The following is a 57,671-nucleotide window of genomic DNA, read 5'->3' on the forward strand; positions in this document are numbered from 1 at the left end:
CAGGAATGCTGGCATGTACTGTCGTTGGAGATACTCCTTTGGCAACCGAAAAGGAGATACTCTCGGCAATGGAAGGTAAAATGGAAGATATTAAGAGATAAAGGCAGGAGATTAGGAATGAATGTGAACAGAAAAAATGGACCGATGTATTTACAGATAAAAGAAATTTTAAAGGATCGTATTTTACATGGGGTTTATGCCATCGACACAAACATTCCCTCTGAGCCTCTTTTGGAAGAAGAATTTAACGTAAGTAAGGTAACTGTCCGAAATGCAATCAAAGAACTAGTTCAAGAAGGGTATGTTGAAAAGAAAAGCGGCAAAGGCACTAGAGTCATAGCTAATGGTTCGATTGTCAAACTTTCAAAAGGAAAGCGTTTCACAGAGCTGTTGGTGGAGGAAGGGCACTCCATTTTAAAAAAGGTGTTAAACATAAGTCATGTTGACCTTTCTTCAGACTCTAAGCTGCATTCTTTATTTGGTGACCATTGCTTAAGTATCGAACGGATATATTTATTGGACAATGAACCTTATATTTACTTTACACATTATGTTTCACTTGATTTAAACCAAGAAGAGATAGAAGAGGTCCAAATCAATTCTTTGTACCGCTTTTTGGAAGATCAAAACGTCAAACTTGAAATATTCAGAGATGAGTTTGCCGTTGCTATCGCTCCGGATCACATTTGCGAAACACTGAAAATCGAAAACAATAGTCCAGTACTAAAGAGGATTCGGATTTCCAGTGATGGGGACGGAAATGTTAAGGAATACAGTGAAGGATATTACAACACGGCTAAACAGAACTACATTGTGACATATAACGAGCCGGTACAATAATCCCATTTATTGTATTGGTTTGATTGTAAGCGATTTCTTGGGAATGGGGAGAACATATGGATCTATATTTATTAGGAATCACGCTGATAGCAATCGTAATAGTTATTTTGGGGGTATCATGGTGGAAATGGCATGCATTCATTAGCTTGACTGTAGCCAGTTTATTTTTAGCGGTTTTTTCTGGACTGCCAATGGACAAGATTGTCGGAGCTTATGAAACGGGTGTCGGAGCGGTCCTTGGTCACCTTATTGGAATATTGGCCTTAGGGACCATCTTAGGAAAGATGATGTCCGACTCTGGAGCCGGGATGCAGGTTGCTGACTTTTTCATTAATAAATTCGGCGTGAAAAAACTGCCATGGGCCATGCTTTTATCTGGTTTCATCATCGGCATTCCCGTATTTTTCGAGGTTGGTTTAGTAATATTGCTGCCTTTGGTCATTTCCATTCGGAAATCTACCAAAGTGAACATCTTGTTAATTGGTATTCCAGTACTTGCTGGTTTATCGATCGTACATGGGCTGGTACCTCCGCATCCTGGAGCCATGACAGCCATTGGAATTTATAATGCTAACATGGGACAAGTACTTCTGTACTCATTGATCATCGCATTCCCGACTGCTGTAATTGCGGGACCTCTATTCGCAAGATGGATTCATAAACGGGTCATTCCTGTTGGAGAACCGGAATTGATCCGGGTGGAAACAAAGTCAAGTGGATTACCAGGCACTGGTGTTTCGTTCTTCATCATCCTTTTGCCGGTATTGTTGATGGTTTTAACGGTAGTGGCGCCTTATGTGCCGATACCGGGTGCCATTGAAAAATTCTTATTGTTTATCGGAAGTCCAGTGATCGCCCTATTAATCTCCTGTTTTGCAGCTTACTATTTCTTGGGCTACAGACAGGGTATGGACAAATCACTAATTAAAAAGTTGACGGAAGAATGCTTATTGCCATTAGCTTCCATAATTCTTATTATCGGTGCTGGCGGAGGATTCAAGCAAATTTTAATTGATAGTGGCGTAGGGACTGCAATCGCTTCCATGTCTGAAGAAATTTCTTTATCACCGATCGTTCTTGCATTTCTTGTGGCCGGACTGATTCGTATTGCCACAGGTTCTGCAACCGTCGCTTTGACTACGGCAGCAGGGATCGTTTCGCCGGTCGTTGCCAATATGACGGGTGTTAATCTTGAATTGCTCGTTATTGCCACGGGAGCAGGCTCACTTATGTTCTCCCATGTTAATGACGCCGGTTTCTGGTTAGTAAAAGAATACATGGGATTAACCGTTAAAGAAACTTTCAAAACTTGGACAGTCATGGAAACCTTACTATCCTTCGTGGCATTCGGTTTGGTTTTAATTTTCGATATATTCATTTAATTAAAGAAAATTTCTGCAATCCCTGATTAAGTAGCATTTACCTCCGTGAACTGTCTTGGGGTGACAGATCACGGAGGCTTTTATTTAGTTATAAAATGACCGGCTTTACTCTTAAAGATAGGTCGTTGCGGAAAAAACAGAAACTAAATTCATTCACAATTGGAAGTAGTATGACTAGTGACAAGGGTGTAGTTTCATCCAGGAGACGTTTGTTTGGCTCCTCGAAGATATAAGTCCTGACAGAGACTTCTATATTGCAAGATTGACAGCTTCCCGTTTACATATTCATTCTGAATATAATCCAATAATTCATTGGCATGGTTAGGCTTTTGACGTTTTTCCTGAATATAATGGAGAATTAAAACTTCTATATTCACACACTCACCTTACTTGACAAGTATTTTTTTCCATTAACAATATAACATGGGCATTCAAAAAAATATCATTTTTTGAATATTTTAACTATCGACATATTTATACAAATAATGGAGTGATTCGGAGTAAGCGGTGGAAAATCTTATCGGGAAATGCAAAAATAACGGTATTGTACCGACTTGCTGTTAAGTCGGCACAAAAAAACCCTTGATAATTCAAGGGTTTTTTTGTTGATTTAGGTGATAAAACTGATTTTGCAACGACTTCATGCTTGTATCTTTTGTACAGTTAATGGTGATAAGCGCAGTTCTGCGGATTCTCTCTTAATGGAGAATAAATAAGCTGCCAAACCTAAGATGGCTGTAAAAATCAGCATGGCGATCGATGAACTGAAGTCCCCGCCAGACAAGTCACGAAGCCATCCCATGATATAGCTCGAAAAGCCGCCCATGATATTCGTGAATCCAATTAGACCAGCGGCTCGTCCTGCAGTTTCAGGTGTTGAGTATTTTACCATGAGCATATTACTTAGATGGAACACACCGCCTTGACATCCCATTGCCAGTCCCATACATAGTCCTGCCAAAATAGGATTGGGGATGAAGACAGCTACAGTCAAAAAGACAGCCGTCAATGAAAATAGAATCGTGGCCATCAAACTTGGACGTCTGGTTTTGTCAGCCAGAAAACCGCATGCCAAGACAAATCCTAAAGCGAATAGCCAGGAAAGTGAAGTAATGCTCGACATTCCTTCCTTTTCGAACCCTTTTGCCTCAATGAGGTAGGTAGGAAGCCAAATGCTGATTCCGAAAAATAAAAAGGAGCATACGAGCATGCCGAACCAAACAATCCAGAAACGATAATCTTGGGCGAAACTCTTCTTGTTCTCGGAGGAGGTGGTTTCTTTCATTTCATCATCCGTTTGGCGAATGAAAGCCAATTCTTCCTTACTTATCCGGGGGTGCTCTTCTGGTGTATTCCTCGTCATGAAGATGAACATCGGGATATTTATAAATAAGTTGAAAGCTGCAAGCATAAAGAAAGCTGCTTGCCAGTGGAGTAAAGATATCACGAGCACCAAGAAAATGGCTCCCATTGCCGGTCCTAAATAGTTTCCGGTAAGCCAAGATGCCTGGGCCCTTCCCAATTCGCGTTTATTAAACCAGTTAGAAATGAATTTTCCGGAAACCGGAATCATCATCCCCTCACCAAAACCAAGAATGATCCTGCTTATTAAAAACATTTCATATGAATTTGCCAGGCCTGACGTGATCATCGTGAGTGTCCAAATGAATAAACCGCCGATGGCTGTTTTACGGGCACCTAATTTATCAATGATGAAGCCCCAAAAAAGATTTGAAACTCCATAAGCAATGGTGAATACAAATGATAGAAGACCGATCTTTGCATTTTTGTCATCACCAGTCATACCGAGTGCATGCAAGAATTCCGGATCTGTTTGAATGATGGAAATGCCAACTTTATCAATTTGTCCGAAAAACCAAAAGAAAAAAATTGGAACGGCAATATACAACCATCTTTTTTGCCCATTTAACATAATACCATCTCCTTATCGCTTTTTAGCATTCCTTAAAACACTTACATGTGAGAATAAGTGTTTTACGGTTATCCCTTTAGAAAGGTACTAGTTTTGATTTTCCCGCCTTTCTTTATAATTTTGATAGATAAAAAGGAACAGAAGTGTTTTGTAAGGAAAACAAAGTTTTACTTTCTTAACGATAAATTAAAATAATTTGATTGTCAATTTAATATTTAGATAATTTTCTATTTTTAGAATAAACAATCTTATAAGCGCTTTCAGTTAAAAAATGAACTCTGTTTCATCCTATTGAGAGGTGGATCTCTATTAAGCCAGGACTTATAATGGATGTAAATCTAATTCTTTGTGTCAAAAAAACAAATTATTATCAAATTATTAATAATTCTGACTTGTTGATATTGAATTTGAAATCAGGAAAATCTATAATTCATTTATATTGTTTTGTATATGAAATACTTAATATTGGAAAATTCCGTGATTTGGCAGAGAATATCGACGTATTAAAATGCTTCATTTATTTTTACTTGTGTAATTGGTTATATTTGGTTATAAAACAACAAGCTTTTCTATTGATAAGTCAATTAAGCTAGGCCTTCCAAATAGTTTTATATATGTAAATATGCTTTAATTGACACATATACACTATTCTATTTATACATGAAGAGTAAAGGATTGTGAGGTAGAAATGGTTGCCAATTTGCAGTACTGCCCGATTCATTATCAGGAATAGGGATAAGGAATAGCGCTTGAAGACACCAGCTTGGTTATCGCTCTAGGCTTTTACTAGCCGTTTTCCGGAAGCTGTGAAAGCGTTGATTATATCTGATGTGACTCGTGGGCCAGCTGTTGTTAGCATGAAAGAAAGTAAACGGAAACTTCTGAATTGATTACAATCCATCGAAATTTGGTCGGATGAACTTGTAAAGCAGAGGGCAGTGCGCAGCTACTGGCGCAAAAAGTTCCTGTCTAGTTAAGGAAGCAAAAGAAAGCAGGCAACCATTGAAGTATGCATCAAAAACATTCACCAAATGAACAATCAGAAAAAAATGTACATATTCTGCAAGTTCTTCTTTCTAGGTATGAAGAAAGCTTTTCTGAATGGTTATAGTCAGGAGAAAATGAGATTTATTCACAACGGGGGGAATACTCGAATGGCAAGCGAAGAAAAAGAGAAAGAGAAATATAGTGCTAATTCATTGGTTAGAGGGTTGGAAATCATTAAGCTCTTTAATGAAGTACAGCCGAGCTTGTCTCTTTCAGAAATAGCAAAACAACTGGGAGTAAGCAGAACAGTACCATATCGTTTATTATTCACATTACAAAATATTGGTTACTTGTCTCAGGATGAACATACCAAACGTTATAGTTTAACGCCAAAGGTTCTTGAATTGGGATTCAGCTATTTGAATAGCTTGAAATTCCAGGAAATTGTCCAGCCTTATATGGAGACCTTACGTGATGAAATCGGAGCCTCCTGTCATCTGTCCATTTTAGATGGACAGGAAGTTGTTTATGTTGGAAGTGCCCCGATCAGAGGTGTATCAGCTGTCAATGTGAACATAGGTTTGCGGCTGCCGGCACATGCTTTGGCCAATGGAAAATTACTTTTGGCATATCAACCGAAAGAAATGCTAATGCAAATGTTCAAAATCTCAAACCTGACTCCTTATACAGACAGAACACTCACCGCGCCTGGTGAATTTCAAAAACAGCTGGAATCGATTCGGCAAAATGGTTATTCGATGACAAGCGGGGAATTTCACCCTGGCATCCGTTCCGTTGCAGCCCCGATTTTTGACAGGACTGGGAAAGTGTTGGCTGCCTTGAATGTCGTGGCAACAGAGTCTGCTTACCAGGAGGATTTCATCGATAAAATTGCCTTGCCGAAACTGTTGGAAGTTTCTCGGCAGTTATCCGTTTATATGGGATATAGCGGGGTTAAGCCTTATCAACACGAAGATGTCTGAACAATTTAAATCTATTGATAAATGAATAACCTCTTTCGAAAGTGTGGATCTCCCAATAGGGAATCCACACTTTTTGTGTTAAGAAAAGCAAATCGTTACAAGTTTATCCCATAATGGAGAGCGTTCGGATTATAAAAATAGTTTTAAATATTCTAAAAATTCGTTGACAATGAAGCGTTTTCATTTTAGACTTAATTCATAGACAAAACAATGTTTTGCTTATGAAACATAACTCGGTTAAGAAACAACAAATAAGGGAGGAATTTTAAAATGACAAAAGAAACTTTCTCAGTGAAGGATTTTGAAAAAAAATATGTTGCCCGATTGAAAGACCGTACTCTTGATTGGAATGTCTTGAAGTTCCAAGAAGAAATTGATCCTGCTTATAGACGCGCACAGATGAGATATATCGGACGTGGTGCGACTGCCAATAACGATACGAATGTAATTGCAGGTGTACATTTCACTTTAAGTACTATGGTGCTTCCTCCGGGATGTATCGGTCCTTTGCACCTTCACGACGATGTTGAAGAAGTGTTTTTCATTCTTGAGGGTGAAGTCACGGCATTAATTCAAGAGGATAGCTACAGTGAAGTGCATGAAATTAAATTAAGTGCGAGAGATTGCATCAGCAGCCCACCAGGGGTTTATCGGGGAATTAGGAATGACGGTGATGTGGAAGCGCGCATGCTCGTGATGCTAGGGGCAGTAAAACCTAACTTGCCGACTTATCCTGAAGGCAGTGACCTCGAAGAACTGCGTAAACAACGCGCTAAAGAAAGAGAAGCCATCATTAAAGAGTGATCATTTAGCCGAAAGGGCACCTGCATTATGAAAATTAATGAGGCGCCCTTTTCGATTAGATTGTTAAATATGGCCAATTCAATTTATTTAAAGTCATTAAATTATGGGAGGTATAAAAAATGCTTGGGATTACTCATTTACGACATATAAGCATGATAACTCCGAATTTCGACGATCAAGCAGAGTTTTATGAAAAGGTTTGGGGACTTGATAGAGTGGATGTTCCGGAAGAGGAGAATACGGTTTATTTCCGCGGGGCTGGACCGGAACATCATATTTTAAGCCTTCACAAGGGAGAAAAACGTGGTTTGCATCATATAGCTTTTGGCATGGTCGATAAAAATGCGGTGGACCGTGCAGCAGGGATATTACAATCGAAGGGCGTTCGAATTATTGAACCACCTGGATATTTGGATGAAGCAGGTGCCGGTTATGGCCTCCGGTTAATTGATCCGGAAAACCGCGTGATCGAGCTTTCGGCTTGGGTGGAAGTGCAAACGTCTATTTGGAGCAAGAAAAATGTTGACCCAGTGAAATTGAATCATGTTGTAATGAACACGAAGAACTTAGATATGATCGTTGAGTTTTATACGGATGTACTTGGTTTTAAAGTCACTGATTGGAGTGAGCACCAAATGTCATTCCTGCGATGCAACAGGAAACATCACTCCATTGCCTTCAATCAAGATGAGCATGCGTCAGTCAATCATATCGCATACGAGGTCGATTCCGTGGATGAACTGATGCGAGGAATAAGCAATGTGCGAAAAGCGGGCTTTTCAGAACTTTGGGGACCTGGACGTCATGGGCCTGGAGACAATATTTTCTGTTATTTTCAAGACCCAGGCGGTTTTGTTATGGAGTATACATGTTATCTGGAAACGATCGAAGATGAATCTGAGTGGAGAGCACGAGTATGGAAACGGGTCCCGCATTTAATGGACCAGTGGGGAATTGCAGGGCCGCCGAAACCTGAAGCCCGCAAAGCAATGGGAGGCGATCCCGATGCAGGCTGGGTTGATTCTCATATAGATGGTTCTGTCATGGCGGAAAAATGAGGAGGATTTTGATGTCCTCCCATTATTCTTGCGCGTAGTTACAGCGTTTGAGGAAAATGGCTTTGAAAAGGAGTGAAGAGAGTGGATTTAGGATTGCAAGGAAAAGTGGCTGTCATTATGGGCGGCACGTCGGGCGTGGGATTAAAAACAGCAGAAATGTTTTTAGCTGAAGGAGCGAAAGTGGCTATATGCGGCAGAAGTGCAGAGCGTATGGAAAGTGCACAAAGTCAATTGCTCTCATTTGGTGAAAAGGCAGATATTTTTGCATCAACATGTGATGTCACCTCAAAATCGGATGTGGATTCTTTCATTAATGGTACCGCTGAGAGGTTTGGCGGAATCGATATATTGGTGAATGCAGCCGGACAAAGCGTGATGGGTCACTTTTTTGACATAACGGATGAGCAGTGGGAAGAACAGATTCAGTTAAAATTCTTTGCCATCATATATGCCGTTCGTGCTTCGCATCCTCATTTAGTGAAAAGGGGAGGAGGGCGGATTATTAATATTAATGCAACCCTCGCTAAAGAACCTGAACGTCATATGGTAGCGACTGCAGCAGCAAGGGCTGGCCTCCTTAATTTAAGCAAAACCTTATCCCAGGAATTGGCTTTTGACAATATATTGGTAAACTCAGTCAGTCTTGGATTGATCCGGACCGATCAATGGGAGCGAAGAAGATTGAAGAATGCTCCTGATATGGACCCTGAAGAATATTACGGAGACCTTGCGAAAAAACGGAATATCCCTCTCGGCCGCGTAGGGGAAGCGGAAGAAGTTGCCAGTGTCATTGTTTTCCTTGCTTCAGACAAAGCAAGTTATGTAGCAGGTTCGACGATTGAGACGGCAGGAGCGATCGGAAAGGCACTTTAAATATATTACTGAAAAAGGTAGGATAACGCGATGAAAATACAAGAAGAAATAGAGTTTACGACCGCCGATTCCATCGTAAAGGAGCTTGTTCAAGCAGGAGTTGAAACTGCTTTCGGGATTGTCAGTATACACAATATGCCCATCTATGATGCAATTCTTAGAGAAGGGAGCATCAAACTCATTTGTTCACGCGGTGAGAGCGGTGCCGTCAACATGGCTGATGGCTATGCCCGTGCCACTGGGAAATTGGGTGTAGTGATTACCAGTACTGGAACAGGGGCAGGAAATGCTGCTGGTTCCCTGGTGGAAGCATGGGCAGCTGGCGTCCCCCTTCTTCATCTTACCGGTGAGGTGGCTTCTTCTTATCTTGGTACAGGCAAAGGATACATACATGAGTGTAAAGACCAGCTATCAATGATGAGCGGAGCATGTAAAAATGCAGTGAGGCTTAGAAATCCTGAGCAATGTGCCGCGGTTGTAAGGAAGGCGATCGAAGAAGCGTTAACTGCACCAACGGGTCCGGTTACATTGGAAATTCCCATTGACTATCAATCGGCGATCATAGAAGATCTTTCACTGGAAGGGCTACGAGCTTCAACATCTGAAACAAATCCATTGCCATTCATTCCTGAACAAGCTGTGCAAAAAATGGTGGGGGCACGCCGTCCTGTCATATGGGCCGGTGGCGGAGTCATCGGTGCCAATGCTTCGCAAGAGCTGCAAAAATTAGCGGAAATCCTTGGTGCAGCGGTTATAACCAGTCAGTCAGGAAAAGGTTCAATTCCAGAAAACCATGAACAATGCATCGGACATTTTGCGGCATATGAAACAACAAAAGAGTTTTTAAGAAATGCAGATTTATTGATTAGCGTAGGTGTAAGGTTTAGGGGCAATGAAACATCCAACTGGAAAGTGCCGGTGCCACAAGAACATATAGCGATCGATGCTGATTGGCAGGCCATTAACCGGAACTATAAAGCAACTATAGGTTTGGTTGGCGATGCAAAAGATATGTTAGCTGCCATCATTCAAAAGCTCGAAGAACATTCAGTTCATGCGGAGCCTTCTTATTTAGAAGAAGTTCTGTCGCTTAGAAACGAAGTGCGCGCCCAACTCAGGGAAACGCTTGGACCTTATGAGCAATTTGTAGATGGCATGAGGGAGATATTACCAGATGATACCATTTTAGTTCGTGATGTAACCGTACAGGCAAACGTTTGGGGCAGCCGTTTATTTGAAATCTATGAACCGAGGACATCGATTCATGCATCAGGCGGCGGAATCGGTCAAGGTCTTCCAACAGCAATCGGTGCCCAAATGGGATGTCAAGATAAAACCGTCGTTCTGATGGCTGGAGACGGAGGTTTTATGGTGAATGTCGGGGAAATGGTCACGGCAGCCGAAGAAAAATTACCAGTTATCATCGTATTGTTCGATGACTCAGGCTATGGGGTTCTTCGCAACATTCAAACAGCCGCATATGGTCGGCAGGTAGCCGTGGATTTATTGAGTCCTGATTTTGTGAAATTGGCTGAGTCCATGCATTTTGATGCAGTGCGTATTGGTTCTGGAGATGAATTCATATCCGAACTGAAAAAGGCTAAGGAAAGACGTAAACCTTCAATGATCGTTGTTGATATGGAAGCTGTGGGGCCGATGGCCAAGCCATTTGGCGGACCGCCAGGAGCTGCGGAAGCATTTAAGCCCAAAAAACTATAAGGAGGATTGAGAATGATTTCGACATACCCATTTGTTTCAGGAAAATATCTAGTTAATGGAGAATGGAGAGAATTACCGGAAAAAATCGATGTAGTGAATCCGGCAAATACATCGGAAGTAGTTGGCCAGGTGGCAAAATGCTCTGAAGAAATCGTGAATGACGCGATTGAAGCGGCGGAAAATGCTTTTGAAACGTGGTCCCGCTCTGATATCGGGGAACGGGCTAACCGGATGAACACTGCGGCAGAAGAACTTTCAAAAGTTATCGAGGAGAATGTTACAGTGTTTGTACGTGAAAATGGCAAAACACTTGTTGAAGCTAAAAAGGATTTATTGCGCTGTGTTGAAGTCATGAAGGGCTGTGCAGCAGAGTTACTTGATTGGTGGAAGCCTGAAGTGCTCCCAGGAAAACAAAAAGTCCAAATCCGTAGAAGGGCAAGAGGTGTCACGGCAATAATCACACCTTGGAATTCTCCGATGATATTAACCTTTAAAAGGGTCATACCTGCTGTTTTGGCAGGCAATGCCGTTGTCGTAAAACCTGCAACGAATTGTCCCTTAACGATCATGACCTGTTTAAAAGTAGTTGCCGAACATTTTCCTCCAGGAGTCATCAATATAGTCTCAGGATCTGGAAAAGCAATCGGCGACACACTATGCACCGATTCACGCGTACGGACATTGGCGTTTGTCGGAAGTACGGAAACCGGGAAAGATATCATGCAGAAATCAGCTGGAAATCTGCAAAAAGTATATATGGAACTTGGCGGCAATGATCCTGCAATCATCTTGGAAGATGCCAATATGGATGAAGCGGCTATCAAACGTTTGAGGATGGGGATTTTACGAGCAGCGGGTCAGGTTTGTTCTGCTGTAAAAAGAGTGTATGTCCAAGAATCACGTTATGATGAGGTTGTGGAAAAGCTGACCAAAGAGTTTAGCCGGATGGTAATTGGTGATGGCATTCAGCCTGATGTAACTATGGGTCCATTGAATAATAAAGCACAATATGATTTTGTGAATGGCTTGATCGAACGTACCGCTAAGTCAGGAGGAAATATAATCACAACCGGCATTCAGCTGAATCCGGAAACTTGGGATAAAGGTTATTATATGCTTCCTTCCATTATTACTGGCCTCGATCAACAGAGCGAATTGGTTCGAGTGGAACAATTCGGACCGATCATTCCAATTTTACCTTTCAATGATATTGATGAAGCTGTAAAATTAGCGAATGATAGTGAGTTTGCGCTGCGTGCATCTGTTTGGACCGAAAATGAAGATATCGCTGTCGAAATGGCAGATCGCCTTGAAGCTGGTGCGGTTTTCCATAATAATCATACCGTTTTCAGCGACTTGGCTCTGGATTTCCCTGGCTTAAAAGAAAGTGGGGTTTCGCGGGAAACAAGACATTGCGGGTTGGAATTCTTTGCGGACTCATACGGGTTTGCTGATTGAGGAAGGATGAAACTACATGAAATTAGGTTTAATCGGGTGCGGTAATATCGGGAAATTTCTGCTACAGGCAATTAATAACGACGGACTTCTTCCAGGTGGGAAAATCGTTGCGATATATGCCCGCCGTGAAGAAGTCGCGGCACAGCTAGCAGAGGAATTCAGGACACAGCCATTTAGTGATGTCGACGAACTCCTTAAATCCGATGTAGATATGGTTATAGAGGCAGCAACGATTGAAGCAGCTGAAGAGTATGCATTGAAAGTGCTTAAAAGCGGGAAGGATCTCTTGCTTAGCAGCATTGGCGTGATGGCGAATACTGCCTTTGAAGAACAATCAAATCAGATTTGCAAAATGAATAACGTGAATATTCTCCTTCCGTCTGGTGCGATTGGAGGTCTCGATGTACTTAAATCGGCAAAAGCGGTGAATGGCCTTGAATCTGTTTGCATCACCACAAGAAAACCGCCAAGCGCATTGCCCGGAGGGGCTTCAGTGACAGAAGAAACGGTATTATTTGAAGGATCTGCTGCAGAAGCAATCAAACAGTTTCCGAGAAACATTAATGTTGCGATTGTGCTGTCAATGGCTGGTCTTGGATCAGAAAAGACGAAAGTGAAAATCATTGCCGATCCAAATGTGTTAAAAAACAATCACCTGATAGAAGCTTCAGGTTCGTTCGGGAAACTGAAACTGGAAGTGGAAAATGATCCGATGCCTAATAATCCGAAAACGAGTTATCTAGCGGCATTAAGTGTTTTGGCGACTCTGCAAAATAAGGAAAAGAGCGTTCAAATCGGGTAATGCATTATGATGTAAAGCTTGGAAGGGAGAGAAAAAGTATGCTTAAAACTGAAAAATCCTTAGAAGAAATGTCGAAACAGCAAGTTGTTGACTATTTGAACGAAACGGTTAAACCAGAGGAAGGCGTTATACCTGCATACCTCCTTGGAGACCCAAAGGTTTATGATATAGAACATGAAAAAGTGTTTTTGAAAACATGGGTTTTTATCGGTCATGATTCTGAAGTACCCAACAAAGGAGACTTCATGACCCGTGAACTAGCTGGCTACTCGCTCATCATCACACGTGATGCTGAAGGGGAAATCAGGGCGTTTTATAATATGTGCACCCATCGCGGAATGAAACTATGCCGTGCAGATAAAGGGAACAAGTCATTATTTACGTGTCCCTACCATGGATTTAATTTTAAAAACACTGGAGAGCTCGTAGGGGTGCCATTACAAAAGGACATATATGGGGGCAACCTTGACCGGTCGGAATTGGGCCTTCACAAAGTGAAGCTTGAATCCTATAAAGGTCTTTTATTTGGAACTTGGAATGAAGATGCAGAGCCACTTGAAGAGTTTCTTGGAGACATTAAATGGTATTTGGATATCCTTGTAGGACGTGCAGAAATGGAAGTTATCGGTGTCCCGCAAAGATTCATTGTTAAATCCAACTGGAAAGTTGGTTCCGATAACTTTGTTGGTGATTCCTATCACACGATGGTCACACACGGTTCCATTGCAAAACTGGGCATGGTGCCCAATGCTACCTATTCAAAGCGTGGTTTTCAAATCCATATGGATAACGGGCATGGACTGAACTTAGGGACACCTAACCCTGACTTCGCTTTCCCGGAAGAATTGAAAGATGAATTTAAAACTAATTTGTCTGAAGAACAATATGAAGTGTTATCAAACTTAAAGAATATGATTGGAAACGTTTTCCCCAACTTATCATTTTTAATATCCCATACAAAAATCAAAGACCAGTTCATCTCCAACACTTCTATTAGAATGTGGCGGCCAATCGGTCACAATCAAATGGAAGTGATCGCTTGGATGCTCGTGGAAAAGAACGCCACTCAAGATTGGAAAGATAGATCAAGAGATTCATTTATCTTGACCTTTAGCCCATCCGGTATTTTCGAACAGGATGATACGGAAGTGTTTACGGATATTACTGAAGCAGCCCAAGGTCCAATGCCTTTCCTAAAGAATCTAACCTACAATTATACAATGGGCCTTCATCGAGAACCAGTTGATTTTATAGGACCTGGTGTTGCTTACGATGATAAATTCACGGAAGCGAGCCAAAGGAATTTTTACAAATACTGGCTTGAATTGATGACGAAATGATAAGCGGGAGGGGGAACGGAAATGAATGTGGAGAAAATGTTGCTCAAATGTGAATTTGAACAGTGGCTGTATGATGAAGCTCAATTACTCGATGATATTGAATTTGATGATTGGTTCGATTTAATGCACTCGAGCTTACGCTATCAAATGCCAGTACGTGTTAATAAAGAAGGGGTGGAACGCCCGGATTATTCAACGGAAATGTTTACATTTAATGATGATATTGAGCTGCTGAAACTGCGCGTGGATCGTTTGAAAACGGATTATGCTTGGGCGGAAATACCACCATCAAGAACACGGCGTTTTGTCTCTAATGTACGCGTTAAAGACTATGTTGAAGGTGAAAAGGCAGTCGTAAAGAGCTACCTGCTTATCTATCGAAGCCGCAGCACTGATATTCAGCATGATTTGATTTCGGGGGAACGAAATGATGAATTCATTTTCGAAGAAGGTAAATGGAAACTATCCAAACGGATATTCATTGTTGATCAATCAACGATAAATACCAGAAATCTTGCTATCTTCGTATAATATTGACCTGAATAAAAAGAGATAACAAGGAGGCTGGTTACAATGGCAATGGCGTTAAAGGATAAAGTAGTGTTGATTACTGGAGGCAATTCAGGTATCGGAGAGGCTGTCACAAGACGTTTTATACAAGAAGGGGCAAAAGTCAGCATCATCGGCCGCTCGATAGAAACGCTAAATAAAATGAAAGAGGAATTTGGTGAAGAAATCCTCATTAACCAAGGCGATGTAAGCAAATATGAAGACAATGAGAGGGCTGTTCAGGCCACTGTCAAGCAATTTGGAAAGCTGGATGTTTTCGTTGCCAATGCAGGAGTCTTTGATGGATTTGCAAAATTTGCCGACGTAACTCCCGATGCACTTTCAGAAGCATTTGATTTTCTGATCGATATTAACGTTAAAGGATCTTTCTTCGGTGCTAAAGCCGCTCTTAAAGAACTGCAAAAATCGAATGGCAATATTATTTTCACCGTATCAGGTGCTAGTTTCTATCCGGATGGCGGCGGGGTTTGGTACACAGCAAGCAAGCATGCCCAAATAGGGCTGATGCGCCAACTTGCCTTTGAACTTGCTCCTGACATAAGGGTGAATGCTGTAGCGCCTGGTGGCACTCTGACAGCATTATCGGTCATTCCTCCCCTACGTCCATTCGTTAAAATCGTGGATAATGAAACGAAGGCCAATAGCATTAAAAAAAGAAACCCTCTTCAGCTTGCACAGATGCCCGACGATCATGTAGCTGCTTATGTCCTGTTAGCATCGGACGCAGCGCGTGCAATTACCGGCGAAGTCATCTCCAGTGATGGAGGATTGTCAGTTCGCGGACTGGGTTGAGTTCATAACAAAATAAACTACGGGAAGAAGGTTTATAAGTATGGCTGAATCACTATTGGGCAATAGGAATATTAATCAACTCGCATTTGTTGTAAAAGATATTGAAGCTGCTAATCTAGCTTTTACAAGACTGCTGGGCATTAAGAAGGCAGAACCGTTTCTAACTGGTGACAGTTCTATTTCGAAAGTCACTTTTAGAGGTGTACCAACGGAATCACAATCCAAACTGGCTTTTCTGAATACACCAACCGTCCAATTTGAATTAATAGAACCCGATAAAAATCCAGGAACGATGCGTGAGTTCCTGGATGAAGTAGGTGAAGGGATTCACCATATTGCTTTTGATGTAGACTCTATCCAAAAGAGGCTGCCAATCATGGAGAAAAGTGGATACCCAGCTTTGCAAACGGGAGAATTCACTTCAAGTGACGGCCGATATGTATATGTGGATACACTAGATGATCACAAAACGTTAATTGAAATGCTTGAAAGTGCAGAGCCGAGAGAAACGGCATGGGAAAGACCAGAAGATGCTAGCGTTCAGCCGCTATTAGGGACTAACAAAGTGGAACAGATTGCGTTAGTTGTAAAAGACCTTGATGCGGCTGCAGAAGCATATTGTAAGTTGTTGGGGATTGAAAAACCTCCCATCATCCATTCTGGTTCAACCGATATTACAAACGTGATTTACAAAGGGAAGCCCACTGAAGGAAAGTCAAAATATATGTTCATCGATACGCCGTTAATTCAAATTGAATTAATCGAGCCGGGTGAATCACCCAGTACGTGGAAAGATCATCTTGAAACATATGGTGAGGGTGTTCACCATATCTCTTTTGTCGTTAAAGACATGGAGGCTAAAATGAAGATGCTGGAAGAAATGGGCTATCCGGTCATACAGACAGGTGACTTTTTTAACGGAAAAGGCCGATATGCCTATATGGATACAACATCGACCTATAAAGTTATTATTGAATTGCTAGAACGTTTTGATGAGTAAACATGTACCAATTTCATCAAAAGATGTTCTGGATGCAATTGTCTGAGCACTTGGAAATTACATAATTTGGAATAATGAACTCCAGCGGTCATTCAATCTAAAACCTAGCCATTTTCCCACCTAATCAGCTGATTAACTTACTAAAAGTGAAACCGTAAAAAGCATACAAGGCAATGGGCGGAAAGGGGACTTCAACCATGGCCTTGTAAGTGATCGTTGTGTCGTTCCTCATACCAAGATATATCAACCATAGTAACATCCTCATTACGGGCCGGTAAAAAGGAAATTCAAAAAGAAAACCATAATGAATCGGTAGTTTTTTGGAGAAAGGTATTCTCCAGTAGGAATATAATAAGCGGTGAAATTCAATGTTTGCACGGCTTGCCGCTATTCGGTCATTACTATTAATTGCCAGTTGCAGTTTATCCGTTGCCCATTCCAGTTTTTTTAATTCCTCCTCCGTAATTCCTTCACAAGCTTATTGGATCGAATAGTTTTCGAGCATTTTCGTGATTTCCAATTCCTGCTGTAAAAGTTCAATATCCATATTGGATATGACCATCCCTATGCCAGGTTTCACCTGAAGCAAATTTTCCTGTTCCAATTTCCCCGTTAAACGGTCTCAGGGGCAAAAATATACCTTCAATGATCGCATTTTTTATAACAAAAAATAAAGCTTCCCTTAAGGACTTAGTAGAATAATGTTCTATTTTTTCTGTAATATATTGATAGTGTATTCAGGGAAGCCCCCATCCATACTGAAACTGGGGAAACTGCCTGATACTTTTGGAAATACAAGGGTGTCATAGAGTAAGTGGAAGCTCACAGTAGGTTATATTATCATAGGTTTTGATATGGGGATTTTTTTTACAGATAATTAAGAAGTGAGATTCATGTTGCTCGATTACATAAAGATGCTATGATTGAAATCGAAGATTATACTAAAGAAAAGAATACATCAGATTGATATTTTCTTTTCTTTAATATACATAGAGGATACAGGAGGAGTTTTAAAATGAATTTAGCACAATTTCCTAGAAAGCGATATACACCGACATATACACCAATTGAGAGGTTAGATCATTTTTCTGATGTTCTTGGTGGACCATCCATTTACGTTAAACGTGATGATATGCTTGGTTTGACGGCTGGGGGAAATAAAACAAGAAAACTGGAATTCCTTGTTGCCGATGCATTGGAAAAAGGCGCGGATACGTTGATTACATGTGGAGGCATTCAGTCAAATCATTGCCGCTTGACACTGGCTGCTGCGGTTAAAGAGAAAATGAATTGCATCCTAGTTTTGGAAGAGGGACTTTCGAAAAATTCAGAGCCGGATTTTAACGGTAACTATTTTCTCTATCATTTATTGGGGGCTGACCAAATTATAGTTGTACCTAATGGATCGGACTTAATGCAAGAAATGCAGAAAGTGGCTAAAGAGGTAACAGAGAAAGGACACCGACCTTACATCATTCCGGTTGGGGGATCCAATGTCATTGGTGCAACCGGATATGTTGCATGCGCTCAGGAGATCTTGGCACAGTCCTTTGAGCAAGGGATTGATTTGAAAGCAGTTATTTGTGTAAGCGGCAGTGGGGGAATGCATGCTGGCTTGGTGGCAGGATTTCATGGAAATCAAAGTGGAGTATCAGTAATTGGAATAAACGTAAGCAGAGGAAAAGCGGAACAAGAAGCGAAAGTTTTTCAGCTTGTTAAAGAAACCTTAACCCATATCGGCATTCCAGCTTCTATTCCTCGTGAAGCTGTTACGTGTTTTGATGAATATGTCGGGCCGGGTTATGCTTTGCCTACACCTGAAATGGTGGAAGCAGTCAAGCTCATGGCAAGAACAGAAGGGATATTGCTGGATCCGGTATATACGGGTAAAGCGGCAGCGGGACTGATTGATTTGATCCAAAAAGGCATATTTAAGCCGGATGATAACATCTTATTTGTTCACTCTGGTGGTGCTTCATCTTTATATGCCAATACTTCTCTATTTAATTGAAGTACTTATCATGCAGGTGGCCTAATCCCACATTTTTCAATAAAGTAGGCATGGTTATTAAGCGAAAAACATATGTCTAACGCAATGGTAGCGGAATAGACAATTGTCCATGGACAAAAGAGGATTCTACAGTTGTAGAATCCTCTTTTAATGATAATATTACTTTTCGATTAAAGTCGTCGTATGATCAAAAACAACTTTTCCATCAACGATCGTTAGCTGTACCTTTGTATTAGGAATTTCTTCTGTTGGTACTTCAAAGAGATTTCGTTCTAATACTATGATATCAGCAAGTTTTCCTACTTCTAATGTACCCAATTCCTCATCTCTAAAAGCACCATAAGCGGATCCGGCTGTATAAGCTTTCAATGCTTCGGACAGTGTGATGCACTCATGTGGATGCCATACCATTTCACCGCTGCTGTCGAATCTCGTTACTGCACGACCTATACTAAGCTTATTTTGCATGGCTTTATCTCCTAACCAACACTGAATTTATAATATATTAATAACATAATTACCCACTTTTTCTTAAGTAGTGATTCTTGTTGTGTATAGCTAGTAGTAGGAAAATTTGTACCACGTCCATAAAATTGCAGTCACAAACTTACCGTCCAGTATTCGATTTAAACCTGGTTATCCATTTAAATATAAAGCCAATGGACGTTCAAAAAGACTGAAAGTTTAATCTCAAAATAAAATGATTAATAAGGAATTTGTAATGAGGGAACGTATGTTTTATAATGTGCTTTGAGAAAGTAATTATCTAACGGAATAGGGGAGGTATTATATGTATAGTACAATTTCGGATTTTATTAAAGAATGGAATAAAGAAGCCATACTGACTCAGAATGTTTTGGATAGTTTGACAGATGATTCATTAGAACAACAAGTGTATCCCGAGGGTCGCACTTTAGGAAGAATTGCGTGGCATTTCACTACGAATATTCCAGATTATCTAGATCATTTCGGGTTAAAGATAGACCGGATAGAAAGTTCGGAAAACGTCCCTTCTTCAGCCCAGGAAATTGCTATCACTTTTAAAAATGTAAGTTCTCACGCAGCCAAAATAATTGAACAACAATGGACGGACGTATCCCTAGAGCAAATACAAGAAGCGTTTGGTAGACAGGAAACAAATGCTTCCATCCTTATGGGGCTAATCAAGCATATTGTTCATCATCGCGGACAAGTTACGGTTCTGATGCGTCAAGCAGGAATAAAACCTTATGGGGTATATGGACCGCCAAAAGAAGATTGGATTCATCTAGGTGTGGAGAGTCCACCACTTTAATAACTTATGCATGCTTAAGTAATGACCTTAACTAACGGGGCCATTAGCGAATAATTAAATCCCAGTTTCAATTTTATAACCGAGTTAAATAATATGTTAAAGCATCCTTTGAAGGGTGCTTTCTTATTTTATCAAGAAGGGTTTAAATGAAACCTGCTAATTAGAGAGGATGTTTTAAATGGCATTTTCCTTTTTTTAAATTAAAGCTATTGAAGTAAATGTAAAAGTAAAAGGTGGAATGAATTCCAGTCTTTCCCTTTGAATAGGCTAAGTTAAACCATTATTGCAGAATAGTTCTTTAGTAGTATTATTTATAATTATGCTATTATTAAGCTTCCATATCCTGAACCCCACCGTAATTGCCGCAACCATCGGCACAACTATATCCGTCAATGATAAGGAGTTAAACAAAACGACTATAATGACGAAATCTTTACCAAATCAATTAAGCTGACTGAAAGTGTATAGATATAGTGCAGGACTTATAAATATCAGAATTTTGTTGAAAAATGTCGTTATTTGCGAATATCATTATCGTCATTTCTGAGATATTATAATATTGAATGTACTTTAATACATTGAAGTGATAATGCGACTTTTATGTCGGGACTCAACTTAGTGAGTGGGGGAAAATAAATGAGTGTAATCATCGAGAAGAAACGAATGGAAAACTATGCTCATATCGAAGATGTAATTTTGGTTGGGAAAATCCATAATGGTGATGAAGATGCACTGGACTTTTTAATTAAAAAGTACAGATGTGTCGTTCAATCAAATGCTTTGAAGTATTTTTTAACGGGTGGAGATAAGGAAGACGTCTATCAGGAAGGGATGATTGGTCTATATAAGGCCATTCGGGACTACAAGAATTGCAAAAAGTCATCTTTCAGATCATTTGCGGAACTGTGTATTACAAGACAAATCATAACGGCTGTTAAAGCGGCTATTTGCCAAAAGCATTCTCCCTTAAATAATTATGTTTCATTGTATAAGCCTATCTATCAAGGGGAGTCGGAACAGTGCCTAATTGATCTAATCCCTGAACAGAGACAAAATGACCCAGTCACGATCTTAATTAAATCAGAAGAAATTTGCGATATTGAGCTAATTTTAACGGAAGTCCTTAGTGAGTTGGAAACTAGTGTTGTGGACTTGTACCTGGAAGGAAAAACTTATTTTGAAATATCAAAGGAATTGAATGTTCCAAAAAAGACGATCGATAATGCACTTCAGCGGGTAAAAAGGAAGTTGGAGCGGTACTTCGAGTCCAGGAGGTTGGAAGCATAATCACTATAATTCTTTGAATTTTCATTCATTATTATTTGCAACAACTTCGAAACGATTCAGTAATAAAAAATAGATTGGATAAAAACAATAGTTAAATGCATTCATTCCTGGTAATGGGGCTATTAGTGCAGTGCTATCCTATGAGAAAATAAAAATCCCTCTAGGTAAATGCCGATGATAAATTCCCTGAGTATAAACACAAAAAGCCCAACTGAAACACCTGGGCTTTTTATTATGTTCATTTTTTTAATTCACTCTATTCAACTGGAGATTGTATCTCAATGTTTCATCTTCTGAATATAATTTGTATCCAAGTCCGTCACTGTAATCAAGGAAGACTTTATCCGGAAGATGCTTTTTAGACTCACTTGATATTAAGATGGGGACCCCATCAATTATGAATCTCTCATCATCTTCGTTCTTATTATCAATTTTCAATTCATGTTCAACATAAATCGAACAGCTCCCAACATAAATGGCTTCGATACGAACACCTTCATTCTCTTTATAATTCATTTTTAATAGTTGTTCAATCGCTGCTTCTTTAATCTCAATATTCATAAAACCCGCTCCCATATTATTTTTTATCTATACAATCCTCTATTTATTCGTATACCCAATTGTTTATAAGTTAATGTGTATAAGAAAGACAAGTTGGGATAGTATATTTCCTTAATGGAAAACCTTGGCTTTATTGTCGAAATTTACTTAATGCAACTTTTCCTAGTTTTGTGTACATAAGCAACCTGATAAACAGCCTGCTCCCGGATTTCCCAGTCTGTAACTTCATTCATAAAACAGCATTCTTCGCAATGATCATCCTATCGGCTTTGCTTTCATGGGCCATTTTTTGTTTAATTCAGTTATAAAAGTCTTGACATTCTTTTTATCTTCCATAATTGGGGAATATACGTACGAAAGTGTCCTGTTAAAGGATTCATTTTTTACCTGAATAATAGAAAGGATTTTATTTTGTACATCCCTTTCAATTACACTTCGGGAAAGCAGAGCCAGCCCTAAGCCGTTTTTTATAAGTGTTTCTTTAATTCCTTGATTACTGCTTATCGTGAGTATCGATTTGATTTTCAATCCATTGGAACGAATGACATGGTTAAGGTATTCACGTGTACCAGATCCAACTTCCCTCGTTACCCATGCTTGGTCATGTAAATCAGTAATCTCCACTTCGTCTTTATTAGCGAGTTCATGATTGTTAGATGACACAATGAATAGTTCATCTTGCATGAATGGGTGAACAGAAAGCTCTTTTTCGTTAGTTTGACCTTCGATTAAACCAATATCCACTTTGTATAGCCGAACGGCTTGAACGATTTCTTCCGTGTTTCCAATTACGACTTGAAGTTCAAGTTCAGGATAATCCTCTTGAAGGTCGATGAGTAAAGAAGGAAGGATATACTCTCCTATTGTAAAACTTGCACCTATCTTTAATTCGCCTTTGATGGACCTATCGTGTTCCTGTATGTCTTGTCTGGTCTGTTCATAGATTGTGATCATTTGCTTGGCCCGGTCGTAAAGAATTTCTCCCGTTAAGGTGACTTTCAAAAATTTAGGAGAACGGAGAAATAATTTGGTTTGGAACTCTTCTTCTAATTTTTTGATATGTAAACTAACACTTGGTTGCGACATAAGAAGAATTTCTGCTGTTTTTGTAAAATTTTTGACTTCCACAAGGGTCACAAATGTTTTTAGAGCATCATAGTACATAGAAATTTCTCCTTATTATTAATATTCTTAATAGTTATAATAAATTATATATATTTTACTAATGATGTGCCTTCCAGTAAAGTTTTAATGAGAAACTTATTTTAGGAAGAGTATAGGCTGGGGAAAGCTATTGTTCTTTTTATTTGTTGCGTGCTATGAACCTATAAAACTGTATTTATCATTTTTTTTGCAGTTAAAACCGACTTGGTCTATAGGAGTAAACGAGTTAATTAATTTATGGATCGAAATAAAATATTTAAACCCACTCGTTATACATAATAATCAACTAAGATAAGTTAATATCCTTTGTGAGGTGGAAATCGTGCAACTTCAGGTAAGTAACAGTCCCTTTAATCAAGAGCAGGCAGAGCTCCTTAACAGCCTGCTGCCAAGCTTGACTGAAACACAAAAAATTTGGTTGAGCGGTTATCTGACTGCAACTTTGTCAGTTTCGAACACAAGTTCAGCCGACGCCCCGGTAATGGAAGCTCAAAGCGGCGGGAAGACAATATCAAAAGAGGTGACCATCCTGTATGGTTCACAGACGGGCAATGCTCAAGGGCTGGCAGAAAATGCGGCGAGTAAGCTTGAGGGTAATGGCTTTCAGGTTACCATTTCATCCATGAGTGACTTTAAAGTCAACAATTTGAAAAAAATCGAAAATCTTCTGATTGCCGTTAGCACGCATGGAGAAGGTGATCCGCCGGATAATACATTGTCCTTCCATGAGTACCTTCATGGCAGGAGGGCACCAAGCCTTGAAGGTCTCCGCTTTTCGGTATTGGCGCTTGGGGACAGCTCATATGAGTTTTTCTGTGAAACGGGAAAACAATTCGATAAACGCTTGGAGGAACTTGGAGGAACACGGTTATTTCCGAGAATGGACTGTGACCTTGATTATGATGAGCCTGCTAGCGAATGGCTGGAAGGAGTACTTTCCAGTTTAAGTGAAGGGGAAGTCAGTTCAATTGCTGCAGTTCCCGCAGCGAAAGCCTCAGTAAGTGAACAAACGTATTCGAGAACAAATCCGTTTAAAGCGGAAGTGTTGGAAAATATAAATTTGAACGGCCGTGGGTCCAATAAAGAGACACATCATCTTGAGTTATCTCTTGAGGGCTCAGGTCTTACATTCGAACCTGGTGACAGCCTTGGTGTTTATCCGGTAAATGATTCGGATTTAGTGGATATGCTTCTTACGGAACTCAATTGGGACCCTGAAGAAACCGTGAAGGTCAATAAGCAGGGAGAACTTCGTCAGCTTAGGGAATCGCTCATCTCTGACTTTGAAATAACGGTATTGACAAAATCGCTCATTGAACAAGCGGCACAGCTTTCAGGTAACGAGGATTTAAAGGAGCTTTTAAAGCCTGGTAATGAAGAAAGATTAAAAGAATATCGTGAAGGCCGTGATTTGCTTGATTTTGTCCGTGATTTTGGCTCATGGGGTGAATCGGCGCAAGAGTTCGTATCAATACTCCGGAAAATGCCAGCCCGTCTATATTCGATTGCGAATAGCTTATCCGCATATCCGGATGAAGTGCATTTGACAATCGGAGCTGTCCGGTATGAAAGTCACGGACGGGAAAGAAACGGTGTCTGCTCCATTTTATGTGCGGACAGATTACAGCCAGGGGACACGCTGCCCGTTTACATTCAGCATAACCAGAACTTCAAGCAGCCGGAGAACCCAGACACTCCAATTATCATGGTTGGACCGGGAACGGGCATTGCTCCGTTCAGATCCTTTATCCAGGATCGCGAAGAATCTGAAGCGAAAGGGAAAACGTGGCTCTTTTTCGGAGATCAGCATTTCGTGACGGATTTTCTTTATCAGACTGAATGGCAAAAGTGGTTGAAAACAGGTGTACTTACGAAAATGGATGTTGCCTTTTCACGAGATACTGATGAAAAAGTGTATGTTCAAAACCGGATGCGCGAGCACAGCGGGGAATTATACGAATGGCTTCAAGAAGGGGCAGCTTTATACATTTGCGGTGACGAGAAAAACATGGCACATGATGTCCATAATACGCTTATTGAGATCATTGAAAAAGAAGGCAATATGAGCCATGCTGATGCGCAGGCTTATCTTGAAGAAATGCAACAGAATAAACGCTATCAACGTGATGTGTACTGAAATTTGGATGAAAAGGAGATAACAACATGGTGAAAACACTATTAAAAGCACCAGTAGGCCCGCCAAGTGATGTTGAGCAAATTAAAGAAAAAAGCGATTATTTGCGAGGTACACTTGGAAAAGTGATGCAGGATCGGATCAGCGCCGGTATTCCGGATGATGACAACCGATTAATGAAACATCACGGCAGCTATTTGCAGGATGACCGGGATCTACGCAATGAGCGTCAAAAACAAAAACTGGAGCCTGCCTATCAGTTTATGTTGCGTGTCCGCATGGCCGGCGGGGTAGCACAGCCTTCTCAATGGCTTGTTATGGATGACCTCGCTCAGAAATACGGTAACGGAACTTTGAAATTGACAACAAGACAGACGTTTCAAATGCATGGTATTTTAAAATGGAATATGAAAAAAACCATTCAGGAAATCCATGCTTCCATGCTGGATACAATCGCTGCATGCGGAGATGTAAACCGGAACGTAATGTGCAATTCGATTCCATATCAATCCGAAATCCATTCTGAAGTATATGAATGGTCGAAAAAATTGAGTGATTATCTATTGCCGCGTACGAGGGCGTACCATGAAATCTGGCTGGATGAAGAAAAAGTGGTTGGTACTCCTGAAGTGGAGGAAGTCGAACCAATGTACGGAAAGCTTTATTTGCCAAGGAAGTTTAAAATAGGCATTGCCGTACCTCCATCCAATGACATTGATGTTTACTCCCAGGATCTTGGCTTCATAGCAATTGTTGAAAATGGTAAACTCGTTGGTTTTAATGTGGCGATCGGCGGCGGAATGGGAATGACCCACGGTGACAAGGCGACATATCCCCAACTAGCAAAGGTAATCGGCTTTTGCCAACCAGAAAAAATACTGGATGTGGCTGAAAAAATCATTACGATTCAGCGAGATTACGGGAACCGATCCGTACGGAAAAATGCCCGGTTCAAGTATACGGTAGACCGGCTTGGGCTCCAAGCGGTAAAGGATGAACTGGAAAATCGTTTAGGCTGGAAGCTGGAGGAAGAGAGAACTTATCATTTCGATAATAATGGTGACCGCTATGGATGGGTAAAAGGGATGCAAGGAAAATGGCATTTTACACTATTTGTCGAGGGTGGCCGAATTGCCGATATCAATGATTACAAGCTGATGACCGGTTTGCGCGAAATCGCAAAGATCCATACGGGTGATTTCCGGTTGACGGCCAATCAAAACCTTATCATTGCAGATGTGTCAAGCCAGAAAAGGAAACAGATCATAGAATTGCTTGAAACATACGGTTTAACGGATGGTGCGCATCATTCTGCGCTCCGACGCAGCTCGATTGCATGTGTGGCTCTTCCAACATGCGGGTTGGCAATGGCCGAAGCAGAGCGTTATTTGCCGGTTCTGCTTGATAAAATCGAGACCATCGTTGATGAAAACGGCCTGAGGAACGAAGAAATCACGATTCGCATGACCGGTTGTCCGAATGGATGTGCCCGGCATGCACTCGGGGAAATTGGTTTTATCGGTAAGGCACCTGGCAAATATAATATGTATCTCGGTGCTGCATTCGACGGAAGCCGATTAAGTAAAATGTATCGTGAAAACATCGGTGAAGAAGAGATATTAAAAGAGCTGCGTGTACTTCTTTCCCGTTATGCAAAAGAACGTCAGCAAGGAGAGCATTTCGGCGACTTTGTCATCAATGCTGGCATTGTCAAAGAAGTGACGGATGGAACGAATTTTCATGATTGATTAAAACAAACGAGAGACAGGAATAACTTCCTGTCTCTTTTGGTATTCAAAGGTTTTCCGGAGTGCCTAGAACACCGATATGTTGAATCATGACCATACACATCTATAGTCTATTTATTTGAGTTGCTGTTATTTTTATAGGATACTTCTGCTTCAATCTCAATGAGAAAGTCCTGCGAAACCAAGCTTTCAACGCCTACAGTTGAACGAGCTGTTTTCACTGGATTTTCTTTTGTATTAAAGAACAGAGCATAGGCATCGAACCAACCTTGATAGTCTGGTGCATCTCCTTTGTTCGGATCTGGCGCGACATACACACGCAGATAGGTTACATCAGCAAGGGAAAGTCCTTTTGTTTTCAGATCTGCTCCTAATTTCTCTAAAATCCCGATTGCCTGCTTTTCTGTATTGCCATATCTCTCATAAGTGGTTTTTCCATCCTTGTTTAAAAGAGGAGCTACTGTTCCGCTATACAATATCCGGTTATAACTTTGAGGTACAGCAACTGAACTGGAAATCTCAGAAGTTGGAGACCCAAAGAAGGTCACCTTATCTGATTTCAATTCATCTTGTTCGTTTTCTGCGGAAGCAAAAGAGAATCCTGCGATTAAACTTATACCTAATACTGAGGCAGCGATGATCGATTTCATAGGTGTTTTCATAAAGTCAGCTCCTTTTTATTTATGAAACATTAGTAGGCAAATAACTCTGTTTTATCCTGCTATAGAAGGGGCTTTACCTGAGATGTTCACCAGCAACCTTGTGGCTAATTTAATATATGATAGTAGTTTTTACGATCGAAGCAGAATTTCTAAATGGCCTATCGACAATTCATTCTGAGACCCCGGTTTGAATGATATTAACTTTGGTTTCTACATTAATGTCCATTTTCGGATAAATCTTTTTCCAATGTTCATAGGTCAGTTTTTTATTTTTGGCGTGATATTTTTCCTTAAGGCCAATCGGATCAAGGGATTTTTTCTGAAGATCTTTAATAAGTCGGTTTGCTTGCTTGGTTAAATCAGCTTCCATTTCCTTTTCAATTTTCTTTATCATCTTTCTATTGGTTAGGTTTTCACTGCGCATGGATTCCTTGATTTGTCCTTTAATTTTGATCTTAATCGTGATAGAGGGATTTTTCTCTGAGCTTGCTACCTCATAACTTGAACCGCTTCGGATACTTTCCACTACGATATCGCTTTCTTTCTTATCTTTTAATTTGAATTTGTATAATCCCCGCCTATGATGCTGAACTAATGTCTTGAAAATGAACATATCATCGGTTCGAACTTTCGTGACCATCTTATTTTCATGAAATAGGGCCACTCCAGAAACAGCAACTTCATTATTAATTAATTTAATTAAAGGAAGATACGAATCGCCGCCAGTTTCTAGAGCGTTTCCTAAAAAAAGATGGAGGTTAGTATCGGGTCCGTTCCCCGTTTCATTTTGTTGATTAATCAAATCCGATAAAAAGATTCCAATATTCACATTCGTATTTGGTGGTTTCGTATTTATGACATTCTTGACCTTTCCTTCAACGATGGCCAAAATGACCCTGTTTCCAAGTTGCGGCTCACGGTAGAGATAATCGGTCAGTTCTGTCATTCCGATTTCACGAACCATTTTCTCGCTGAATAAAATGATGCGTGTCTGTCCAAGCAATACCGGCTTATCCGCTTTTTTGGAAACGACAGCCTGAACATCACTCGTTGTCGTCGATGTTCCAGTTAAGATTTGATATTTACCCATCTTGTCCTGTTGGAAGATAGGGATGACGAACATTCCTTCGACATTATCATTTTTCAGTATATCGTAGCCAATGGCCTGGGACATATTGACTTCGTCAACCACCCTTGGCTCGGCACAGCTGCAAAGGAGGGGAAAAGCCAATATAACAAGAAATAATTTTCTCATAAACGTTTCCTCATTTTCTTTATATAGATGACGACCAAAAGAAGAGGCAAGTATAAAGCAACAAAGAGTGCGCCGTATGGATTGATGATTTTACGCAATATATATAATGAATCGACATCAAAAACAAAAATATTCGTAAGCAGGATAATAATCGACATCCCCCATAATGGATACTTTTGCTGAACATTGAATATGCGCTTGAAACCTCGGCTTGCTGCCCACAAGGGGATGGTCATGTTGGGTATGATGACGAGGGCCCACCAAGATACATCTATATATTCAAATCGCTGGATAAAGGGCAACTCGACAATGCTGGTCAATGACAGTGTCGGCCATATAGTCAGTTCCAATTGTTTTTGTGAATAAAAAACAATTGAAACTAAATAAACGAATACTGTTATTAAGGTTGTTGTTAAGGCCCCTCCATGAGCATATTTTTGTGAGGTTTTAGCATCTTTGATGAACGGATAAAACATAACGATCATTTCAAAACCAAGCATTGTTAATGAAGTACTTCTGGTTCCTTTCAATACATCCAATAGAGTGTGGTGGAAAACAGGAAGCAAATTGGTGAATTCAGAGTATTTCATGGCATAGAATAGGACAAATAAAAGCCAGTATGTCAAAATGACGCTTAAAAAGGCAATACCTGTAATTGTTCGAAATCCTCCCGTATGAATATAATAAATCAAAACCAGGAAGACCACTGAAAACGCCCAAGATGGTACCTCTTCAAACATCCATACATGTATGACATTTATATAGCTAATCATGACTGTCATCCCTAGGATCAAAAAGTAAAGAATGAATAATAGACTGAAGAAATTCCCGATCCATTTTCCGAATGCATGATTATTGGCCGAAATGATATCACCAGGGACGATACTGAAGATTTTATATATGACCCAAATCATTATATGAACGGTCAGGCCGGCTAGTAGTATCGAAATCCAGCCATCTGTTCCCGTTGTCTTCGCTAAAACTCTTTGAAAACTTAAAACACCTATTCCCGTTTGCATGGAATGCACTAAAAAAAATACATAAAACGGTGACACTTTATACTTTTCATTAACTCCAGCTTGGTTCATATAGGACCCTCATTTAAATCATTCATTAAAATCATTTTTTTTGATTCTTGCTTTTTTGGGCTGCTGTCTGGATATATCATCAGGACGTAAATTTATAGGCCGTGACTTGAAAAGATTAAAAGGAAGCCGAACAAAGCTGTCTTTCCAATCTTGCATGCGAAATGGGTAGATCGGTTCGAGGTACGGGTGTCCCATTGATGTTAATTTGATAAGGTGGGTCATCAAAAACACGGCTGCTATGGTAATGCCGAGCAGCCCCCAAATTTGGGCCCCGATTAAGAAGGGGAACCGCAGCAGCCGAATGGCATTACCCATTTTATAAATGGGAGTAACAAATGATGCCAAGGCTGAGAGAGCAACGATGATCAATAAGATATTACTGGTCAAACCAGCTACAACGGCTGCTTGACCGATAACGATACCGCCGACGATACCTAATGTCTGACCTACCTTTGTTGGCAGTCGGGCAGCAGCTTCCCTTAATAACTCAATGGAAATCTCTAGGAATAATGCTTCAATCAAAGGCTGAAAAGGTATTAAGTTCCTTGAAGTGACGATCGTTTCCAAAAGATCTTTAGGAATCAGTTCATAATGATAGGTCAGCACGGCTACATAAATGGGAGTGGCAAATATCGAAAAAGCGACCGCGAATATCCTTAATAAACGGAATGAAGATGCGGGAATCCATGGCATATTATAATCTTCCATCGTGATAAAGTATTCCAACAAAATGGTTGGAGTAATAAGTGCAGAAGACGACCTATCGATTAACAGGGCTACTTTACCTTCAGCCAATGCACTTGCGATGCGATCAGGCCTTTCCGTATTTAGAAAAAGGGGAAATAAGGTATTTGAATTATCATATAGCATTTGCGCGAGATAGGACCCGTCCAATATTTCATCAAACTCTACGTCATTGATCCTTTGTATAACATTATCAACATTTTCCTGATCAACGATCCCCTCTATCGATAAAACTGCCACTTTCGTTTTAGACAAGTATCCCACAGTCATTTCACTTACTTGCAAACCAGGGACAGGAAGTCTTTTTCTGACTAAATTCAGATTGATATCAAGATCCTCGACAAATGCTTCTTGAGCACTTATGATTCCAAATTCAAGTTCAGGTTTCTCAACTTGTCTGCCTTGTTGGGACGCAACATTGATTAATAGGCATTCATCAAGATTTCCATCTAAACGAAGTGCAATTTCGCCTCTCATGATTCTTTCTTCAATTACAACCTTGGTACTGGTGATCAGTGTATTTTCAATAGGAACGTTTTCTTTTATTTGCTCCAAATTTATCGTTTCCAGAGTAGGTATGACAGAAAGAACACTTTCATGAAGTACCTGTGCATCGATCAAAGAGCGATAAAAAGAAACCCAATAGCCTATGCCATTATATGTTCCTTGATGGTTTATGAAATCATTGGATGAAGATAGGGTATTGAATAGATCCCTTACTTCCGAAACCTTAATTAATTCATCATTTTTTTCGTTTGGTTGATTTGGCTTTTTTTTGAACGTTCTGCGGTTAAACAATGTTGTCACCTCTGCACTAAAGCTTATTATCCTAGCATTTGCAATTTAATTACAAATTAACCATTTTGGATGTTAATGTCGCTCGCTTCAGAAAGGAAAATCATTAAATAAATTGGTGTAAAAGCTGCCTCCATATCCTGTTCGCATAAAAAAATTGAAAATAGAGGAAACTGAAAAAATAAAAACCCATTTAACCAAAGGAGTTCACCATGAAAAGTAAACCCTTGCATATTAAATTGGATCAAAAACAGGAAAAATTGAAATCTGAATTGGATATGCAGGCTGATGTATTTTTTAAACAGATATTCATTCCCGGTTACGAAGTTTCGGGATTATTCGTATTTGTCAATGGAACGATGGATTACCGTGCATTCAATGATATAGTCCTGGATTTATCAGCTGCGCAAGTCGAAACAACGCACCCGGTTTCTATCGAGCAGCTGGTCATTTCCAAAATCTGTTCAGTCAGGGAACAGGATGTAGAAACATATGAAAAAGCCTTAGAGCATATTTTTGACGGGAAAACGCTTTTATTTATAGATGGAATGGTAGACGGTTATGTCTTGAATCTGGAAAAGGAAAAAACCCGTACACTGGGTGAACCTTCGACAGAGAGGGTTGTCCGGGGACCGAAGCTTGGTTTTATCGAAAGTCTTCAGGAAAACATTGGCTTGATAAGGCAATATTCAAACCATCCAAACCTAATCGTCAAACAACAGAAGTTCGGGACGATGGAAAAACGGGAAGTTGCGTTGATCTATTATGAAGGAAAAGCTAGCGATTCATTGTTAAAAGAAGTGAATAAACGGATAACTGAAGTGAAAGCTACTGATCTCCAAGACTCGGGGATGCTTGAGGAATTAATTGAAGATACAGCGTTAACCCCTTTCCCGCAAATCCAGAATACGGAGCGACCCGATAAAGTATTGGCTGCATTGCAGGAGGGCAGGGTGGTCATCATGGTTGACGGCTCGCCATTTGCGCTGATGGCACCTACGACGATAACGATGCTGCTACAGTCACCGGATGATTATTATGAAAGATGGGTCGCAGGATCATTTTTACGTGTACTTCGCTATTTATCTTTATTTGTTACCGTATTTCTTTCAGGGATTTATATCTCCTTGGTTTCGTTCAACCCTGGATTGCTTCCGTCAGAACTGGCGATGACGATCGCGGGTACAAGGGAGAACGTGCCATTTCCGCCGTTTGTTGAAGCTATCATCATGGAAGTAACGATTGAACTGCTTCGCGAAGCAGGTATTCGGCTCCCGTCGCCCATTGGGCAAACGGTTGGATTGGTTGGCGGAGTCATTATTGGACAAGCGGCAGTTCAAGCCAATATTGTAAGTTCCCTCATGGTCATAATCGTTTCGATCACGACGATTACCTCTTTTACGGTACCACAATATAGCTTTGGACTAGCGTTCAGGGCATTAAGGTTCGGGGCGATGATTTTTGCCGCCGTTTTAGGTTTATACGGAACCACATTATTCTTTATCATCGTTATCAGCCATTTGTCGAAATTGACCAGCTTCCAAGAACCTTATTTTCAACCAATGGATTTTATCGGTAAAAAGAGCTGGAAGGATGCGTTCCTGCGGTTACCGAAGCGGAAAAAGGGGAGGGATTCTTTTGAGCCAGTCCGACGGCAAAATTCTTAGTGGCGAATTGGCTGCGATCATTTCTTGCAGCATGTTAGGAATTGGAATGCTGACCCTTCCGAGGACGATAACGGAAAAAATCCAATCGAGCGATGGATGGATCGTCTTGATCTTAAATGGGATCGCTATTGCCCTTTTGATATGCTTATTTGTTGTACTGTTAAAAAAACATAAGGTAGCTAACTATTACACATACATGGAGGAGGCCTATGGAAAGTTGCTCTCCAAACTTATTGGATTGGTCGTGGTGGTGTACTTTATAGGCGTGGCCAGCTTTGAAGTTCTTGCGATGAGTGAAATGGTCCGGTTTTATTTGTTGGAGGAAACCCCGGTTGAAATCGTGATACTTTCCATGATTTTAGCGAGTGTGCATCTTTTGACAGGCAAAATAAAAGCCATAGCAAAGGCTTGTGTCTTCTTTCTTCCTTTGACAATAGTCATCGTCTTGCTCATTTATTTGTTCAGTCTCAGGGTAGTCGAGTTAAAAAACCTCCAGCCTGTTCTTGCGAAAGGACTTCTACCTGTCATGAAAGGAATGGGCTCTGGAACTTTGTCGTTTTTTGGAATTGAACTTTTCATCTTTTTGTTTGGCGTCGTGAAAAATCAAAACAAGATAAAAAGTGGCGTTTTAATCGGTTTTTTCATACCGCTGATTTTATATGTGATTACATATGTATTGGTAGTGGCTACACTGACTGTCCCGGAAGTCAAAGCAGTTACTTGGCCAACAATTTCTTTTATTCAGTCCTTTGAAGTAACAGGCATATTTTTAGAGCGTATGGAGCTATTTCTCTTAATCACTTGGATTCTTCAGTTTTTTTTAACACATGCGATTTACTATTACTTCGCAGCAGAAGGACTGACGAAAATTTTTAACAATTCATATACGACTAATCTCATTGTACTGGTTCCCGTCGTATTTTTTCTGGCCAAGGTTCCTAAAAATACAATCGAGATCTTTAAAATGAGTGATTTGCTTGGATATCTATTTCCGGTTATATTGATTGGCTTGCCAATTATTACATTCGTAATCGTTCAATTGAAAAGGAGTAGAAGAAGCGGATGAAAAGATTATGGTTGATCTTGCTTATTCCTTTGCTTACAGGCTGTTGGGACAGTGAAAATATTGAAGAGTTATCCCTTGTAGTTGGAGTGGGGATCGATAAAAGCAAAAAGAAAGACGAAATAATGTTAACACAGCAAATTCTGGTGCCTCCAGGAAATAGTGTTCAGGAGAATCAGGCTAAATTAAAATATAAAAATGTTTCTGTCAGTGCCAAAACGCTGCATGAAGCAATAAGGGATTCATTGCTCATTACCAATACGGTATTAACCAATCATCAGCGTATCATCCTTATTAATGAAGATGTATTAAGGAAATTCCCGATGGAAGCGATCATTAATCAGTCAATACGCGATAATAATACAAGGAGGAGCTGTCATGTTTATTTAACAAAGAGACCGACGAAAGAAATTTTGGGACGATCCGAAGATGGGGAGATCCCTTCGAATGTAATCTATGAATTGAAAGATAATGAGAACAGAACGAATAAGATACTTCCGCCTTTAACACTGGGCAAAGCATCCTCAAATTTGCAATCAGATGGAAGCTTTGCCATTCAGGCCGTTGATATTAGGGGTGGGAAATTAATTTTGGAGGGTGCAGGGGTGATCAACAATTCAAAGTTGGTCGGGGTCATGAATGATGAGGATATAGCTGCATTAAATTGGTTGAACGGAGAGGTAAAGGGCGGAATAATCGAAGCGGTCCAACACGGTGAGCCTTTAAGTGTTGAAATAATTAATAGGACAAGGAGGAAGATCACGACGGAATTGAAAGGTGATCATTTGACGATCAATATTGAGGTCGGGTACACAGCAAGACTTTCGGAAGATTGGTATGGTAAGGAAAACTCATTTAAGGAAGGCTATTTAAAAGATGTTGAGCGTGTCGCCGAGGATGAAGTGAAAAAGGATGTCGAGAAAATCATATACAAATTACAGCATGAATATAAAACAGGAGTAGCAGGATTGTATCGTTATGTGGAAAATCAGCATCCAAAGTTTTGGGAGAAAAATAAGCAGAAATGGGACGAAATTTTCAGTAAAGCTGACATTAATTATGAAGTGGATTTAAGGATCGTAGACTTCGGTTCAAAAGGAGGGATAAAGTGACTGTTCATATGAAAGAAAACCTTCCAAAAAGGAAGGTTTTTTTGTCAATGCTCTTAAGTTAATTAAGCAAAGAAAAGGTCCATTCAAGGAACAGCGAATGTTCTAGGCAGATCACTCACTTCATGTGCAACCCTGATGCCGGATTGAATGGCTCCTTCAATCCAAGCTGGTACGGTTGATGTATGCTCACCAGCGAAGTGGACCCTTCCTTCTGGGGTGGGGATATATGGAAACAAGTCCGTTTCCTGACCAGGTTTAAACATGGAGAAAGCGCCGTAGGCATACTGATTCAGTGTCCAGCTATAAGAAGCTCCTGATAAAAAATGATCATATACTTGTTTTCCATGGATCACTGCCAAATTTTTCAATGCGTGTTGTATTCGGTCTTTTTCCGGAAGTATATCCCATAATGTAGCGTCATCTTCCCATGTATAACTTGCTAAGATGAGACCGGATTCACGCTGGTTGCTCGTTTGACTGGGGTAATAAGAGAACCTAATAGGTAAATCGGTCGTTAATTTACCGCCGAAGATTCCTTCCTTTTCCCAAAACCTATGCGTGAACTGAAGTCCAATTTTTGTGGATGCGGCATAATGAAGTTCCCTTATTGCCTTCCACTTATTATGGGAAAAGGAATTCCGGGGTTCAATATCTATAAATTGCAGTAATTGAAGAGGAATCGTCACGATCGCAAGGTCACCGGTAACCGTTAAGGGGTTTTGGCTTTGGGTATGTTTGGAATGGATGGTGACTTGATTATCATGTTGGATGATTTTTGTCACTTCATATCTGAAGTTTAAATTATCCCTCAATTCCGGTAGAAAAGCATATGGAAGCCGGTCGTTTCCTCCGTCGATTGAAAAAAACTTTACATCTGGATTAAAGAGCGGCATAAGCTCCCGAAGTATGGCCGGAAAAGAAAGTTCAGGGAATCCTTCTAAACCCATCAGGACTTTTATGCTTTCAATCGCCCCTGTTGATAGACTGATTCCGACTGGATTGTACTGCAAAAAGAAGCTCATGGAGTATTTATCAAACTCTTTAATGACTATTTCCCAATTTCTACGTGGGTTTTGAATGATGAAGTCAGTCACAGGCTTAATTGCCATGTTGAGTAATTCTTCAGCTGTTTTACCTCTTTCATGGGGAGCTACAGGGTACCTCAGTATATCCGGGTTCCTTTGATATATGGCAGCGGTCGTCTTGATTCCATTGGCATAAATGGGATCATTAGGAGTCGCATTCACAAAAGTGTTGACACGTAAACCATACTTCTTGATGTATTCAGCAACTAGGTAATGATAATTCGGAATGCGCATGGCACCGGCTTCAAGGTAGGAACCTTCTGAAAATGGCTCCCGTATGGTCAAAACACGCCCTCCAACCCTCCCGGTTGCTTCCAATATCGTTACATCGTGCCCCGCTTGTTTTAAAAGGGATGCTGCAACCAACCCAGACATTCCGGCACCAAGGATAATGATTTTTTTGGGGATTGGGGAAGGCCCCAGGCCATTTCTGATAACAGCCAGCATTTGATCGGGTGATAGCGGATCTTTGGAAAAGGACAAAGTGTTTTTCTCCTCTCTTGTAACACTTTCTATATGGGATTTAAGCTATCTTATTCCGATTGGGTCACCATTTATGAAGAATCTTCAATAATTTGTCATCCAAGTGCTTAGTGAAATTTTTTTAAGCGTATTGATGAAATCCACGTGATATATATTAGAAATAACCTCGATAGAATATCTAATAAACAATCAACCAAAAACATCATTAAGTAAAATGCTGACCTTCTGTAAAACCTATGAAAACTTAGTTTGTGGAATATTATTAAATATTTTCCTTTCCAGAGGAGATACTACCAAGAGACAAAGGTTAGAAAGGAAGACAGTATGGATCATATACAAATGGCCCGTGCGATGTTCGGGACGAATATGGCTGTACATATCATATTTGCAACGATCGGCGTCGGGTTGCCGATGATGATGTTGGCAGCGGAATTGATGTATCAAAGGACAAAGGATTTACAGTATGTCGTCATGGCTAAACGCTGGACGAAAACATTAGGAGTTTTACTTGGGGTCGGCATTCCGACTGGTACGATTGCTGGTGTGCAGCTGTCACTATTATGGCCTGGGTTCATGGAAGTGATTGGACGTGTCATGGCGCTTCCATTCCAGATCGAGATTTATGCATTCATGGTTGAAGCGCTGTTCATGTCAATCTACGTGTATGCAGCTGAAAAAATCAAGCCATGGGCCCGAATCGTCAGTTTATTCTTTGTTGCATTCGGAGCATTGGCTTCGGCTGTTTTGATTTCTAATGTCCATGCTTTTGAAGGTACACCTGCTGGGTTCCGGTTTGAAAATGGGGAAATCGTCGATGTCGATCCTTGGGCGGCATTTTTCAACCCAAGTTTCTTGGTGACGGCGGGACATACAGCCTTGACTGCTTATACTACAGGCGCTTTTGTCGTAGCGTCCGTTGCAGCCTATAAGATGCTGAAAAATAAATATGGCACTGCTGAATTTAATTTTCACCAAAAAGCACTGAGGCTTAGTCTTGTCTTGGGTTTGGTTTTTTCTTTTTTGACGGCATTGAACGGTCATGCGACTACACAGCATTTATATAGGGAACAGCCGGAAAAACTGGCGGCGGCAGAAGGGTTGTTTGAAACACAGGACCATGCCGGACTTACCTTGTTCGGTTATACCGATAGGGAAGCCCAGGAGGTGAAGTATGGGATTGAATTCCCATGGTTATTAAGCTTTCTATCTGGTAATAGCTTCGATACGGTCGTGACCGGTTTAAACGATTTTCCGGAAGAGTATTGGCCTCCGCTTTATGTCCATATCTTATTCAACGCAATGGTCATCATTGGTTCAGGCTTAATCGCGTTGGCACTGTTTGCATTGGTATGGAATAAATGGCTGAAAAAGGAGACATATCCGAAATGGATTCTTTGGCTGTTTGTTGCGTCAGGGCCGCTTTCGGTGATTTCAATTGAATGCGGTTGGATTTTTGCCTGTACAGGCAGACAGCCATGGACGATATACAGGATGCTGACCACGGAGGATTCAGTCACTTCGTACGAAAACCTTGGGTTTTTATTCACGATGTTCATTATTGTATATATCATTTTATGCGTTTCTGTCGTGTTTACACTTTTGTATTATTTCAAACGTCATTCCGTAATGGATGATATATATAAGGCCGAACAGAAAGATGTAAGGCTTTTCGATTCGAATTCATAAAAGGGGGGAAGGCGAATGAGTGATGCTCTTCTTGCAATAACACTGGTCTGGGGCTTTATTTTTCTTTATGCCATCATGGCCTCTATGGATTTCGGCGCTGGCTTCTGGGCAATGACTTACATTAAAAAGGAAGAAACGAATGCCACCAAGATCGCAAATAGCTATTTATCACCAACTTGGGAAGTGACCAATACTTTTGTCGTTGGTCTTGTCATTGCGATTTACAGTTTATTTCCAGGTGCGGTTTTCCCGATAGGGGTAGCCTTGATCGTTCCCGCGAGCCTGATACTTGTCCTGCTATGTATTAGGAGTGCTTTCTTGGTTTTCTCTCATAGCGTAGACAAATATGAAAAAGCGTTAACGTATATTTCAGGGTTGACGGGATTGATCATACCTGGGCTATTAATCAGCGTATTGCCAATCACCCATCTTGGATTTGTAGAAGGCGCGAGAGGAAATGAAGAATTGAATCTATTTAAACTTTTCACGAGTCCGAATGAGTATGCATTTGTGGGGTTCGGAATTATGAGCACGCTTTTTTTATCATCTTTGCTCCTGTCCGATTACTCAAAGCAGGCTGATGAAATGAAAGCATACAAAATATATCGCAGGGATGCGATGATAACGGGACCGCTTATGTTGGTCATGGCTTTGTTGGTTATGCTCACGTTAAGAAACGAAGCGAATTGGATCTACCAAGGAATGATGAAAAATTCTGGATTGTTATTCGTCTCGCTCATTTTTTTCATCATTAGCGGGATAGCACTGTACTTACCCTATTTTTCCAAGCGGGAGGTTAAAGGGATGCCCCGCCTCGCTGTAATAGCGATCATCATACAGTATTTAATTGGCAGTTATGTTTATGGTATCGCACATTTACCTTATATCATATATCCAAATGTCACAATTCTTTCAGGATTTACCGATCCAACCTCATTCCGGGCCGTGTTTGCCACATATATCGTGGGCTTTGCGATATTAGTGCCAGGGTTCTATTATTTCTGGTCCATCTTCATGAAAGATCAGCGTCGAAAGTTCAAGCGGCGACAAATGTCAAATTAGTTCATCTTTGAAAAGAGAGGTTATCACTATGAAAAAGTTAGATCTGCTAAAATATGCGGTTTTAGTCATCTCACTATTTTTGAGCTATCAAGCGGTGGAAGCGCATGATAAAAATTTTCAGGTAGATGGCACATATATATCAACAAAAAGAGATGTAACAGGTGACCAGAAAATAGACATCATCCAGGTTCAGGGACTGCCATTTGAGGAAGGAAGCAAATTTCTGAAGAAAATTGAGTTAAGTGTGGAAAACAATCGCCGTACAATCAACGTCCCGCTTGAAGCTGGGTATAATCCAGATCTAAAGGTTGCCGACTTGAATAATGATGGAGTCCAGGATGTATTGGTCACGGTTTTGATGGAAGGTAGGGAACGGTTGATATCCAGTTACGCCTATACGTTCAAGGATGGAAAAGTGAAGGAACTGGAAGTGCCGCCATCCGTCCCCGTAATCGCACAATTTCTTGACGGATACAAAGCGGAAATCATCATCGAAGGTCAAAAGCCTGTGGTGATAGATGTCAGTTCCAGAAAACAAGCGTATGATGAATTGGGCATTTATCGAAATGGAAAACTAAATGAACCGACAGAGCTTTTGGTTGATCCATACTCCTCATTGGACCCCAAGACCGTTTTTGGAAAAGGAAAATCACTTATGGGAGTCCAAAACGTAAAAGGGTCCGATGAACCTGTTCCGATTTTGAAGATCAAATCAATATGGAAGTATGACAATGGATGGCAGCTTGTAAAAGCCCAGGTTAAACCGGTCAATGGTAGTGAATGACATGGTATCGACTGCTTCTTAAATAAACTAGGTTGACAGCTCTTGGTTTTGAGGGCTGTTTTTTTGTTGATAATTAAAAATTGACAATTTTTAAATATTTGGTAAAATCTAAATAAATCCAGTTAACTACATAACCACATCTCTTTATGTTGTTAAATGTAAGCGGATACAAGAAGGGGGTGCAGTCTTACGGAGTTAAAAGAAAAAATAATTGAAACATCGTTGACGCTCTTTGATCAGCATGGTTTTCATGGTGTCTCCGTTAACGAAATCGTTAAGGCTTGCGGAACTAGCAAGGGTGGTTTTTATCACCATTTCTCTTCCAAAGATGAACTTTTATTTGTCATCCATGATTACTTTATTTCATATGTTTTAACAAAAGCACAGGAAGCCATCTCAGAAAGTACCCATCCAACAGAAAAAATGCAAAAGATCATTCAATCATTTGTTAAAGTTTTTGACCTCTATAAACCACACATCTCAGTTTTCTATCAAGAAAGCATTTACTTAAAACCGCCCTATGTTGAAGCAATCAAAAAAAAGCGTCAAATGTATAAAGAAATCATTTTTTCCGTTATCAAAGAAGGTATTGACAAGGGAGTTTTCCGCAGCGAATTACCAGTGGAAATTACCGGAATGTCAATTCTGGGCATGGTGAACTGGTCCTACAAATGGTACAAAAGGGACGGTGGAAAAACGATTGATGAAATCGGTGATATTTACGTAGATTTAATTCTGAATGCCCTATTGATAGATATACAAAAAGAAGCGGAAATCACCCAGCCATTTTTACTGAAGAACCAAGTTGTTGTGGATTAAACAATAAACTTGATTTGCACAGACCAACTAGTCGGTCTCAATAGAAAGGGGAATGAATAAATGGATTTTTCACTTACAAAAGAACAGCAGATGATTAAGGAAATGGTTAGGGAATTTGCCGAAAAGGAAATTAAACCCATTGCGATAGAGTTGGATGCAAAGTCCATGTTTGCGGAGGATGTATTCAAAAAAATGGGGAAACTCGGGTTGCTTGGAATTCCGTTTCCTGAAGAATATGGCGGTTCGGGCGGAGATACGATTTCGTATGCCATTGCAGTTGAAGAGGTTGGGAAGGCATGCGGGGGAACCGGCTTAAGTTATGCAGCAGCCGTTTCGCTCGGGGCAAGTCCAATTTACTATTTTGGAACCGAAGAACAGAAGCAAAAATACCTGGTTCCAATCACGACCGGTGAAACCCTGGCAGCTTTCGGGTTAACAGAGCCTAATGCGGGTTCCGATGCTGGCGGTACAAGAACGACTGCCGTGTTGGAGGGTGATGAATATGTGATTAATGGCGAGAAAACATGGATAACAAATGCCAGCTATTCAAGAACGGTTACCGTCACGGCTGTATCGGGCAAAGATTCCAAGGGCAAAAATATCATCTCGGCATTCATCGTGCCAACCGATACCCAAGGGCTAACGATCAATAGCAATTATGAAAAAATGGGAGTTCGAGCTTCCAATACTTGTGAAATCATTCTGGATAATGTCCGGGTGCCAAAGGAAAACTTATTGGGAGATCCAGACAAAGGGTTCAAACAATTCTTATTCACGCTTGATGGAGGAAGGATTTCCATTGCAGCTTTGGCCGTCGGTATCGCTCAGGCTGCCTTTGATAGAGCTTTAGCTTTTTCAAAAGAGCGCATTCAATTCGGTAAAACCATATCAAATTTCCAGGCCATTCAATTCAAGCTTGCAGATATGGCGATGGAAATTGAATTGGCGAGGAATATGGTATATAAGGCTGCATGGTTAAAAGACAATAAAAAGCCTTTTGCAAAGGAAGCGGCATACGCCAAGCTTTTTGCAAGTGAGACCGCGTTCCGGTCCAGCAATCAAGCGATTCAAATACACGGCGGCTCTGGTTACATGCGCGAATATGAGGTGGAACGCTATTTAAGAGATGCTAAGTTATTGGAGATTGGTGAAGGTACATCCGAAATTCAAAGACTCGTTATCGCCAGGCAATTAGGCTGTTAATCTTTACGGAACGTAAAATGAACAATGATGCTTGCGTTCATTTTGGTGAAAAGCAGATATCTATACAGCAAAAAGCGTTCAATCTTACTTTTATTTGATTAGGAGGAGTTTGATGTCTGATTTGCTAGATGTTACTATCGGAAAACTGCTTGAAAGGACAGCTGAACAATATGGTGATAATGAAGCGGTTGTGTACCATGAACTAGGCCTGCGCCATTCTTATCGCGAATTTGAAAAGATTTGCCGAAAGGTGGCCAGGGGGTTCATGTCACTAGATATTAAAAAAGGGGAACATATCGCCATTTGGGCATCCAATAAACCGGAATGGCTTATATCCCAATTTTCGACCGCGAAAATGGGCGGTGTGCTGGTAACGGTCAATACTAATTACCGCACAAGTGAACTGGAATACCTGCTCAAGCAATCCGATTCGACGACGATCATCCTGATGGAACAATATAAGGATCATTCATATATAGATACGCTGTACGAAATCGTTCCTGAATTGAAAAATGCAGAACCAGGAAAATTACAATCTGAGAAACTGCCAAAATTGAAAAATATCATCGTTTTAGGTGAAAAGCGTTATCCCGGAACGTTTTCGTGGGATGAAGTCATTAGCGGGAGCGAATCCGTTTCGGAGGAATCGCTGGACATGAGAATGGAGGAATTGGCTCCCGGTGATGTGATTAATATGCAATATACATCAGGGACGACAGGATTTCCAAAAGGAGTGATGCTGACTCATTCCAACTTGGTCAATAACGGATTGAATGTCGCGGAGTGTATGAAGCTTACCGAAGCTGACCGGCTTTGCATCCCGGTTCCGTTTTTTCATTGTTTCGGCTGTTCCCTTGGCACGATGGCCTCTGTTTCTGTTGGGGCAACAATGGTGCCGATCGTGGAATTTAATCCACGAGTTGTCCTTCAGACAGTTGAAGCCGAAAAATGTACGGGGCTTCATGGTGTACCGACGATGTTCATTGCTGAACTTAATCTCGATGACTTTGACCAGTATGATTTAAGTTCGTTACGGACTGGTATCATGGCAGGATCCACTTGTCCGATCGAAGTCATGAAAAGCGTGGTGAATAAGATGGGCATCTCGGAAATTACGATTACTTATGGTCAAACGGAATCTTCTCCAGGAATTACGATGACAAGAACGGACGATCCGATCGAACTTCGTGTTTCCTCAGTGGGAAGGGCTTTGCCGAAAGTGGAAGTGAAAATTGTCGATCCAGCTAGTGGGGAAGAAGTCCAGCGGGGCAAACAGGGTGAACTCTGTTCGAGGGGATACCATGTAATGAAGGGATATTATAATAACCCGGAAGCCACTGAGCAGGCGATTGACCGGGAAGGCTGGCTTCATACGGGAGATTTGGCGGTGATGGATGAAAGGGGTTATTGCAAGATTACAGGCCGGCTGAAAGATATGATCATTCGCGGAGGGGAAAATATTTACCCACGTGAGATTGAAGAATTCATCTATCAACATCCTGCAATTGTCGATGTCCAGGTACTCGGCGTTCCAGATCAGAAGTACGGCGAAGAGGTAGCGGCATGGATCATTTTGAAAGCAGGAGAAACCCTTACGGAGAAAGAATTGATAGAGTATTGCAAAGGGAAAATATCTTTTCATAAAATTCCCCGGTACATTCAATTTACCGATGCTTATCCAATGACAGCATCCGGAAAAATCCAAAAGTATAAGCTTCGGCAACAAACTCTTGACCTACTATCGGAAGGCACTAAATAAGGAGGATATCGAATGATTCGAAAAATTCTTATCGCAAACAGGGGAGAAATAGCATCACGCATTATTCGTACATGCAGGAAGCTGGGGATACATACTGTCGCTGTCCATTCGGAAGCTGATTCGGATTCGCCATTTGTGGGATTGGCGGATGAGGCATATTTACTGGGTGGCCCGAGAGTACAGGAAAGCTATTTAAACGTCAATAAGATTTTGGAAATAGCTAAGGAAACCGGAGTGGAGGCCATTCATCCTGGATATGGATTTCTTAGTGAAAATGCAGATTTCGCACGTTCATGCGAAGAAGCCGGCTTGATATTCATTGGTCCCAAACCAGAGATCATCCAGCAGATGGGCAATAAAGTCGAGGCGAGGAAAAAGATGGAGCAAGCGGGACTTCCATTGGTGCCTGGATTTTCACGTCCGTTAATTGATAGTGCGGAAGCGGCAGCCGTTGCCGAAAAAATTGGCTACCCAGTCATGTTAAAAGCAGCAGCAGGCGGCGGGGGAATCGGCATGCAGGCGGTTGCTAATGAAGATGAACTGACCAAAGCCTTCGAGGGGAATCAAAAACGTGCCCAATTGTTTTTTGGCAATGGAGATATGTTCATAGAAAAATTGATTGAGAAGCCTCGTCATATCGAAATTCAGGTATTGGCGGATTCCTTTGGGAATGCTGTTTACTTATGGGAAAGGGAATGCTCCGTTCAAAGGCGCCACCAGAAGGTCGTGGAAGAGGCTCCCTCTTCTTTCCTTGACGAAGAAACAAGAAACAGGATGGGAATGGCTGCAGTGAAGGCAGTAAAATCCATCGGTTATAGCAATGCGGGCACCCTCGAATTTTTAGTTGATGCAAATAAAAATTTTTATTTCCTGGAAATGAATACACGCCTTCAGGTGGAGCATCCTGTCACCGAAGAAATTACGGGGCTGGATTTGGTTGAACAGCAAATTAATATTGCATCTGGCAACAAATTGGAATTTACGCAAAGTGAGATTAAACAGGATGGACACTCCATTGAAGTGCGCATATATGCTGAAGATCCGAAAACCTTTTATCCAGCACCAGGAAAAATCACAAGCATGGAACTTCCGGAAGGTGAAGGGATCCGTCATGAATTGGCTGTTCATGGAACTTCGGTCGTATCCCACTTTTATGATCCGATGATCGCCAAATTGGTGGTGAGCGGCGATTCAAGGGATAAAGCGATCGAGAGATTAAGAGAAGCGCTCGCAAACTATAAAATAGAAGGAATTAAAACAAACCTTCCTTTGCTGATGGAAATCATTTCTCATGAAGCTTTTTCCCAAGGAGATACGACTACGGATTTCATTGCAAAATATATAAAAAAATTGACTGTATAACGCATATCTTAAAACATAATGATCAGGAGGAATGTAAGATGGCAGAATTAAAGGCAAGCATGGCAGGAAGCGTTTGGAAAATCGTGGCGAACGAGGGGCAAAGTGTAACCGATGGACAGGATATCATTATCTTGGAATCTATGAAAATGGAAATCCCCATTGCAGCCGAGGAAGCTGGCACCATTAAAGAACTTAAAGTGAATGAGGGGGATTTCGTAAATGAGGGCGACGTTTTGGCCGTCATTGAATAAAGGGACGGAGGGGTAAGATGAATTGGCCTGAAAAAGTGACAATTAAGGAAGTGGGTCCGCGCGACGGGCTGCAAAATGAAAAGGTCATGATACCTGCACAAAGCAAAATGGATTGGATCGATCAGCTCTCTGATACAGGATTATCTTATATAGAGGTGACTTCTTTCGTCCATCCAAAGTGGATTCCCCAATTGAGTGATGCCGCCCTGGTGGCTAAGGGAATAAAGCGCAATCCCGGTATCACTTATGCGGCCCTTGTACCCAATCAAAGAGGACTGGAGTCGGCCCTTGAAGCCAATATCGATGAAATTTCCGTGTTCATGTCATCCAGTGAAACGCATAATCTTAAAAATATCAATAAGTCGATTTCCGATACCTTTCCAATAATGAAGGATGTCATCGGGACAGCAGCTAACAGCGGGAAAACGGTTAGGGGCTATATTTCAACCGTTTTCGGCTGTCCTTATGAAGGGGAGGTTTCGATCGAACAGGTTTTCCGTGTTTGTGATCAACTTTTTGACTATGGAATCAATGAAGTCTCACTGGGTGATACCATTGGGGTCGCTTCTCCAAGACAGGTTGCACTGTTCCTTGAACAGGCTGTAAAAAGATATGATATAAGCCGGATTGCCCTCCATTTTCATGATACAAGGGGAATGGCACTCGCAAATGTTCTTGAATCACTTAATTATGGTGTGGACACTTTCGACTCTTCGCTCGGAGGTTTAGGAGGATGCCCGTATGCACCAGGTGCGAGCGGAAACGTGGCAACGGATGACCTGATTCATATGCTACATAAAATGGGAATTCACACGGGAATCAATCCAGAAAAACTAATGAAGGCTGCGGCCATGATGCAAAGCTTTTTGGAAAAACCATTGCCAAGCCATCAGATGGCTGTTTATAACGCACAATAAGAGAAATTGAGGTGAATTTATGACTTCATTAGTTGAAATCAGTCATGAAGAAAAGGGAATTGCCCTCGTGACTTTGAATCGGCCGGATGCTGCTAATGCCTTATCCACGGAATTGCTTCATTGCTTGGTTGAAGTGCTCGAGGAATTGAAAAGTGATTCCAATTTACGAACAGTCATTATAACTGGGTCAGGTGAAAAGGCGTTTTGTGCAGGTGCGGACCTTAAGGAACGAGCAGGTATGAATGAGGATAAAGTCAGGGAGACAGTCAAGTTGATTGGAGATACGATTACGGCTGTGGAAAACCTTCCAGTTCCGGTCATCGCCGCGATTAACGGTTCGGCTTTTGGCGGAGGGCTGGAGTTGGCACTCGCTTGTGACATACGAATCGCATCTGAAACGGCGAAGGTGGGACTGACAGAAACATCGTTAGGCATCATCCCAGGCGCCGGCGGTACACAGCGACTGCCGCGTATAGTCGGAATGCCGACAGCGAAAGAACTGATTTATACGGCTAGGAGATTGGATGCAAAAACGGCAAATGCCTTGAAAATCATCAGTCATGTATATTCACCCCAACATTTACTTGAGGAAGCGAAAAAATTGGCTAAGGAAATTGCAGTCAATGCCCCATTGGCACTCCGGGCTGCAAAAGCGGCGATCAATCAAGGGGCTGAGACTGATTTGAAATCAGGATTGCAAATTGAAAAAGACTGCTATCAGACAACTTTAAAAACCCGTGACCGACTGGAGGGTCTGTCAGCATTCAAGGAAAAGCGCAAACCCGTATTTAAGGGTCAATGATTTCAATTGAAGGAGGAACAGGGATGGTAACGACGGATAAACTAACCGAAACGGTTGAGACGATTAAAAAAGGCGGTTTAGAAAAATATCATCAAAAAAACGCTGAAAAAGGAAAGCTTTTCGTACGTGAACGGCTCGAGCTGCTTTTCGATGAAGGGGTTGAAATAGAGGACGCTTTCTTTGCTAATTGTGCCAGTGATGGTCTGCCTGCCGATGGTGTGGTTACAGGCATAGGGAAAATCAATGGTCAGAGGGTCTGTGTCATGGCCAATGATTCGACTGTAAAAGCTGGTTCTTGGGGAGCAAGAACCGTCGAGAAAATCATTCGCATTCAGGAAACAGCTGAAAAGTTACAGCTGCCCCTTCTTTATTTAGTCGATTCTGCCGGGGCACGAATTACAGATCAAGTAGAAATGTTTCCGGGACGCCGCGGAGCAGGACGCATCTTTTACAACCAAGTGAAGTTATCAGGAAAAGTCCCGCAAATTTGTCTATTGTTCGGTCCGTCTGCCGCCGGCGGGGCATATATTCCTGCTTTTTGTGATATCGTCGTAATGGTTGATGGCAATGCATCCATGTATTTAGGTTCACCGAGAATGGCAGAAATGGTCATTGGCGAAAAGGTGAGTGAAGAGGAAATGGGCGGGGCGAAAATGCATTGTTCCGTTTCAGGATGCGGGGATGTGCTTGTCAAGTCAGAAGAAGAATCGATTGCGTTTGCGCGCAGGTACTTAAGCTATTTTCCAGGAAATTATCAAGAAAGGCCGAAAAGCGTAAAACCTGAGCTGCCTGCGGATTTTGAAAAAACGTTGGAAGAACTGATTCCTAAAAATCAGAATGCAGCCTTCAATATGTATGACCTGATCGATAGGATTATAGACAGGCAATCGTTTTGTGAAATCAAGAAGCTATTTGCCCCTGAATTAATCACTGGGCTTGCAAGGCTAAATGGACAAACGATAGGGATAATAGCCAATCAGCCGCGTGTCAAGGGCGGCGTCCTGTTCCATGATTCAGCTGATAAGGCAGCCAAGTTCATCAATTTATGTGATGCTTTCCATATACCGTTGTTGTTCCTGGTGGATATTCCAGGATTCATGATTGGGACGAAGGTCGAACGGGCAGGGATCATTCGCCATGGTGCGAAAATGATTTCGGCCATGAGTGAAGCCACGGTTCCCAAGATTTCTGTCATTGTCCGTAAGGCTTATGGTGCTGGACTATACGCGATGGCCGGTCCAGCTTTTGAACCGGACTGCGTTTTAGCTTTACCGACGGCATTGATAGCGGTCATGGGGGCAGAAGCTGCGGTCAATGCAGTCTATGCCAATAAAATCAATGCAATGGAACCAGAAGAGCGTCCTAAATTCATCGAACAGAAGCGCAATGAGTATAATGAAGACATCGATATTTACCGCTTAGCCTCCGAGATGATTGTTGATGGCATCATTCAGCCAAATGACCTGCGTGATGAATTGAGCGCCCGCTTTGAAGCGTATAGCAGTAAGCAATTGACATTTACCGATCGTAAACATGGGGTCTATCCCGTTTAAAGAATTCAATAAACAAGCCCGGTCATCATGACCGGGCTTGTTTTCATGTAATAAAATAAATGATTATTTAAATAATTAGAAAATTTTTCTGATTTAGAGTTGCTAAATCACACAAGGAAGAGTACTATAATTAGTAATTAATGATTTACTAATTACTTGAATTCCAAACTTAGTGAAAGAAAGTGAGAGTTGCCATGGCTCAGCACGAAAAAAAGAAATATATTACACCAGATGGATACACCGCAGATATTGCGATCTTTACTATTACAACAAAGAAAACGGCAGAGAAAGCCCCGCCTGAAATGTTTTTGAAGCTATTATTAATCAAACGCGCCACAAAAGATAAGGAAGGAAGCCCCAATGTTGAAGGAGATAAATGGGCTTTACCTGGAGGCTTTGTCAATGCTGGCGAGACTGCCTATGAAGCAGCCAAACGAGAATTGAAAGAAGAAACGGGCGTAGCTGGATTCCATGTCAAGCATTTCGGGGTTTATGACCGGCCAGGACGAGATTCCAGGGGCTGGATCATTTCCAATGCTTTTTATGCCATTGTCCAGGAAGAGTTTCTTCATCAAAGGAAAGCGAATGACGACGCAGCCGAGGTTGAATTGTTCACAATTCAGGAAGCTTTACAATTAGATCTTGCATTCGATCATTATACAATTATTAACGATGCGATGAATTTAATGAAAAAAGAAATGGTGCAAACGACGATAGCCCAAAAATTCCTGCCGGATGAATTTACACTTTCTGAGCTGCAACGGGTTTTGCTGACAGCCAGAGATGATGCAAAAATCAGTGCAGACTCACTTTTTTATGCAAAAGCCCCGAAGCTCCCGTTTTTGGAGAAAGTCTTGGATGAAAAAGGAATGCAGAAGAAAACGAAACGGAATTCGTATCGGCCTTCCCAGCTTTACCGATTTAATGCAGAGGTTGTCATGGACTCTATTTACTATTGAGGGGGAATTGGTGATATGGGGAAAAAGGCATTGATCAATATAGATTATACGTATGACTTCGTGGCGGATAGGGGTTCATTGACCTGCGGGAAGCCAGGTCAGGATATCGAGAAGGAATTAGTCAATATAACCAGGGATTTTATCAAACACGGCGAATATACAGTATTCGCGATTGATTTACATGAAGAAGGAGACCGCTTACATCCCGAATCGAATTTGTTTCCACCGCATAATATTAGCGGTACAATGGGTAGAGACCTATACGGGGCGTTAAAAGAGGAATATGAAACTAATAAAAATCAAAAGAATGTTCATTATATAGATAAAACACGTTATTCGGCCTTTGCAGGAACGGACCTTGATATCCGCCTGCGGGAACGTCACATCACCGATGTATATTTAGTCGGGGTTTGTACAGATATCTGTATTTTGCATACGGCAATCGACGCTTATAATCTAGGCTATAATATCTTTGTATATGAAAATGCAGTGGCCTCGTTCAATGATGCCGGTCACCATTGGGCGCTTGGACATTTTAAAGGATCTCTTGGAGCAACCATTCTATAATATCCATTCAAGCAACAGAATAGAAGGGAAGCGAATGCTTCTCTTTTGGGAGGAACTATCCATGGAAAAAAAGTACAACGACGACAGTTACGCATTACACACTGACCTTTACCAAATCAATATGGCCCAAACTTATTGGCAGGACAAAACACATAACCGAAAGGCAGTTTTCGAGATATTTTTCAGAAAGCTTCCATTTAATAGCGGATATGCGATTTTTGCGGGACTTGAAAAAATTGTCCATTACCTTCAAAACTTTTCCTTCTCGGAAAGTGATATCGACTATTTAAAAAATGATCTGCACTATGATGAAGAATTTTTGAATTATTTGAAGAACATTCGTTTCACGGGAGCGATTCGCTGCATGAAAGAGGGAGAGCTCGTTTTCGGCAATGAACCGATATTACGGGTGGAGGCACCGCTTGGTGAGGCTCAACTCATTGAAACTGCGTTGCTTAACATTGTGAACTATCACACACTCGTGGCAACAAAAGCCTCACGCATCAAACAGGTCATCGGTGAAGAATCTGCCCTTGAATTCGGTTCAAGGCGGGCGCAAGAAATGGATGCTGCAATTTGGGGAGCGAGAGCGGCCTATATTGCTGGCTTTGATTCCACTAGTAATGTACGTGCTGGAAAGCTGTTCGGCATTCCGGTTTCAGGGACGCATGCACATTCCATGATCCAAGCTTATAAAGATGAATATACAGCTTTTCATAAATACGCTGTTTCCCATAAAGACTGTGTATTCTTGGTTGATACTTATGATACATTGCGTTCTGGCATCCCGAATGCAATCCGTGTTGCCAAGGAATTGGGCGATAAAATCAATTTCATTGGCGTCCGTCTTGACAGCGGTGACTTAGCTTACTTATCAAAAGAAGCACGGCGTATGCTTGATGCTGCAGGGTTCCATGATGCGAAGATTGTCGCTTCAAATGATCTGGATGAATATACGATCATCAATTTGAAACAACAAGGAGCAAGAATTGACATTTGGGGCATCGGAACCAAATTGATTACGGCTTATGACCAGCCAGCGCTCGGTGCCGTTTATAAAATGGTTTCAATAGAGGGCGAAGATGGGAATATGAGAGATACCATCAAAATTTCTTCTAACCCTGAAAAGGTTACGACACCTGGTTTAAAACGAGTATACCGAATCATCAATAAAGTGAATCATCATGCTGAAGGTGATTACTTGGCGATGGAATATGAGAAGCCGCAGGAACAGGAAAAATTAAAAATGTTTCATCCTGTCCATACCTTCCTAAGTAAATTCGTCACGGATTTCGATGCGGTTGATCTGCATGTGGATATTTTCAAGGATGGAAGTTTGATTTATGAATTGCCGACCATAGATGAAATCAAGGCCTTCACGCACAAAAATCTCCAAGTATTATGGCCGGAGTACCTTCGTGCACTGAATCCTGAAGAATACCCGGTAGATCTAAGCCAGGATTGTTGGGATAATAAAATGAGGAATATAGATGAAGTTAAAGCAAATGTAGAAAGAATGCTAACGAAATGACCAATCTATTTTATTAGAAAGCGGGGCTATGCCAATGCGTCCATTACAAAAAGAAATCGTAAAAAAATTACTTGTCCAACCAACGATCGATCCCGAAGCCGAATTCAGGAAAAGTGTTGATCTTTTAAAAGAGTATATGAAGAAAAATACGTTTCTGAAAAGTTTTGTACTTGGGATATCCGGAGGTCAAGATTCAACACTGGCGGGCTATATTGCCCAAACCGCTGCTAATGAATTGAATGAAGAAAAAAATGGCAGCGACTATAAGTTTGTTGCTGTAAGCTTGCCATATGGAGTACAGGCTGATGAAGATGACAGGCAGCTGGCTTTAAAATTCATCAAGCCAAGCCAAACGGTTACAGTCAACATCAAGGAAGCGGTGGATGCATCTGTCAAAGCTGTGGAAGAAGCAGTTTCTGAAAAGCTATCGAATTTCTTAAGGGGAAATGTTAAAGCACGTGAGCGAATGAAGGTGCAATATGATTTAGCCGGGCTATATAAAGGCGTTGTGCTTGGTACGGACCATGCAGCTGAAGCGATCACAGGTTTCTTTACGAAACATGGTGACGGTGCAGCGGATATCCTTCCTTTATATCGCTTAAATAAAAGGCAAGGAAAAGAAATCCTGAAATTCGTCGGTGCTCCTGAGCGTCTTTATACGAAAATACCAACGGCCGATTTAGAAGACGACAAACCGTTACTTCCTGATGAAGTGGCTTTAGGCGTTAGCTACGATGAAATCGATGATTATCTTGAAGGCAAGGAAATCAGAACGGAAGCTGCCGAAATCATCGAAGGATGGTATACTAAAACCGAACATAAACGCAATGAAGCCATTAATGTTTATGATACTTGGTGGAAATAAAAGAACGAGTGAAATCTGAAATAAGTTATCCCGCATCTAAGATGCGGGTTTTTTTGCAAGACTAAGTAGCACCTTGGCCAACACATCAGTTATGAAAATTTTACCGGCAAGGGGGAAAACGAAATGTCGACTCTACATATGGATATATCCAGGATTATTGAAGAAACATGCAAGGAAATTAAATTCTCGGGTGTTATCGGTGTGAAAGCGGGAGATGACCTGATCCATAGCTCAGCACATGGCTATTCCAATCGAGCGGATGAAATCATGAATACGACCGAAACAAGGTTCGGAATTGCTTCCGGTTGTAAACTGTTTACGGCGATAGCCATTTGCCAGTTAATACAAAAAGGGAAACTTAGGTTCGATTCTAAGCTCAAAGACTGTGTTCGGATCGTGTTTCCTAATTTCAATCAAAATGTGACCATACATCACCTCTTAACACACACTTCGGGCATCCCTGATTACTTTGATGAAGAAGTGATGGATAATTTTGAAGAGCTATGGCAGAAAAATCCGATGTACCATATAAAAAGATTAAAAGATTTCCTGCCAATGTTTCAAGATGAGGTGATGATGTTTGAACCCGGGGAAAGATTTCATTACAATAATGCAGGCTATATATTATTAGGCTTGATTGTTGAGGAACTAACTGGACTCAAATTTTCTGAATATATCGACAATAACATCTTTCTGCCTTGTGAAATGATAAATTCCGGTTATTTTTCCATGGACCAGCTTCCTAAAAATACTGCATTAGGGTACATAGACGAAGAAAGTGGAGCATGGAGAACGAATATTTATTCCCTTCCGATCAAAGGCGGTGCGGATGGAGGGGCGTATATTACCACATCAGATATGTTCAGGTTTTGGGATGGGTTATTTTCCAATCAGTTACTGAATCAAGAATATACCAATCTCTTATTGGACGCCCATATTGCTGCGGGAGATGAAGGGGAATACTATGGGTATGGTATATGGATCCGTAAAAAAAATGACGGGATTTTCAAATATCATCTTATGGGGTATGACCCGGGTGTAAGTTTCAATTCTGCGGTATATCCGGCAAATCGATTGAGAACCGTCATTACTTCAAATGAAAGCATGGGTCCATACCATATTACTTGCGCGATCGAGAAAGAATTATAAAAACAAATGGAACCTTTCCGCTAATGAAGGGTTCCATTTGTTTATAGTCAATCTGAATTCATTCAAGTATTTATTAAGAAAGGGAAGAATTCGCATTCAATTGCTCCATTGGTTCCAGAACTTCTGGAGTTTCAAGGGAAGAACCCCTTCTGTACCCTTATTCAAGAACGAATCTTTAATGATGATGCGGCACACCAATTTTTCATTTATTGTCGGAAATCTTTAAGGAGGTAGCTTTCTTTAGGTTTCAAGGCTTTTCCAAACAAAGAATTTGTATATTTAAATATCTTGAAGTAGAGTATATTTAATATACTTTATTTTATCCGGTATTTTCCGATGGAGGTTCTTTTTACATTATGAAGGCAAGATATGAACTAGCGAACATGAACTTAACAGTAAGCAATGTAACTTTACGTAATGCTGCGGATAGCTATGTCCTCTTGAAAGCTGCAGATGATCAAAATAATGAAATCACGATCAAGCTTTCCCACGAACAAGCGGAATTTCTGGAAGCGGAATTAAGGGAAGTAAATCGCCGCCGCAGGGAAAATAGTCCTGATATAACAGGAAATGACCAGGAACATATTAATGACGACGATTCTTTTAATCTGTTCAGCATTGATTTATTCAATGAAAATGAATCGAAGTAATTCCCCGAATCAAATTTGCTTCTCTGTAACCTTCCTTTCCATTTAAGCTGCTGCTACAGAGAATTTATCATTCCCGCCAATACAAAATCTGAATTTCCAGTTATTCAAAGGCATTAGGAATGTTTTAAGCAAGGTGACCTATCGTTACCTTTATTTTGATTGCTTGAATAAATTCTTCACCAATAGGAATATGGATGATAGTACAGCAAAAACCATGAAAAATACGATGAACCCCCATAGGCCTATCGCCGCATCTTGAAACTCCATATTCCCCCTGCTGGTAAGGGCTTGCTGTATTTCAATGGCAAAGACTAAAACAACCATGACTGTAAAGGTATAAAGGAAAGAGAGTATTGTTATCCCAAAACGCATCCGGGCAATTAAATTAGATAAAAATAACACGAACAAAAATATGATGATACCGATGATTCCCATTATCCAAAAATGCAGATCTTTGTCCGTTGCATTTGAATTTAATGTGTCGCTTACAAAGAATAGGATGAAATCGTGAAGATTATTGACGATTTCAGCTAATATCTGGATGATTTCTTTCATTTTTTCACACCTCCAATCCTTAGATTATAGCAGGTTATAAATCTATATAGAAGAGGGGAGGTCCTCGGGGTTGCCAGACTGACCTTGGATGGTAGTTATGTGAAATCATAAAGATGCTAAGAGAAGTATATTCTGGGAAACGTAAAAAAAGCATAAGTGAATGAAGAAGTCAGGACATGCAAGTTCAGTTAAATATGGGTAGATTGAACAAAATACATAGAAAAATAAAGTAATTCATGGAATGCAGGAGTGCCTATTTTCCAATAGTTTTAATGCCTTTAGCAATCTTAGCCATGATTGTTGATCGGTTCTTTATTTATAAAGTTAGTAAAACTTAATGCTAAGAGTTGGAGGAAAAAAGGATGAAAGATGTACATAATCATGTGTTAACAGTAATTGATTTTATGAAAACCGGACACAAAACCTGTTTTGTGAAAGTAATCGGTTTTGATGCTGAATCCGGACTAGATTTTGAAGGTGAAGTTAAATTTGTCGGTGATTTGCCTTTTGGTGATTTGATTCATCCCGAACGGTCACATTTATCTTCCACTTGCAGGGAATTTGTTCGGGATGATTTGTTGCGCAGATACAGTCATGGGCAGTTTGAATGAACTGGTTGGAATTTTTATAGAGAATCCAATGAGATGATATTCTTCTCACTTGTTTAAAATTGGTAAAATGGCGGGTATAAAGAATATGGTATGTAGGAACTTTTTTATGCCAATCTTCACTTTCAACTGACAAAATAGCATATTTCTCCCTATTTAACTCTCGGACTATAATCCTTATAATATTAAATAGGAAAATATGACATTTAGTGTAGGATTATACTGTTTCTGAGGTGAGTTTCATGGTTTATGCAGATATTTTGAGTAATATACACTCTGCTATCTCCAGCAAAAAAGCTGATTTAAATGTGAAAATTGAACGTTTAGAAAATGCGAAGAACGATATTATAAAAGAGCAAAGCATGTGCTTAAGCGAGATTAGGAAAATAAAAGACCCTGAGCTAGGTGGCAGCTGGACAGGAAATCGCTCGGATCAATTTCAGGAAGCTCGTCATGATGCCTATAATGTGATGTTTAGTATCATTCATGACGATTATGACGATTACCAATGGAAAATCGAGGCGATGATTACAAAGCTGAATGCCGAGAATACGCTTCTGAGCATAGCGGGGAATATAGCCCATGAAGCCGATTCCCTTTTGAGCAAAGGCGAAGAGGCATTTGAACAGCTGGAAAGTAAAATATCCGATTTAAAAAGGCGGTTGTTTTAATGACGACAATCAAACTGAATCATCCTGCCGTAATGAAGCAAGTCGATCAGGTGAAGACGGCACTTGGTACAGTCACGCTTGGAAATTTGCCGGCAGGCGAGCTTGGCAACAATAAATTGGAATTCACTTCGAAATGGATCGACCGCGAAACGAACCTGGAGAAGGTCTTCGAGCAATATATCAAAATCGTCCAGAAAAACGTGGAAGATACCCGTGCCAACATTGACTTATTAAAAGAACAGGATGAAGCCATCGCCCATACGTCTTCACATGGGTATCAGCGATGAAGATATATGAAGCCGAGACATTGACGGCCGCAACAAAGTCGCGTGCCAAGCAATATGAAGACCTAAAGAAGGAAGTCGCAGCCCTGAAAAAGGAATTTCAGGGCATTGTTGGCCTTGATAACGAGTTTCAGGGAGCCGGTGCTACCGCCATCAAAAGCTTCTATGAAGCGCAAATCGAGGTGGCGGACGCCTGGATGGAGCTATTCACGACCCAAATAAGTTTTTTAGAAGGCATTCCAGCCAGTCTGGAAGAGGCGGACCTATCCGGAAATACCGTGGTCGAGGTTCCCTTTTTAGATGGCGAAGTGTCGAACGGTATTAACCAAGCGAAGTCGCTTGTCGATCAACAAGCGAACGATCTCCAAAGGATCCTGAACAGCATTGACGATATCCTGTCTCTTGATATGTTCGACCAAAAGGACTTTAATGAAAAAATCACGCTGGCCGGGCATAGACTGGATGACACCGTGACAAAGGTCGAGAATGTCGACCGGCAATTGGTAGAAGAATATGATGTGTCCATCGGGCAGGAAAACGTGGCCGTTGGCCTCTTCCGTGCTTTGCTTGATGCCACCAAACAGGACGGCCATGTTTCGCCGATGACATTCAACCAATCGGCATTCAAAAATAGTGACGTCTATCAAGTGAAGGATGATGTCGCCGGTCAGATGAAAGACTATCAGACCTTCAAAAAGCAGCAAGCAGAAGCCCGGAAAATCGAACAGGAAATGGAAGAACTCGAAAACCGCCCATGGTACGAAAAAGCCTGGGATACGACAAAAACCTTTACAGGGGAATTCACGGGATATTATGATTCAATCAGGGCCTCAACCGGAGTCGATCCAGTAACGGGTCGCAAGCTGTCCGATGCCGAACGAATCGCCGCCGGCGCCATGGCCGCCGCTGGATTCATCCCCGTCGTCGGCTGGGCCGGCAG

At 41.0% G+C, this 57,671-nt stretch carries 56 protein-coding genes (2 of these 56 only partly in view); 43 read left to right on the forward strand and 13 right to left on the reverse strand.

The annotated features are described in order from the left end of the window. The 3 genes in view from ABOA58_RS12145 to ABOA58_RS12155 are tightly spaced (at most 56 nt apart) and all read left to right on the forward strand, a layout consistent with a single transcriptional unit that may run on beyond the window. Positions 1-101: the final stretch of a sugar kinase gene (locus tag ABOA58_RS12145; RefSeq protein WP_350302489.1), read on the forward strand. It extends 913 nt beyond the left edge of the window; the window shows 101 of its 1,014 coding nt (coding positions 914-1,014); the start codon falls outside the window, past its left edge; it ends in the stop codon at positions 99-101. Between the two features lie 16 nt (positions 102-117). Then, on the forward strand, positions 118-840 hold the full coding sequence (locus tag ABOA58_RS12150; RefSeq protein ID WP_350302490.1) for a GntR family transcriptional regulator: 723 nt from the start codon (positions 118-120) through the stop codon (positions 838-840). A gap of 56 nt (positions 841-896) precedes the next feature. Beyond that, positions 897-2,222: a gluconate:H+ symporter gene (locus ABOA58_RS12155; RefSeq protein WP_350302491.1), complete on the forward strand. Its 1,326-nt coding sequence runs from the start codon at positions 897-899 to the stop codon at positions 2,220-2,222. 194 nt (positions 2,223-2,416) lie between these two features. On the opposite strand, the gene yppF is transcribed toward ABOA58_RS12155, so the two are convergent. Beyond that, entirely contained in the window at positions 2,417-2,599 is a 183-nt protein-coding gene (gene yppF, locus ABOA58_RS12160; protein WP_214746539.1) for a YppF family protein, read from the reverse strand. Positions 2,600-2,862: 263 nt separating this feature from the next. Continuing rightward, a complete protein-coding gene (locus ABOA58_RS12165) occupies positions 2,863-4,155 on the reverse strand; it encodes an MFS transporter (RefSeq protein WP_350302492.1) in 1,293 nt (430 codons plus the stop codon). A gap of 1,154 nt (positions 4,156-5,309) precedes the next feature. Here ABOA58_RS12165 and ABOA58_RS12170 point away from each other — a divergent pair. The 11 genes from ABOA58_RS12170 (at position 5,310) to ABOA58_RS12220 (ending at position 16,541) form a co-directional block, all read left to right on the forward strand. Further along, positions 5,310-6,125 carry an IclR family transcriptional regulator gene (locus ABOA58_RS12170; protein ID WP_350302493.1) on the forward strand — a complete coding sequence of 272 codons (816 nt, stop codon included), beginning with the start codon at positions 5,310-5,312 and terminating at the stop codon, positions 6,123-6,125. Positions 6,126-6,395: 270 nt separating this feature from the next. Next, complete coding sequence (locus tag ABOA58_RS12175) at positions 6,396-6,929, forward strand: cupin domain-containing protein (RefSeq protein ID WP_350302494.1); 534 nt, start codon at positions 6,396-6,398, stop codon at positions 6,927-6,929. Positions 6,930-7,048: 119 nt separating this feature from the next. Beyond that, a complete protein-coding gene (locus ABOA58_RS12180) occupies positions 7,049-7,987 on the forward strand; it encodes a VOC family protein (RefSeq protein ID WP_350302495.1) in 939 nt (312 codons plus the stop codon). A gap of 81 nt (positions 7,988-8,068) precedes the next feature. Further along, positions 8,069-8,860: an SDR family oxidoreductase gene (locus ABOA58_RS12185; protein WP_101221933.1), complete on the forward strand. Its 792-nt coding sequence runs from the start codon at positions 8,069-8,071 to the stop codon at positions 8,858-8,860. A 30-nt stretch (positions 8,861-8,890) separates the two neighbouring features. Then, the gene (locus tag ABOA58_RS12190; RefSeq protein WP_350302496.1) at positions 8,891-10,579 is read left to right on the forward strand and encodes a thiamine pyrophosphate-binding protein; all 1,689 of its coding nucleotides are present in this window, start codon (positions 8,891-8,893) and stop codon (positions 10,577-10,579) included. 12 nt (positions 10,580-10,591) lie between these two features. Next, positions 10,592-12,037, forward strand: coding sequence for an aldehyde dehydrogenase family protein (locus ABOA58_RS12195; protein ID WP_350302497.1), 1,446 nt, complete (start codon positions 10,592-10,594; stop codon positions 12,035-12,037). A gap of 16 nt (positions 12,038-12,053) precedes the next feature. Then, the gene (gene nadX, locus ABOA58_RS12200) at positions 12,054-12,839 is read left to right on the forward strand and encodes an aspartate dehydrogenase (RefSeq protein WP_350302498.1); all 786 of its coding nucleotides are present in this window, start codon (positions 12,054-12,056) and stop codon (positions 12,837-12,839) included. Positions 12,840-12,877: 38 nt separating this feature from the next. Then, on the forward strand, positions 12,878-14,179 hold the full coding sequence (locus tag ABOA58_RS12205) for an aromatic ring-hydroxylating oxygenase subunit alpha (protein WP_350302499.1): 1,302 nt from the start codon (positions 12,878-12,880) through the stop codon (positions 14,177-14,179). A gap of 21 nt (positions 14,180-14,200) precedes the next feature. Further along, on the forward strand, positions 14,201-14,710 hold the full coding sequence (locus ABOA58_RS12210; RefSeq protein ID WP_076371322.1) for an aromatic-ring-hydroxylating dioxygenase subunit beta: 510 nt from the start codon (positions 14,201-14,203) through the stop codon (positions 14,708-14,710). A 42-nt stretch (positions 14,711-14,752) separates the two neighbouring features. Then, positions 14,753-15,541, forward strand: coding sequence for an SDR family NAD(P)-dependent oxidoreductase (locus ABOA58_RS12215; protein WP_350302500.1), 789 nt, complete (start codon positions 14,753-14,755; stop codon positions 15,539-15,541). A gap of 40 nt (positions 15,542-15,581) precedes the next feature. Next, positions 15,582-16,541 carry a VOC family protein gene (locus tag ABOA58_RS12220; protein WP_350302501.1) on the forward strand — a complete coding sequence of 320 codons (960 nt, stop codon included), beginning with the start codon at positions 15,582-15,584 and terminating at the stop codon, positions 16,539-16,541. 124 nt (positions 16,542-16,665) lie between these two features. Here ABOA58_RS12220 and ABOA58_RS12225 read toward each other — a convergent pair whose 3' ends face one another. After that, positions 16,666-17,007, reverse strand: coding sequence for an FCD domain-containing protein (locus tag ABOA58_RS12225; RefSeq protein WP_350302859.1), 342 nt, complete (start codon positions 17,005-17,007; stop codon positions 16,666-16,668). Between the two features lie 12 nt (positions 17,008-17,019). Further along, on the reverse strand, positions 17,020-17,145 hold the full coding sequence (locus ABOA58_RS12230) for a hypothetical protein (RefSeq protein WP_350302502.1): 126 nt from the start codon (positions 17,143-17,145) through the stop codon (positions 17,020-17,022). A 411-nt stretch (positions 17,146-17,556) separates the two neighbouring features. Here ABOA58_RS12230 and ABOA58_RS12235 point away from each other — a divergent pair, with 411 nt between their 5' ends. Further along, positions 17,557-18,552, forward strand: a complete 996-nt coding sequence (locus ABOA58_RS12235) for a D-cysteine desulfhydrase (protein WP_350302503.1) — start codon at positions 17,557-17,559, stop codon at positions 18,550-18,552. A 159-nt stretch (positions 18,553-18,711) separates the two neighbouring features. Here the strand turns inward: ABOA58_RS12235 and ABOA58_RS12240 are convergent, their stop codons facing one another. After that, positions 18,712-19,020 (reverse strand): amidohydrolase family protein, encoded by a 309-nt coding sequence (locus ABOA58_RS12240; RefSeq protein ID WP_350302504.1) that lies wholly within the window; start codon positions 19,018-19,020, stop codon positions 18,712-18,714. A gap of 322 nt (positions 19,021-19,342) precedes the next feature. Between ABOA58_RS12240 and ABOA58_RS12245 the strand changes: the two genes are divergently transcribed. Continuing rightward, a complete protein-coding gene (locus tag ABOA58_RS12245; protein ID WP_350302505.1) occupies positions 19,343-19,846 on the forward strand; it encodes a DinB family protein in 504 nt (167 codons plus the stop codon). Positions 19,847-20,482: 636 nt separating this feature from the next. Further along, positions 20,483-21,133: an RNA polymerase sporulation sigma factor SigH gene (gene sigH, locus ABOA58_RS12250; RefSeq protein WP_350302506.1), complete on the forward strand. Its 651-nt coding sequence runs from the start codon at positions 20,483-20,485 to the stop codon at positions 21,131-21,133. Between the two features lie 246 nt (positions 21,134-21,379). Here the strand turns inward: sigH and ABOA58_RS12255 are convergent, their stop codons facing one another. Beyond that, positions 21,380-21,694: an iron-sulfur cluster biosynthesis family protein gene (locus ABOA58_RS12255; RefSeq protein ID WP_350302507.1), complete on the reverse strand. Its 315-nt coding sequence runs from the start codon at positions 21,692-21,694 to the stop codon at positions 21,380-21,382. A 255-nt stretch (positions 21,695-21,949) separates the two neighbouring features. Beyond that, a complete protein-coding gene (locus tag ABOA58_RS12260; protein WP_350302508.1) occupies positions 21,950-22,858 on the reverse strand; it encodes a LysR family transcriptional regulator in 909 nt (302 codons plus the stop codon). A gap of 322 nt (positions 22,859-23,180) precedes the next feature. Here ABOA58_RS12260 and ABOA58_RS12265 point away from each other — a divergent pair, with 322 nt between their 5' ends. Then, on the forward strand, positions 23,181-24,995 hold the full coding sequence (locus tag ABOA58_RS12265; RefSeq protein ID WP_350302509.1) for an assimilatory sulfite reductase (NADPH) flavoprotein subunit: 1,815 nt from the start codon (positions 23,181-23,183) through the stop codon (positions 24,993-24,995). Positions 24,996-25,021: 26 nt separating this feature from the next. Next, the gene (cysI, locus tag ABOA58_RS12270) at positions 25,022-26,740 is read left to right on the forward strand and encodes an assimilatory sulfite reductase (NADPH) hemoprotein subunit (protein WP_350302510.1); all 1,719 of its coding nucleotides are present in this window, start codon (positions 25,022-25,024) and stop codon (positions 26,738-26,740) included. 110 nt (positions 26,741-26,850) lie between these two features. Here the strand turns inward: cysI and ABOA58_RS12275 are convergent, their stop codons facing one another. The 4 genes from ABOA58_RS12275 to ABOA58_RS12290 form a co-directional block, all read right to left on the reverse strand. After that, on the reverse strand, positions 26,851-27,402 hold the full coding sequence (locus ABOA58_RS12275; protein ID WP_350302511.1) for a Rid family hydrolase: 552 nt from the start codon (positions 27,400-27,402) through the stop codon (positions 26,851-26,853). Between the two features lie 169 nt (positions 27,403-27,571). Further along, on the reverse strand, positions 27,572-28,657 hold the full coding sequence (locus tag ABOA58_RS12280) for a Ger(x)C family spore germination protein (protein ID WP_350302512.1): 1,086 nt from the start codon (positions 28,655-28,657) through the stop codon (positions 27,572-27,574). Continuing rightward, positions 28,654-29,745 (reverse strand): GerAB/ArcD/ProY family transporter, encoded by a 1,092-nt coding sequence (locus ABOA58_RS12285; RefSeq protein ID WP_350302513.1) that lies wholly within the window; start codon positions 29,743-29,745, stop codon positions 28,654-28,656. The genes ABOA58_RS12280 and ABOA58_RS12285 overlap by 4 nt, the downstream gene beginning before the upstream one ends. Positions 29,746-29,763: 18 nt before the next feature. Next, a complete protein-coding gene (locus ABOA58_RS12290; RefSeq protein ID WP_434547790.1) occupies positions 29,764-31,224 on the reverse strand; it encodes a spore germination protein in 1,461 nt (486 codons plus the stop codon). A gap of 272 nt (positions 31,225-31,496) precedes the next feature. Here ABOA58_RS12290 and ABOA58_RS12295 point away from each other — a divergent pair, with 272 nt between their 5' ends. Genes ABOA58_RS12295 through ABOA58_RS12305 form a run of 3 tightly spaced genes read left to right on the forward strand, consistent with a single transcriptional unit; the run spans position 31,497 to position 35,126 of the window. Further along, positions 31,497-32,951 (forward strand): spore germination protein, encoded by a 1,455-nt coding sequence (locus tag ABOA58_RS12295; RefSeq protein ID WP_350302515.1) that lies wholly within the window; start codon positions 31,497-31,499, stop codon positions 32,949-32,951. Beyond that, positions 32,923-34,017: a GerAB/ArcD/ProY family transporter gene (locus tag ABOA58_RS12300; RefSeq protein WP_350302516.1), complete on the forward strand. Its 1,095-nt coding sequence runs from the start codon at positions 32,923-32,925 to the stop codon at positions 34,015-34,017. The genes ABOA58_RS12295 and ABOA58_RS12300 overlap by 29 nt, the downstream gene beginning before the upstream one ends. Continuing rightward, positions 34,014-35,126, forward strand: coding sequence for a Ger(x)C family spore germination protein (locus ABOA58_RS12305; RefSeq protein ID WP_350302517.1), 1,113 nt, complete (start codon positions 34,014-34,016; stop codon positions 35,124-35,126). The genes ABOA58_RS12300 and ABOA58_RS12305 overlap by 4 nt, the downstream gene beginning before the upstream one ends. An 83-nt stretch (positions 35,127-35,209) precedes the next feature. Here ABOA58_RS12305 and ABOA58_RS12310 read toward each other — a convergent pair whose 3' ends face one another. Then, positions 35,210-36,658 carry a flavin monoamine oxidase family protein gene (locus ABOA58_RS12310; RefSeq protein WP_350302860.1) on the reverse strand — a complete coding sequence of 483 codons (1,449 nt, stop codon included), beginning with the start codon at positions 36,656-36,658 and terminating at the stop codon, positions 35,210-35,212. Between the two features lie 360 nt (positions 36,659-37,018). Between ABOA58_RS12310 and ABOA58_RS12315 the strand changes: the two genes are divergently transcribed. The 17 genes from ABOA58_RS12315 (at position 37,019) to ABOA58_RS12395 (ending at position 54,613) form a co-directional block, all read left to right on the forward strand. Next, entirely contained in the window at positions 37,019-38,380 is a 1,362-nt protein-coding gene (locus tag ABOA58_RS12315) for a cytochrome ubiquinol oxidase subunit I (protein ID WP_350302518.1), read from the forward strand. Positions 38,381-38,395: 15 nt separating this feature from the next. After that, positions 38,396-39,442, forward strand: a complete 1,047-nt coding sequence (locus ABOA58_RS12320; RefSeq protein ID WP_350302519.1) for a cytochrome d ubiquinol oxidase subunit II — start codon at positions 38,396-38,398, stop codon at positions 39,440-39,442. A 28-nt stretch (positions 39,443-39,470) separates the two neighbouring features. After that, positions 39,471-40,226, forward strand: coding sequence for a hypothetical protein (locus ABOA58_RS12325; RefSeq protein ID WP_350302520.1), 756 nt, complete (start codon positions 39,471-39,473; stop codon positions 40,224-40,226). A gap of 207 nt (positions 40,227-40,433) precedes the next feature. After that, positions 40,434-41,045: a TetR/AcrR family transcriptional regulator gene (locus ABOA58_RS12330; protein WP_350302861.1), complete on the forward strand. Its 612-nt coding sequence runs from the start codon at positions 40,434-40,436 to the stop codon at positions 41,043-41,045. A 60-nt stretch (positions 41,046-41,105) separates the two neighbouring features. Further along, on the forward strand, positions 41,106-42,248 hold the full coding sequence (locus tag ABOA58_RS12335) for an acyl-CoA dehydrogenase (protein ID WP_350302521.1): 1,143 nt from the start codon (positions 41,106-41,108) through the stop codon (positions 42,246-42,248). A 121-nt stretch (positions 42,249-42,369) separates the two neighbouring features. Continuing rightward, positions 42,370-44,007: an AMP-binding protein gene (locus ABOA58_RS12340; protein ID WP_350302862.1), complete on the forward strand. Its 1,638-nt coding sequence runs from the start codon at positions 42,370-42,372 to the stop codon at positions 44,005-44,007. A gap of 12 nt (positions 44,008-44,019) precedes the next feature. After that, on the forward strand, positions 44,020-45,369 hold the full coding sequence (locus ABOA58_RS12345; RefSeq protein ID WP_350302522.1) for an acetyl-CoA carboxylase biotin carboxylase subunit: 1,350 nt from the start codon (positions 44,020-44,022) through the stop codon (positions 45,367-45,369). A gap of 38 nt (positions 45,370-45,407) precedes the next feature. Next, positions 45,408-45,620 (forward strand): acetyl-CoA carboxylase biotin carboxyl carrier protein subunit, encoded by a 213-nt coding sequence (locus ABOA58_RS12350; RefSeq protein WP_034312225.1) that lies wholly within the window; start codon positions 45,408-45,410, stop codon positions 45,618-45,620. Between the two features lie 17 nt (positions 45,621-45,637). Further along, positions 45,638-46,537 (forward strand): hydroxymethylglutaryl-CoA lyase, encoded by a 900-nt coding sequence (locus ABOA58_RS12355; protein WP_350302523.1) that lies wholly within the window; start codon positions 45,638-45,640, stop codon positions 46,535-46,537. A 19-nt stretch (positions 46,538-46,556) separates the two neighbouring features. Next, positions 46,557-47,339: an enoyl-CoA hydratase gene (locus tag ABOA58_RS12360; protein ID WP_350302524.1), complete on the forward strand. Its 783-nt coding sequence runs from the start codon at positions 46,557-46,559 to the stop codon at positions 47,337-47,339. Between the two features lie 23 nt (positions 47,340-47,362). Further along, entirely contained in the window at positions 47,363-48,892 is a 1,530-nt protein-coding gene (locus ABOA58_RS12365) for an acyl-CoA carboxylase subunit beta (RefSeq protein WP_350302525.1), read from the forward strand. A gap of 194 nt (positions 48,893-49,086) precedes the next feature. After that, positions 49,087-49,851, forward strand: a complete 765-nt coding sequence (locus ABOA58_RS12370) for an NUDIX domain-containing protein (RefSeq protein WP_350302526.1) — start codon at positions 49,087-49,089, stop codon at positions 49,849-49,851. Between the two features lie 15 nt (positions 49,852-49,866). Next, a complete protein-coding gene (locus ABOA58_RS12375; protein ID WP_350302527.1) occupies positions 49,867-50,418 on the forward strand; it encodes a cysteine hydrolase family protein in 552 nt (183 codons plus the stop codon). Between the two features lie 61 nt (positions 50,419-50,479). Continuing rightward, positions 50,480-51,949: a nicotinate phosphoribosyltransferase gene (locus ABOA58_RS12380; protein WP_350302528.1), complete on the forward strand. Its 1,470-nt coding sequence runs from the start codon at positions 50,480-50,482 to the stop codon at positions 51,947-51,949. Positions 51,950-51,983: 34 nt separating this feature from the next. Beyond that, positions 51,984-52,814, forward strand: a complete 831-nt coding sequence (gene nadE, locus ABOA58_RS12385; RefSeq protein ID WP_350302529.1) for an ammonia-dependent NAD(+) synthetase — start codon at positions 51,984-51,986, stop codon at positions 52,812-52,814. 123 nt (positions 52,815-52,937) lie between these two features. Next, on the forward strand, positions 52,938-53,963 hold the full coding sequence (locus tag ABOA58_RS12390; protein ID WP_350302530.1) for a serine hydrolase domain-containing protein: 1,026 nt from the start codon (positions 52,938-52,940) through the stop codon (positions 53,961-53,963). 356 nt (positions 53,964-54,319) lie between these two features. Beyond that, positions 54,320-54,613, forward strand: a complete 294-nt coding sequence (locus ABOA58_RS12395; RefSeq protein ID WP_350302531.1) for a hypothetical protein — start codon at positions 54,320-54,322, stop codon at positions 54,611-54,613. Between the two features lie 150 nt (positions 54,614-54,763). Here the strand turns inward: ABOA58_RS12395 and ABOA58_RS12400 are convergent, their stop codons facing one another. Continuing rightward, positions 54,764-55,168 carry a hypothetical protein gene (locus ABOA58_RS12400; protein WP_101221979.1) on the reverse strand — a complete coding sequence of 135 codons (405 nt, stop codon included), beginning with the start codon at positions 55,166-55,168 and terminating at the stop codon, positions 54,764-54,766. A gap of 362 nt (positions 55,169-55,530) precedes the next feature. Here ABOA58_RS12400 and ABOA58_RS12405 point away from each other — a divergent pair, with 362 nt between their 5' ends. From ABOA58_RS12405 to ABOA58_RS12420, 4 genes are all read left to right on the forward strand, one after another. Further along, entirely contained in the window at positions 55,531-55,779 is a 249-nt protein-coding gene (locus ABOA58_RS12405; RefSeq protein ID WP_350302532.1) for a hypothetical protein, read from the forward strand. A gap of 239 nt (positions 55,780-56,018) precedes the next feature. Beyond that, a complete protein-coding gene (locus tag ABOA58_RS12410; RefSeq protein WP_350302533.1) occupies positions 56,019-56,447 on the forward strand; it encodes a YwqH-like family protein in 429 nt (142 codons plus the stop codon). Then, positions 56,447-56,734, forward strand: coding sequence for a YwqI/YxiC family protein (locus ABOA58_RS12415; RefSeq protein WP_034312186.1), 288 nt, complete (start codon positions 56,447-56,449; stop codon positions 56,732-56,734). The genes ABOA58_RS12410 and ABOA58_RS12415 overlap by 1 nt, the downstream gene beginning before the upstream one ends. Next, positions 56,731-57,671, forward strand: the 5' portion of a protein-coding gene (locus ABOA58_RS12420) for a T7SS effector LXG polymorphic toxin (protein WP_350302534.1). It continues 1,036 nt past the right edge of the window; only the first 941 of its 1,977 coding nucleotides appear in the window; it begins with the start codon at positions 56,731-56,733; its stop codon lies beyond the right edge, outside the window. Before ABOA58_RS12415 ends, ABOA58_RS12420 begins: the two co-directional genes overlap by 4 nt.

It is taken from the genome of Peribacillus frigoritolerans (assembly GCF_040250305.1).
Taxonomy (GTDB): Bacteria; Bacillota; Bacilli; order Bacillales; family DSM-1321; genus Peribacillus.

What these genes read in the sequence shown, in the direction of transcription:
- ABOA58_RS12150 (WP_350302490.1), top strand. Translation starts at nt 118, where the DNA reads ATGAATGTGAACAGAAAAAATGGACCGATGTATTTACAGATAAAAGAA.
- ABOA58_RS12155 (WP_350302491.1), top strand. Translation starts at nt 897, where the DNA reads ATGGATCTATATTTATTAGGAATCACGCTGATAGCAATCGTAATAGTT.
- ABOA58_RS12165 (WP_350302492.1), bottom strand. Translation starts at nt 4,155, where the DNA reads ATGTTAAATGGGCAAAAAAGATGGTTGTATATTGCCGTTCCAATTTTT.
- ABOA58_RS12170 (WP_350302493.1), top strand. Translation starts at nt 5,310, where the DNA reads ATGGCAAGCGAAGAAAAAGAGAAAGAGAAATATAGTGCTAATTCATTG.
- ABOA58_RS12175 (WP_350302494.1), top strand. Translation starts at nt 6,396, where the DNA reads ATGACAAAAGAAACTTTCTCAGTGAAGGATTTTGAAAAAAAATATGTT.
- ABOA58_RS12180 (WP_350302495.1), top strand. Translation starts at nt 7,049, where the DNA reads ATGCTTGGGATTACTCATTTACGACATATAAGCATGATAACTCCGAAT.
- ABOA58_RS12190 (WP_350302496.1), top strand. Translation starts at nt 8,891, where the DNA reads ATGAAAATACAAGAAGAAATAGAGTTTACGACCGCCGATTCCATCGTA.
- ABOA58_RS12195 (WP_350302497.1), top strand. Translation starts at nt 10,592, where the DNA reads ATGATTTCGACATACCCATTTGTTTCAGGAAAATATCTAGTTAATGGA.
- nadX (WP_350302498.1), top strand. Translation starts at nt 12,054, where the DNA reads ATGAAATTAGGTTTAATCGGGTGCGGTAATATCGGGAAATTTCTGCTA.
- ABOA58_RS12205 (WP_350302499.1), top strand. Translation starts at nt 12,878, where the DNA reads ATGCTTAAAACTGAAAAATCCTTAGAAGAAATGTCGAAACAGCAAGTT.
- ABOA58_RS12210 (WP_076371322.1), top strand. Translation starts at nt 14,201, where the DNA reads ATGAATGTGGAGAAAATGTTGCTCAAATGTGAATTTGAACAGTGGCTG.
- ABOA58_RS12215 (WP_350302500.1), top strand. Translation starts at nt 14,753, where the DNA reads ATGGCAATGGCGTTAAAGGATAAAGTAGTGTTGATTACTGGAGGCAAT.
- ABOA58_RS12220 (WP_350302501.1), top strand. Translation starts at nt 15,582, where the DNA reads ATGGCTGAATCACTATTGGGCAATAGGAATATTAATCAACTCGCATTT.
- ABOA58_RS12235 (WP_350302503.1), top strand. Translation starts at nt 17,557, where the DNA reads ATGAATTTAGCACAATTTCCTAGAAAGCGATATACACCGACATATACA.
- ABOA58_RS12240 (WP_350302504.1), bottom strand. Translation starts at nt 19,020, where the DNA reads ATGCAAAATAAGCTTAGTATAGGTCGTGCAGTAACGAGATTCGACAGC.
- ABOA58_RS12245 (WP_350302505.1), top strand. Translation starts at nt 19,343, where the DNA reads ATGTATAGTACAATTTCGGATTTTATTAAAGAATGGAATAAAGAAGCC.
- sigH (WP_350302506.1), top strand. Translation starts at nt 20,483, where the DNA reads ATGAGTGTAATCATCGAGAAGAAACGAATGGAAAACTATGCTCATATC.
- ABOA58_RS12255 (WP_350302507.1), bottom strand. Translation starts at nt 21,694, where the DNA reads ATGAATATTGAGATTAAAGAAGCAGCGATTGAACAACTATTAAAAATG.
- ABOA58_RS12260 (WP_350302508.1), bottom strand. Translation starts at nt 22,858, where the DNA reads ATGTACTATGATGCTCTAAAAACATTTGTGACCCTTGTGGAAGTCAAA.
- cysI (WP_350302510.1), top strand. Translation starts at nt 25,022, where the DNA reads ATGGTGAAAACACTATTAAAAGCACCAGTAGGCCCGCCAAGTGATGTT.
- ABOA58_RS12275 (WP_350302511.1), bottom strand. Translation starts at nt 27,402, where the DNA reads ATGAAAACACCTATGAAATCGATCATCGCTGCCTCAGTATTAGGTATA.
- ABOA58_RS12280 (WP_350302512.1), bottom strand. Translation starts at nt 28,657, where the DNA reads ATGAGAAAATTATTTCTTGTTATATTGGCTTTTCCCCTCCTTTGCAGC.
- ABOA58_RS12285 (WP_350302513.1), bottom strand. Translation starts at nt 29,745, where the DNA reads ATGAACCAAGCTGGAGTTAATGAAAAGTATAAAGTGTCACCGTTTTAT.
- ABOA58_RS12295 (WP_350302515.1), top strand. Translation starts at nt 31,497, where the DNA reads ATGAAAAGTAAACCCTTGCATATTAAATTGGATCAAAAACAGGAAAAA.
- ABOA58_RS12305 (WP_350302517.1), top strand. Translation starts at nt 34,014, where the DNA reads ATGAAAAGATTATGGTTGATCTTGCTTATTCCTTTGCTTACAGGCTGT.
- ABOA58_RS12310 (WP_350302860.1), bottom strand. Translation starts at nt 36,658, where the DNA reads ATGCTGGCTGTTATCAGAAATGGCCTGGGGCCTTCCCCAATCCCCAAA.
- ABOA58_RS12315 (WP_350302518.1), top strand. Translation starts at nt 37,019, where the DNA reads ATGGATCATATACAAATGGCCCGTGCGATGTTCGGGACGAATATGGCT.
- ABOA58_RS12320 (WP_350302519.1), top strand. Translation starts at nt 38,396, where the DNA reads ATGAGTGATGCTCTTCTTGCAATAACACTGGTCTGGGGCTTTATTTTT.
- ABOA58_RS12325 (WP_350302520.1), top strand. Translation starts at nt 39,471, where the DNA reads ATGAAAAAGTTAGATCTGCTAAAATATGCGGTTTTAGTCATCTCACTA.
- ABOA58_RS12335 (WP_350302521.1), top strand. Translation starts at nt 41,106, where the DNA reads ATGGATTTTTCACTTACAAAAGAACAGCAGATGATTAAGGAAATGGTT.
- ABOA58_RS12345 (WP_350302522.1), top strand. Translation starts at nt 44,020, where the DNA reads ATGATTCGAAAAATTCTTATCGCAAACAGGGGAGAAATAGCATCACGC.
- ABOA58_RS12350 (WP_034312225.1), top strand. Translation starts at nt 45,408, where the DNA reads ATGGCAGAATTAAAGGCAAGCATGGCAGGAAGCGTTTGGAAAATCGTG.
- ABOA58_RS12355 (WP_350302523.1), top strand. Translation starts at nt 45,638, where the DNA reads ATGAATTGGCCTGAAAAAGTGACAATTAAGGAAGTGGGTCCGCGCGAC.
- ABOA58_RS12360 (WP_350302524.1), top strand. Translation starts at nt 46,557, where the DNA reads ATGACTTCATTAGTTGAAATCAGTCATGAAGAAAAGGGAATTGCCCTC.
- ABOA58_RS12365 (WP_350302525.1), top strand. Translation starts at nt 47,363, where the DNA reads ATGGTAACGACGGATAAACTAACCGAAACGGTTGAGACGATTAAAAAA.
- ABOA58_RS12370 (WP_350302526.1), top strand. Translation starts at nt 49,087, where the DNA reads ATGGCTCAGCACGAAAAAAAGAAATATATTACACCAGATGGATACACC.
- ABOA58_RS12375 (WP_350302527.1), top strand. Translation starts at nt 49,867, where the DNA reads ATGGGGAAAAAGGCATTGATCAATATAGATTATACGTATGACTTCGTG.
- ABOA58_RS12380 (WP_350302528.1), top strand. Translation starts at nt 50,480, where the DNA reads ATGGAAAAAAAGTACAACGACGACAGTTACGCATTACACACTGACCTT.
- nadE (WP_350302529.1), top strand. Translation starts at nt 51,984, where the DNA reads ATGCGTCCATTACAAAAAGAAATCGTAAAAAAATTACTTGTCCAACCA.
- ABOA58_RS12390 (WP_350302530.1), top strand. Translation starts at nt 52,938, where the DNA reads ATGTCGACTCTACATATGGATATATCCAGGATTATTGAAGAAACATGC.
- ABOA58_RS12395 (WP_350302531.1), top strand. Translation starts at nt 54,320, where the DNA reads ATGAAGGCAAGATATGAACTAGCGAACATGAACTTAACAGTAAGCAAT.
- ABOA58_RS12400 (WP_101221979.1), bottom strand. Translation starts at nt 55,168, where the DNA reads ATGAAAGAAATCATCCAGATATTAGCTGAAATCGTCAATAATCTTCAC.
- ABOA58_RS12405 (WP_350302532.1), top strand. Translation starts at nt 55,531, where the DNA reads ATGAAAGATGTACATAATCATGTGTTAACAGTAATTGATTTTATGAAA.
- ABOA58_RS12410 (WP_350302533.1), top strand. Translation starts at nt 56,019, where the DNA reads ATGGTTTATGCAGATATTTTGAGTAATATACACTCTGCTATCTCCAGC.
- ABOA58_RS12415 (WP_034312186.1), top strand. Translation starts at nt 56,447, where the DNA reads ATGACGACAATCAAACTGAATCATCCTGCCGTAATGAAGCAAGTCGAT.